The 54,161-nt window shown below is 61.9% G+C and carries 60 protein-coding genes, 2 tRNA genes and 1 pseudogene (1 of these 63 cut by a window edge); 30 read left to right on the top strand and 33 right to left on the bottom strand.

Annotation, left to right across the window (positions count from 1 at the left end):
* The 3 genes in view from IVB13_RS32370 to IVB13_RS32360 are tightly spaced (at most 16 nt apart) and all read right to left on the bottom strand, a layout consistent with a single transcriptional unit that may run on beyond the window.
* Positions 1-1,047, bottom strand: the 5' portion of a protein-coding gene (locus IVB13_RS32370; RefSeq protein ID WP_247335740.1) for an amidohydrolase family protein. Its footprint begins 207 nt before the window's first position; 1,047 of the gene's 1,254 nt are visible here — the first part of the coding sequence; its start codon is at positions 1,045-1,047; its stop codon lies off the left edge, out of view.
* 16 nt (positions 1,048-1,063) lie between these two features.
* Positions 1,064-1,561, bottom strand: coding sequence for a GAF domain-containing protein (locus tag IVB13_RS32365; protein WP_247443683.1), 498 nt, complete (start codon positions 1,559-1,561; stop codon positions 1,064-1,066).
* Positions 1,558-2,916, bottom strand: a complete 1,359-nt coding sequence (locus IVB13_RS32360; protein ID WP_018458110.1) for an MFS transporter — start codon at positions 2,914-2,916, stop codon at positions 1,558-1,560. Before IVB13_RS32360 ends, IVB13_RS32365 begins: the two co-directional genes overlap by 4 nt.
* 110 nt (positions 2,917-3,026) lie before the next feature.
* Here IVB13_RS32360 and IVB13_RS32355 point away from each other — a divergent pair, with 110 nt between their 5' ends.
* Complete coding sequence (locus IVB13_RS32355; protein ID WP_247371705.1) at positions 3,027-3,953, top strand: LysR family transcriptional regulator; 927 nt, start codon at positions 3,027-3,029, stop codon at positions 3,951-3,953.
* Positions 3,954-4,107: 154 nt separating this feature from the next.
* Positions 4,108-5,139 carry an LLM class flavin-dependent oxidoreductase gene (locus IVB13_RS32350; RefSeq protein WP_247403972.1) on the top strand — a complete coding sequence of 344 codons (1,032 nt, stop codon included), beginning with the start codon at positions 4,108-4,110 and terminating at the stop codon, positions 5,137-5,139.
* Between the two features lie 111 nt (positions 5,140-5,250).
* Here IVB13_RS32350 and IVB13_RS32345 read toward each other — a convergent pair.
* Positions 5,251-5,336: transfer RNA gene (locus IVB13_RS32345), tRNA-Tyr, on the bottom strand.
* Positions 5,337-5,542: 206 nt separating this feature from the next.
* Here IVB13_RS32345 and rlmB point away from each other — a divergent pair.
* The gene (rlmB, locus tag IVB13_RS32340) at positions 5,543-6,373 is read left to right on the top strand and encodes a 23S rRNA (guanosine(2251)-2'-O)-methyltransferase RlmB (RefSeq protein WP_247371702.1); all 831 of its coding nucleotides are present in this window, start codon (positions 5,543-5,545) and stop codon (positions 6,371-6,373) included.
* 61 nt (positions 6,374-6,434) lie between these two features.
* Here the strand turns inward: rlmB and IVB13_RS32335 are convergent, their stop codons facing one another.
* Positions 6,435-6,968 carry a hypothetical protein gene (locus IVB13_RS32335; protein WP_247335727.1) on the bottom strand — a complete coding sequence of 178 codons (534 nt, stop codon included), beginning with the start codon at positions 6,966-6,968 and terminating at the stop codon, positions 6,435-6,437.
* Positions 6,969-7,011: 43 nt separating this feature from the next.
* Complete coding sequence (locus IVB13_RS32330) at positions 7,012-7,497, bottom strand: hypothetical protein (RefSeq protein ID WP_018458105.1); 486 nt, start codon at positions 7,495-7,497, stop codon at positions 7,012-7,014.
* Positions 7,498-7,780: 283 nt separating this feature from the next.
* On the opposite strand from IVB13_RS32330, the gene IVB13_RS32325 reads away from it, so the two are divergent.
* The 3 genes from IVB13_RS32325 to IVB13_RS32315 all read left to right on the top strand — a co-directional run bounded on the left by IVB13_RS32325 (position 7,781) and on the right by IVB13_RS32315 (position 10,293).
* The gene (locus tag IVB13_RS32325; RefSeq protein ID WP_247335724.1) at positions 7,781-8,281 is read left to right on the top strand and encodes a hypothetical protein; all 501 of its coding nucleotides are present in this window, start codon (positions 7,781-7,783) and stop codon (positions 8,279-8,281) included.
* A 376-nt stretch (positions 8,282-8,657) separates the two neighbouring features.
* Positions 8,658-9,923: a site-specific integrase gene (locus IVB13_RS32320; RefSeq protein WP_247491314.1), complete on the top strand. Its 1,266-nt coding sequence runs from the start codon at positions 8,658-8,660 to the stop codon at positions 9,921-9,923.
* A gap of 112 nt (positions 9,924-10,035) precedes the next feature.
* Positions 10,036-10,293 (top strand): hypothetical protein, encoded by a 258-nt coding sequence (locus tag IVB13_RS32315; protein ID WP_247491312.1) that lies wholly within the window; start codon positions 10,036-10,038, stop codon positions 10,291-10,293.
* A gap of 11 nt (positions 10,294-10,304) precedes the next feature.
* Here the strand turns inward: IVB13_RS32315 and IVB13_RS32310 are convergent, their stop codons facing one another.
* A complete protein-coding gene (locus tag IVB13_RS32310; protein WP_247491310.1) occupies positions 10,305-10,445 on the bottom strand; it encodes a hypothetical protein in 141 nt (46 codons plus the stop codon).
* Positions 10,446-10,549: 104 nt separating this feature from the next.
* Between IVB13_RS32310 and IVB13_RS32305 the strand changes: the two genes are divergently transcribed.
* The 4 genes from IVB13_RS32305 to IVB13_RS32290 all read left to right on the top strand — a co-directional run bounded on the left by IVB13_RS32305 (position 10,550) and on the right by IVB13_RS32290 (position 15,535).
* Positions 10,550-11,305, top strand: a complete 756-nt coding sequence (locus IVB13_RS32305; protein ID WP_247491308.1) for a hypothetical protein — start codon at positions 10,550-10,552, stop codon at positions 11,303-11,305.
* Positions 11,280-12,392, top strand: coding sequence for a pentapeptide repeat-containing protein (locus IVB13_RS32300; protein WP_247491306.1), 1,113 nt, complete (start codon positions 11,280-11,282; stop codon positions 12,390-12,392). The genes IVB13_RS32305 and IVB13_RS32300 overlap by 26 nt, the downstream gene beginning before the upstream one ends.
* Before the next feature lie 245 nt (positions 12,393-12,637).
* Positions 12,638-12,949: a hypothetical protein gene (locus tag IVB13_RS32295; protein ID WP_247491305.1), complete on the top strand. Its 312-nt coding sequence runs from the start codon at positions 12,638-12,640 to the stop codon at positions 12,947-12,949.
* 69 nt (positions 12,950-13,018) lie between these two features.
* Positions 13,019-15,535: a DUF5906 domain-containing protein gene (locus tag IVB13_RS32290; RefSeq protein ID WP_247491303.1), complete on the top strand. Its 2,517-nt coding sequence runs from the start codon at positions 13,019-13,021 to the stop codon at positions 15,533-15,535.
* A gap of 517 nt (positions 15,536-16,052) precedes the next feature.
* Here the strand turns inward: IVB13_RS32290 and IVB13_RS40240 are convergent.
* Positions 16,053-16,187: a hypothetical protein gene (locus IVB13_RS40240; protein WP_256467703.1), complete on the bottom strand. Its 135-nt coding sequence runs from the start codon at positions 16,185-16,187 to the stop codon at positions 16,053-16,055.
* Between the two features lie 210 nt (positions 16,188-16,397).
* Here IVB13_RS40240 and IVB13_RS32285 point away from each other — a divergent pair, with 210 nt between their 5' ends.
* The 5 genes from IVB13_RS32285 to IVB13_RS32265 are packed head-to-tail and all read left to right on the top strand — an operon-like array spanning position 16,398 to position 18,838.
* Entirely contained in the window at positions 16,398-17,360 is a 963-nt protein-coding gene (locus IVB13_RS32285) for a hypothetical protein (RefSeq protein ID WP_247491301.1), read from the top strand.
* Between the two features lie 4 nt (positions 17,361-17,364).
* Positions 17,365-17,808 (top strand): hypothetical protein, encoded by a 444-nt coding sequence (locus tag IVB13_RS32280; protein ID WP_247491299.1) that lies wholly within the window; start codon positions 17,365-17,367, stop codon positions 17,806-17,808.
* Positions 17,808-18,152: a hypothetical protein gene (locus IVB13_RS32275; RefSeq protein ID WP_247491297.1), complete on the top strand. Its 345-nt coding sequence runs from the start codon at positions 17,808-17,810 to the stop codon at positions 18,150-18,152. The genes IVB13_RS32280 and IVB13_RS32275 overlap by 1 nt, the downstream gene beginning before the upstream one ends.
* The gene (locus tag IVB13_RS32270; RefSeq protein WP_247491295.1) at positions 18,149-18,616 is read left to right on the top strand and encodes a hypothetical protein; all 468 of its coding nucleotides are present in this window, start codon (positions 18,149-18,151) and stop codon (positions 18,614-18,616) included. The genes IVB13_RS32275 and IVB13_RS32270 overlap by 4 nt, the downstream gene beginning before the upstream one ends.
* Positions 18,617-18,673: 57 nt before the next feature.
* Positions 18,674-18,838, top strand: coding sequence for a hypothetical protein (locus IVB13_RS32265; protein WP_247491293.1), 165 nt, complete (start codon positions 18,674-18,676; stop codon positions 18,836-18,838).
* 110 nt (positions 18,839-18,948) lie between these two features.
* Here IVB13_RS32265 and IVB13_RS32260 read toward each other — a convergent pair whose 3' ends face one another.
* The 10 genes and pseudogenes from IVB13_RS32260 to IVB13_RS32215 all read right to left on the bottom strand — a co-directional run.
* Positions 18,949-19,650, bottom strand: a complete 702-nt coding sequence (locus IVB13_RS32260) for an adenylate/guanylate cyclase domain-containing protein (RefSeq protein ID WP_247491291.1) — start codon at positions 19,648-19,650, stop codon at positions 18,949-18,951.
* Between the two features lie 11 nt (positions 19,651-19,661).
* Positions 19,662-20,573 (bottom strand): TIR domain-containing protein, encoded by a 912-nt coding sequence (locus IVB13_RS32255; RefSeq protein WP_247491289.1) that lies wholly within the window; start codon positions 20,571-20,573, stop codon positions 19,662-19,664.
* Between the two features lie 323 nt (positions 20,574-20,896).
* A tRNA-Thr gene (locus tag IVB13_RS32250) sits at positions 20,897-20,972 on the bottom strand.
* Between the two features lie 260 nt (positions 20,973-21,232).
* On the bottom strand, positions 21,233-21,460 hold the full coding sequence (locus IVB13_RS32245; protein ID WP_018455400.1) for a hypothetical protein: 228 nt from the start codon (positions 21,458-21,460) through the stop codon (positions 21,233-21,235).
* A gap of 3 nt (positions 21,461-21,463) precedes the next feature.
* Entirely contained in the window at positions 21,464-22,195 is a 732-nt protein-coding gene (locus tag IVB13_RS32240; RefSeq protein WP_247335721.1) for a Crp/Fnr family transcriptional regulator, read from the bottom strand.
* A 176-nt stretch (positions 22,196-22,371) separates the two neighbouring features.
* Complete coding sequence (locus tag IVB13_RS32235; RefSeq protein ID WP_247491287.1) at positions 22,372-22,785, bottom strand: GFA family protein; 414 nt, start codon at positions 22,783-22,785, stop codon at positions 22,372-22,374.
* A 75-nt stretch (positions 22,786-22,860) separates the two neighbouring features.
* Positions 22,861-24,699, bottom strand: a complete 1,839-nt coding sequence (locus tag IVB13_RS32230) for a PQQ-binding-like beta-propeller repeat protein (protein WP_247491285.1) — start codon at positions 24,697-24,699, stop codon at positions 22,861-22,863.
* Between the two features lie 102 nt (positions 24,700-24,801).
* Positions 24,802-25,515, bottom strand: coding sequence for a class I SAM-dependent methyltransferase (locus IVB13_RS32225; protein ID WP_247299716.1), 714 nt, complete (start codon positions 25,513-25,515; stop codon positions 24,802-24,804).
* Positions 25,516-25,582: 67 nt separating this feature from the next.
* A complete protein-coding gene (locus IVB13_RS32220; RefSeq protein ID WP_247371690.1) occupies positions 25,583-26,302 on the bottom strand; it encodes a class I SAM-dependent methyltransferase in 720 nt (239 codons plus the stop codon).
* A 306-nt stretch (positions 26,303-26,608) separates the two neighbouring features.
* Positions 26,609-26,830, bottom strand: a pseudogene (locus IVB13_RS32215) (methyl-accepting chemotaxis protein); the annotation flags it as partial.
* Here IVB13_RS32215 and IVB13_RS40525 point away from each other — a divergent pair.
* Positions 26,732-27,124 carry a hypothetical protein gene (locus IVB13_RS40525; RefSeq protein ID WP_345946271.1) on the top strand — a complete coding sequence of 131 codons (393 nt, stop codon included), beginning with the start codon at positions 26,732-26,734 and terminating at the stop codon, positions 27,122-27,124. The pseudogene IVB13_RS32215 and the gene IVB13_RS40525 sit on opposite strands and share 99 nt — an antisense overlap.
* 3 nt (positions 27,125-27,127) lie before the next feature.
* On the opposite strand, the gene IVB13_RS32205 is transcribed toward IVB13_RS40525, so the two are convergent.
* Complete coding sequence (locus tag IVB13_RS32205; protein ID WP_247491282.1) at positions 27,128-27,292, bottom strand: hypothetical protein; 165 nt, start codon at positions 27,290-27,292, stop codon at positions 27,128-27,130.
* A gap of 102 nt (positions 27,293-27,394) precedes the next feature.
* On the opposite strand from IVB13_RS32205, the gene IVB13_RS32200 reads away from it, so the two are divergent.
* Both IVB13_RS32200 and IVB13_RS32195 read left to right on the top strand, forming a co-directional pair.
* On the top strand, positions 27,395-27,769 hold the full coding sequence (locus tag IVB13_RS32200) for a hypothetical protein (RefSeq protein ID WP_247371686.1): 375 nt from the start codon (positions 27,395-27,397) through the stop codon (positions 27,767-27,769).
* A gap of 304 nt (positions 27,770-28,073) precedes the next feature.
* Positions 28,074-28,328 (top strand): hypothetical protein, encoded by a 255-nt coding sequence (locus tag IVB13_RS32195; protein ID WP_018455390.1) that lies wholly within the window; start codon positions 28,074-28,076, stop codon positions 28,326-28,328.
* Positions 28,329-28,367: 39 nt separating this feature from the next.
* Here IVB13_RS32195 and IVB13_RS32190 read toward each other — a convergent pair whose 3' ends face one another.
* From IVB13_RS32190 to IVB13_RS32175, 4 genes are all read right to left on the bottom strand, one after another.
* Entirely contained in the window at positions 28,368-28,610 is a 243-nt protein-coding gene (locus IVB13_RS32190; RefSeq protein ID WP_018455389.1) for a hypothetical protein, read from the bottom strand.
* Positions 28,611-28,863: 253 nt separating this feature from the next.
* Positions 28,864-29,571, bottom strand: coding sequence for an outer membrane protein (locus tag IVB13_RS32185; RefSeq protein ID WP_085384994.1), 708 nt, complete (start codon positions 29,569-29,571; stop codon positions 28,864-28,866).
* A gap of 286 nt (positions 29,572-29,857) precedes the next feature.
* Positions 29,858-30,253 (bottom strand): hypothetical protein, encoded by a 396-nt coding sequence (locus tag IVB13_RS32180; protein WP_018455387.1) that lies wholly within the window; start codon positions 30,251-30,253, stop codon positions 29,858-29,860.
* A 382-nt stretch (positions 30,254-30,635) separates the two neighbouring features.
* Entirely contained in the window at positions 30,636-30,995 is a 360-nt protein-coding gene (locus IVB13_RS32175) for a hypothetical protein (protein ID WP_247371684.1), read from the bottom strand.
* Between the two features lie 242 nt (positions 30,996-31,237).
* Here IVB13_RS32175 and IVB13_RS32170 point away from each other — a divergent pair, with 242 nt between their 5' ends.
* Both IVB13_RS32170 and IVB13_RS32165 read left to right on the top strand, forming a co-directional pair.
* Positions 31,238-31,780, top strand: coding sequence for a tetratricopeptide repeat protein (locus IVB13_RS32170; RefSeq protein WP_085351154.1), 543 nt, complete (start codon positions 31,238-31,240; stop codon positions 31,778-31,780).
* Positions 31,781-31,895: 115 nt separating this feature from the next.
* Positions 31,896-33,284: a serine hydrolase domain-containing protein gene (locus IVB13_RS32165; protein ID WP_247410758.1), complete on the top strand. Its 1,389-nt coding sequence runs from the start codon at positions 31,896-31,898 to the stop codon at positions 33,282-33,284.
* On the opposite strand, the gene IVB13_RS32160 is transcribed toward IVB13_RS32165, so the two are convergent.
* Positions 33,271-34,836, bottom strand: a complete 1,566-nt coding sequence (locus IVB13_RS32160) for a peptidase S10 (RefSeq protein ID WP_247491280.1) — start codon at positions 34,834-34,836, stop codon at positions 33,271-33,273. The two genes, IVB13_RS32165 and IVB13_RS32160, sit on opposite strands and share 14 nt — an antisense overlap.
* Positions 34,837-35,091: 255 nt before the next feature.
* Here IVB13_RS32160 and IVB13_RS32155 point away from each other — a divergent pair, with 255 nt between their 5' ends.
* From IVB13_RS32155 to IVB13_RS32145, 3 genes are all read left to right on the top strand, one after another.
* Entirely contained in the window at positions 35,092-35,871 is a 780-nt protein-coding gene (locus IVB13_RS32155) for an NAD kinase (protein ID WP_018455381.1), read from the top strand.
* An 88-nt stretch (positions 35,872-35,959) separates the two neighbouring features.
* Positions 35,960-36,505 (top strand): response regulator, encoded by a 546-nt coding sequence (locus tag IVB13_RS32150; RefSeq protein ID WP_007611745.1) that lies wholly within the window; start codon positions 35,960-35,962, stop codon positions 36,503-36,505.
* Positions 36,506-36,536: 31 nt separating this feature from the next.
* A complete protein-coding gene (locus tag IVB13_RS32145) occupies positions 36,537-37,115 on the top strand; it encodes an Hpt domain-containing protein (RefSeq protein WP_018455380.1) in 579 nt (192 codons plus the stop codon).
* 123 nt (positions 37,116-37,238) lie between these two features.
* On the opposite strand, the gene IVB13_RS32140 is transcribed toward IVB13_RS32145, so the two are convergent.
* The 4 genes from IVB13_RS32140 to folE all read right to left on the bottom strand — a co-directional run bounded on the left by IVB13_RS32140 (position 37,239) and on the right by folE (position 40,930).
* Positions 37,239-38,414 carry a DUF2336 domain-containing protein gene (locus IVB13_RS32140; protein ID WP_247361988.1) on the bottom strand — a complete coding sequence of 392 codons (1,176 nt, stop codon included), beginning with the start codon at positions 38,412-38,414 and terminating at the stop codon, positions 37,239-37,241.
* 204 nt (positions 38,415-38,618) lie between these two features.
* The gene (locus tag IVB13_RS32135; protein ID WP_247491278.1) at positions 38,619-39,656 is read right to left on the bottom strand and encodes a lytic transglycosylase domain-containing protein; all 1,038 of its coding nucleotides are present in this window, start codon (positions 39,654-39,656) and stop codon (positions 38,619-38,621) included.
* A gap of 131 nt (positions 39,657-39,787) precedes the next feature.
* Entirely contained in the window at positions 39,788-40,210 is a 423-nt protein-coding gene (hisI, locus tag IVB13_RS32130) for a phosphoribosyl-AMP cyclohydrolase (protein ID WP_085351148.1), read from the bottom strand.
* Between the two features lie 27 nt (positions 40,211-40,237).
* On the bottom strand, positions 40,238-40,930 hold the full coding sequence (folE, locus tag IVB13_RS32125; protein ID WP_007602630.1) for a GTP cyclohydrolase I FolE: 693 nt from the start codon (positions 40,928-40,930) through the stop codon (positions 40,238-40,240).
* Positions 40,931-41,160: 230 nt separating this feature from the next.
* Between folE and IVB13_RS32120 the strand changes: the two genes are divergently transcribed.
* Entirely contained in the window at positions 41,161-41,616 is a 456-nt protein-coding gene (locus tag IVB13_RS32120; RefSeq protein ID WP_007602629.1) for an iron-sulfur cluster assembly scaffold protein, read from the top strand.
* Positions 41,617-41,673: 57 nt separating this feature from the next.
* Here IVB13_RS32120 and IVB13_RS32115 read toward each other — a convergent pair whose 3' ends face one another.
* Positions 41,674-42,573, bottom strand: a complete 900-nt coding sequence (locus IVB13_RS32115; RefSeq protein ID WP_247361986.1) for a hypothetical protein — start codon at positions 42,571-42,573, stop codon at positions 41,674-41,676.
* A 253-nt stretch (positions 42,574-42,826) separates the two neighbouring features.
* On the opposite strand from IVB13_RS32115, the gene yidD reads away from it, so the two are divergent.
* On the top strand, positions 42,827-43,165 hold the full coding sequence (gene yidD / locus IVB13_RS32110; RefSeq protein WP_247361984.1) for a membrane protein insertion efficiency factor YidD: 339 nt from the start codon (positions 42,827-42,829) through the stop codon (positions 43,163-43,165).
* A 91-nt stretch (positions 43,166-43,256) separates the two neighbouring features.
* Complete coding sequence (locus tag IVB13_RS32105; RefSeq protein ID WP_026232939.1) at positions 43,257-43,469, top strand: hypothetical protein; 213 nt, start codon at positions 43,257-43,259, stop codon at positions 43,467-43,469.
* On the opposite strand, the gene IVB13_RS32100 is transcribed toward IVB13_RS32105, so the two are convergent.
* Positions 43,470-44,684 (bottom strand): hypothetical protein, encoded by a 1,215-nt coding sequence (locus IVB13_RS32100; RefSeq protein ID WP_247371675.1) that lies wholly within the window; start codon positions 44,682-44,684, stop codon positions 43,470-43,472.
* Positions 44,685-44,686: 2 nt separating this feature from the next.
* Positions 44,687-46,054 (bottom strand): amino acid permease, encoded by a 1,368-nt coding sequence (locus IVB13_RS32095; RefSeq protein WP_247371671.1) that lies wholly within the window; start codon positions 46,052-46,054, stop codon positions 44,687-44,689.
* A 329-nt stretch (positions 46,055-46,383) separates the two neighbouring features.
* Between IVB13_RS32095 and IVB13_RS32090 the strand changes: the two genes are divergently transcribed.
* Positions 46,384-47,724 (top strand): alpha/beta hydrolase, encoded by a 1,341-nt coding sequence (locus IVB13_RS32090; RefSeq protein ID WP_247371668.1) that lies wholly within the window; start codon positions 46,384-46,386, stop codon positions 47,722-47,724.
* A 68-nt stretch (positions 47,725-47,792) separates the two neighbouring features.
* On the opposite strand, the gene IVB13_RS32085 is transcribed toward IVB13_RS32090, so the two are convergent.
* Complete coding sequence (locus tag IVB13_RS32085; RefSeq protein ID WP_085385007.1) at positions 47,793-48,182, bottom strand: hypothetical protein; 390 nt, start codon at positions 48,180-48,182, stop codon at positions 47,793-47,795.
* Positions 48,183-48,273: 91 nt separating this feature from the next.
* Positions 48,274-49,446: an MFS transporter gene (locus tag IVB13_RS32080; RefSeq protein WP_247491276.1), complete on the bottom strand. Its 1,173-nt coding sequence runs from the start codon at positions 49,444-49,446 to the stop codon at positions 48,274-48,276.
* 186 nt (positions 49,447-49,632) lie between these two features.
* Between IVB13_RS32080 and thrS the strand changes: the two genes are divergently transcribed.
* From thrS to IVB13_RS32065, 3 genes are all read left to right on the top strand, one after another.
* Positions 49,633-51,714, top strand: coding sequence for a threonine--tRNA ligase (gene thrS / locus IVB13_RS32075; RefSeq protein ID WP_247491275.1), 2,082 nt, complete (start codon positions 49,633-49,635; stop codon positions 51,712-51,714).
* Between the two features lie 93 nt (positions 51,715-51,807).
* On the top strand, positions 51,808-52,371 hold the full coding sequence (locus tag IVB13_RS32070) for a nitroreductase (protein ID WP_018455367.1): 564 nt from the start codon (positions 51,808-51,810) through the stop codon (positions 52,369-52,371).
* Between the two features lie 63 nt (positions 52,372-52,434).
* Entirely contained in the window at positions 52,435-53,703 is a 1,269-nt protein-coding gene (locus IVB13_RS32065; RefSeq protein ID WP_085351139.1) for a serine hydrolase domain-containing protein, read from the top strand.
* The last annotated feature ends 458 nt before the right edge of the window (positions 53,704-54,161 follow it).

Here is a 54,161-nt window from a genome sequence, read left to right as displayed (position 1 = left end):
GACGGCGCGGGGACCGAGAATCTCGGCACGGATGCGGAACTCGTCGCTCTGCAGACGCTGCGACGGTCCGAGCAGGTCGCTGCCGAACCCCATCTTCACGCCGGCGTCGCGGTAGATCGTGAGCGAACGCAGGCCCGCGTCGCGGACATCGGCGATCTTGGCAACGCTTTCGGGCGGCAGGCCATATTGGGCACCCTCGTTAGCCAGCGCCTCGTAGGTGACGAGCGTCGGCACCACATAGGCGCCCTTCTCGGCCATCAGCTGCGCGGTCGGAGCATCGACCAAATTGCCGTGCTCGATGGTGCGCACGCCGCAGCGCACCGCGCGTTCGATCGCGGCAGCGGTGTAAGCGTGGGCGAGCACATAGGTCTGACGCCCGCGCGCCTCTTCGACGATGGCGCGGATCTCGTCCTCGGAGTAGCCGAAGGCGCCGACCGGATCGGTCGGTGAAGCAACGCCGCCGGAGGCCATGATCTTGATCTGGTCGGCGCCCATCTGCAGTTCCTCGCGCGCCGCCCTGCGCACGCCGTCGACACCATCGGCAACGCGCGCCAGCGCGCCGACACGCACGCAGCAGGGGCACGGTGCGTCGCTGGCAAGATAATCCGAGCGGGCCCGCATGTCGCCGTGGCCGCCGGTCTGGCTGAGCGCACGTCCCGAGACGAACAGCCGCGGACCGTCGGTGAGACCGGTCTCGATCGCCTGCTTCAGCGCATGGCCGGCGCCGCCGGCGTCGCGCACGGTGGTGAAGCCCCGCCGCAGCATGCCGCGCAGCAGCAGCGTTGAGCGCAGCGTCACCAGCACGTTCGGCATGTGCACCTGCTGCGCCAGATTGAGTTCGACGGCGATCGCATGCACATGCAGGTCGATCAGGCCGGGCATCAGCGTCTTGCCCTTCAGATCGACGGTGCGGTCGGTTTCCACTTGGAGCGGCCGATCGGAGACCTCCTTGATCAGACCGTCCTCGACCAGCACGTGATGTCCCTCCAGGAGGTCCGGCTGAAGCGGATCGAGCAGAGCGGCGTTCTTGAAGAGCACACGGGACATGACGACTTCCTGTCTATCAGGACTGGATGAGCAGCGCGGGCAAGGCGAGCTGGGCGAATGGAAGACACGCGGCGCTATCGTCCTCGACGTACCAGCCTGCCTCATGGAGCAGATTGAGCGAGCCGAGTGTGCGCCCGCGCCAGCGCACGGGCATGTTGAGCACGCTTTCGCAGCCGAGCGAAGCGATCAGCTCGTGATCGGAGAACACCTCGCGCAGATCGTCCCGGGTGCGGCCGATATAGGCCTCGCCGCGGTCGAGCACGGCCTCGGTCCACGGCCCCGGCGCCAGGTGCTTGCGGCCGCCCGCGGGGTAAGGTCCGGGCAGATTGGAATACACCCGCGCGGCTTCCCTCGTGTCGTCGTCATAGGTCAGGATCGTGAACAGCTTGTGCCCGATCGCCGACTTCAGGGCGCCGTCCAGCGCCGAGTACAGGGCATCCGGCTGATTCGCCCTGCCCTGCGCGGCCGCCACCGCGCAGAGCAGCGGATCGGATCGGTGTTTCGTATCCCTCATGCGACTTCGCCTGCCGCGATCTCTTCCAGCGAACGGCCGCGTGTCGGCACGCCCATCAGCACCACGGTGAGCGCGCCTAACAGCAGCACGCTCGTGGTGAGGCCGAACACGCCGGCGAAGCCGAAATTGGGATAGAGATAGCCGACCAGGATCGGCGAGACGATCGCACCGATGCGGCCGATCGCGGAGGCGAGCCCGGCGCCGGTGGTTCTGACGGCCGTCGGAAATACCTCGGCGGTATAGGCATAGACCCCCGCATAGGTGCCGTTCATGAAGAAGGACAGCAAGATTCCGGCGACCATGATGTGCTGATCGCTCTGCGCGAATGCAAGTCCAAGCGCGCTGGCGCCGCCGAGCACCATGTAGGAGGCAATCGTCGCCTGCCGGCCGATGCGCTCGTTGAAGTACGCAGCGCTGAAATAGCCGGGAATTTGCGCGCAATAGATCGCGATCGAATAGGCGAAGCTCTTGGTGATGCTCATGCCGTTCTGGACCAGAAGGCCGGGGATCCAGACGAAGAAGGAATAGTAGCTGAACGTGATCGTAAGCCACATGATCCAGGTCATAATGGTGATGCGCGCCTGGCGGCCGGCGAGGAGCGCGGCGAAATTGGCAAGCAGCGTCCCACCAGTCACGGCAGGCGCCGTGATTTCGACGACCGGTTGCGGCAGGACATGGCCTTGGCTCGCAAATCCGGCCTCGATCCTGTCCAGCACGGCTGCGGCTTCCTTCTCCCGGCCCCGGCTTTCCAGCCAGCGCGGCGATTCCGGCAGCGCCCTGCGCCACCACAGCAGCATGACGACCGGCACCGCGGTGATCACCAGAACGATGCGCCAGCCGTTCTCAGAGGCGGGCACGATGAAATAGCCCAGCAAGGCCGCCGCGACGAAACCGAAGGAGAAGAATCCGGCCAGCGCGCCGGTAAAGCTGCCGCGGTAACGCCGTGCGACGAATTCCGCCAGATAGGGCGCAATGATCGCGCTCTCCGCGCCGGTGCCCATGCCCGCGACGACGCGGGCGGCGAAGAAGGACGACCAGTCGTTCACCGCAGCGCTGACGATGGATGCGACGCAATAGAGTGCCAGCGCCGACATCATCACCGCGCGACGGCCGATCAGGTCACCCAGCGTGCCCGCCAGCAGCGCGCCGAACAGGAAGCCGATATAGGTGCTGCTGCCGAGCACGCCGATCTGCACGCTCGACAGATTCCAGGTCGTGCGCAGCACCGGCAGGATAAACGCCAGCACGGCTGCGTCCATCGCGTCGAACATGTAGCCGAGCCCGCCCATCAGCAGTAGATGCTTGTGGAAGCGTGCGAATGGAAGGCGCTCGATCCGCGCCGAGATCATCGACATGAAAGTCCCCCTCTGTCTGGCGGCCCGGCACTCCGCTCGTTCCCGGGGGAACCATAGACAAGGAGATATTATCGTCATAATTTATAATCATGATCTAGTACATCACTGGGATGAATGTTCTGTCGTTTCGCTCGCTCGACCTCAACCTGCTGAAAGTGTTCGAGGCCCTGATGACCGAGGGCAGCGTCACGCGCGCCGCCAACGCGCTTCTGATGACGCAGCCGGCGGTCAGCAATGCGCTCGCACGCCTGCGGGACGCGCTCGGCGATCCCCTGTTCGTCAGGTCCGGCACCGGCATCCGTCCGACCCAGCGCGCCGTGGTGCTGTGGGAGCCGATCGGCGAAGCGCTCGAAACCGTCCGCGGCGCGCTCGACGAGCAGGTGTTCGATGCGCACCGTGCTCAGACCGAGTTCAGCCTGTCGATGTCGGATTACGTCGCCTCGCTGGTGATGCCGAACCTGCTGAACCATTTCGGCAAGGTCGCGCCCAAGGCGCGAATCCACACCGTTCCCAACACCATTTTGGAGATCGCCGACCAGCTCGAGGACAATCGCGTTGATTGCGTCCTCAGCGTCTATGTCAACGAGGCGCAGCAGCCGGCCGCCATCCGCTCGCGCTCGCTGTGGACCGTCGACTACGCCTGCTTCATGCGGCGCAGCCATCCGCTCGCGGCGATGAAGCGGCTGAGCACGCGCAGTTTCCTCAACGCGGGGCATGTCGATGTGAGCCTCGCCGGCAAGACCTTGCCGTCCTACGACCTCTTCCTCGCCTCGCGCGGGCTGTCGCGCAACGTGGTCGCGACCGTCAATCACTATAGCGCCGCCTACGAAATCGTGCGCCAGTCCGACCTGATCGCCGTGCTGCCGAGCGATCTGCGCTCGCAATCCCGGCACGCGCCGTTCCTGCACGCCATGCCGCTTCCGCTCAAGGCGCCGCCGCGCATCGTCAGGCTGTTCTGGCACCAGCGCAACGACACCGTACCGGCGCAGCGCTGGCTGCGCGACACGCTGGTCGAGATGTTCGCCAGGTCGGACTGAGGCGCGGGCGGCGGGCGCCCCGACACCACGGAAAAGGGAAACAATGGGTTTCTCGAAGCAGCATTGCGCGCCAGTCCCTGCTGCTTAGCTCCAACCAAAGCAATCCCCTCCCCCAGTGACAGGCGCGCAAGTCGCGCCCGCAGAGACCTCATCAATGACCGCACCGCTCGAATTCGGACTGGACACTTTTGGCGACGTCACCAGGGACGCCTCCGGCGCGATGCTTCCGCACGCACAGGTGATCCGCAACGTCGTCGACGAGGCGGTGCTCGCCGACGAGCTCGGCCTCGACTTCATCGGCCTCGGCGAGCATCACCGCGCCGACTTCGCGATCTCCTCCCCTGAGACCGTGCTGGCCGCCATCACGTCGCGGACCAGGCGGATCCATCTCGGCTCGGCCGTGACGGTGCTGAGCTCGGACGATCCAATCCGCGTCTTCCAGCGCTTTGCCACGCTGGACGCGCTCTCGAACGGACGTGCGGAGGTGATCCTCGGCCGCGGCTCGTTCACCGAGTCCTTTCCACTGTTCGGTTTCGACCTGCGGGCTTACGAGGCGCTGTTCGAGGAGAAGCTCGATCTGTTCGCGGCACTGCTGTCGCAGAAGCCGGTGACCTGGGAAGGTAAGCTGCGTCCGCCGCTGAACGGGCAGCTGGTCTATCCCCCGGTCGAGAACGGCACGCTCAAGACCTGGATCGGCGTCGGCGGCAGTCCGCAATCGGTGGTGCGCGCGGCGCATTACGACTTGCCCTTGATGCTCGCGATCATCGGCGGCGATCCCGCGCGCTTCGCGCCCTTCGTCGAGCTCTATCATCGCGCGTTCAGGGAGTTCGGCCGCCCGGCACAGCCGATCGGCGTGCACTCGCCAGGCTATGTCGCCGAGACCGACGAACAGGCGCGCGAGGAGCTGTGGCCCGACTACAAGGCGATGCGCGACCGCATCGGCAAGGAACGCGGCTGGCCACCGATGGGCCGCGACGAGTTCGTGAACGAGGCCGAGCACGGCTCGCTCTATGTCGGCTCGCCGGAGACGGTCGCGCGCAAGATCGCCAAGACGGCAAAGGCGCTCGGCATTTCGCGGTTTCAGCTGAAGTATTCGGCGGGCCCGCTGCCGCATGGCAAGCTGATGAAGAGCATCGAGCTCTATGGGCGGAAGGTAGTGCCGATGGTGCGGGAGATGATGGGGTGAGGCGATCGGATCCGCTTCAGTCCGTCTTCGCCCTACGGGCTTCGCCGGACACCACGCTCCGTTCTTCAGGCATCACTTGGCAGCGCCACGCGCAGCCCGAAGGGCGAAGCGTGGTGGGGGAGGCAGGACTCGAACCTGCGAAGCCATAAGGCGGCTGATTTACAGTCAGCTCCCTTTGCCACTCGGGACACTCCCCCGCTCGACGGCAGCACAATCGGGCCGGACCTTGCCGGCGACCGAAGACGGCCATGGAACGTGAAGGCCGCGACAGCCCGGATGGGGGCGCGACCGGGCGCGGTTATCGGCGAAGCGGTGGGGTAAAGTCAACCGAGGCGAACAGCTAAAATCGCCCCCGACACCACCCAAATTGCCATATTCCGGGACCCGTGACACAAGCGAGCCCATGAAGGATCGAAAATTCAACCCGAGGGGCCCCCGCGGCGGGTCTAAGCCCTTCAACAGGCCCGGAAAATCGGCCGGTCGTCCGGCCCGTCGCGATCGCGATTCGGACACCGACGGGCCTGTCATCCTCTATGGCTGGCACACCGTCTCCATGGCGCTCGCCAACCCCCAGCGGCAAATCCGCAAGCTGACGCTGACCGAGAACGCCGCAAGGCGTCTGGCGGACGAGAACATCGCGATCCCGGTCGCGCCCGAGATCGTCCGGCCCCAGGAGATCGACCGGCTGCTGTCGCCCGACGCCGTGCACCAGGGCCTGCTCGCCGAGGCCGATCCCCTGCCCTCGCCCGACATCGAGGATTTGGAGCAGGACGGCATGGTGCTGGTGCTCGACCAGATCACCGATCCGCACAATGTCGGCGCCATCCTGCGCTCGGCGGCCGCCTTTGCGGTGAAGGCGATCGTCACCACCGCGCGTCACAGTCCGGAAGCGACCGGCGTGCTGGCCAAGGCCGCCTCCGGCGCGCTGGAGCTGGTCCCGATGGTGACGGTGCAAAACCTCGCCCGCGCACTGACCACGATGAACGAGCTCGGCTTCCAGACTGTCGGGCTGGACAGTGAAGGCAGCGCGGATCTCTCCGAGGTCACCCTGCGCGAGCCGCTCGCGCTGGTTCTGGGCGCGGAAGGCAAGGGCCTGCGGCAATTGACACGCGAGACCTGCAGCGTCGTGGCGCGGCTCGACATGCCCGGAGAGATCAAGAGTCTCAACGTCTCGAATGCCGCCGTGCTCTCGCTCTATGTCGGCGCGAGCCGGCTCGGGCTGATGAAGCGGTAACAAAACAAAACGCCCGTCCGCATCGCGGACGGGCGTCTCGTTGGCTCAACCGATCAAGCGATCAGTAATAGCGGCGCAGCACACGGTGGCCGCCATAATACGGCGCATGGCGCGGGGCGTAGCCGTAGCGCGGACCGTAGCCGTAATGCGTGCGCGGCAGATAGCCGGCGCGCGGGCCGTAGCCGTAGCGATACGGACGGTAATACGGGCGGCGGTAGGGATAGGCGGCCGGCGCTTCGACCGCGGCAGCGCGATAGCCATAGCCGTGCCCATAGCCGTAGCCACGGCCGTAGCCGTAATTGGCGGGCGCAACCACCGCGTCCTCACGGTAGGTCGGATACGGCGCGAAGGCGCCCGGGCCGGTGTAGGTCGGGCCCTGGTTGACGTGATAATATTGCGTGGTGGGCTCGGCGAGACGCTCATAGGCGCCGTAGCCGTAGCTGTAGCCGGCCCCATAACCGCCGCAGCCGGTGTTACAGCCGGAATAGACCGGCGCGACCGGCTGGCACGGATCGAAGCCGCAGGCCGCAGCGGGCGCGGTGGCGGCGAACATCACGGCAGCCGCCGCGACCAGTCCCGAAATCATCTGACGCATTACTCTCTCCTGTTGATTTCCGTTTTTTGGATTTTGTCGTTTCTTAACCCGGCGGCTTGCCGGGCATCTCTGCACGCGGCCGCGGCCGAGGACGCCGCGGCTGGTCGTTGAACTCAGGCGCGAGAATCACCGGCGGCGGATTGACGGGCACGTCCATCTGCGGCGGCAGCGGCGCCGATTGGGCGCCCCAGCTCTGGTGATAGCTATCGGGCGGCTTGGGCAATTTGCGGTTCGCGGGCGGTTCGACCTCGAGCCGGCCATAGCCGGGCCGCAGGCCCAGCGTCGGATAGTAATGGCCGACGTCGGTGGGCTGGCGCTCGGCGACATAGCGGCCGCCATAAATCGTGGGCTGCACCTGGACGTTCTTCCCCAGGCCCCAGGTCCCCTCGATCACGGCATAGGACGCGTCGATGTTGTTGATGATGATGGGCACGCCGGGGCGACCGGGAACGACGATATCGAAGCCGCCGCCGGCAAACGCCGTCGCGGGCAGTCCGATCAGAAAGGCAGCGAGCGCCACAGCGCGCATGAGGGGACCCCATTTATTCGGCGACAACCTACCCGATAGCGACGCAGAGAGGGTTAAGGCCCTCTCACCAATTGCCGGTAAGCCTAATGTGTAAGGATTGCGCGCCGCTCAAATGCGCCAAAGCGAACTAGCGAAGCATTAACGCCGCCGGATCCTGCAGTCCGGAACCATGGCCCGTGCTCACTTCCGTTTGACTGTCGCCGACGAAAATCCGGCGGTTTCAGCGGAACGTCCGGCGTCTTCGGCGTTTAGCCCCCGTCAACAAAACGGGAGCCAAACAATCATGAACGTCAAACTTCTCGGAGCCACGGCGATTGCGGCGACCCTGGTGGCAGGCTCTGCCATGGCGCAGGCCGTGATCACCAATCCTGGCCGCTGCGCGGCGCAATTCCCCAACGCCAACTGCCAGAACGTCGGACCGGGAAATCCGTACACCGATAGCGGCTATCGGCATCGTCGCGTGTCCTATCGCCAGACCACCAACGGTGACTGGAATAACGACTGGAACAGGAGCCGCACCGGCTTCTGGCCGACCGACGTCGCCGCCGGCGCGGTCGGAGCAGCCGCTGGCGTGGCCGGCGCAGCCATCGGGACTGCGGGTGCAATCGCAACTGCCCCGTTCCGTGCCACGAACGACGCCTACGCCTACGACAACAGTTGGGATAACCGCGGCTGGGACAATCGGGGGTGGGACACCCGCACCTACGCCCAGCGCAACGGCTTCGTCTGCACGCCCGGCACCTGGTTCAAGGGCGAAGACGGCCGCCGGCACATCTGCCAATAAGGCGGTTTGAACCGAACGCGACAGATCGGGCGGCCCTCGGGCCGCCTGATTCATGTCTGCATCGGGGATCCCGGGTTCTGGCACTTTCCGGTCAAGTCTGGTATTGCGGCGCGCACGGGCGGACAGCCCCGGCATAGGCCGGGCCTGCCCCGCTTCTCCAGGCGTCGCCGGCTTAGCTCAGCGGTAGAGCAGCGGTTTTGTAATCAAAATCAGCCCTATTTCAGTCGATTACCCCGGCTCTGTGGCGGGAGATAATAGCGATGAAATTGCTGCTGATTCAGTCGTTTACCGTTCCATTGAGCATCGGTTTATGTAACTCTCGATTGCGCTCGATTACGCGGCGATGGTTACCCCACGGCTTACCCCGGACAAACCGATGCTCCCCGCACAGCACAAACGCGCCGCCGCATTCATCAAGAGTTTGAAGGCTACCGATGCCCGACAGGAAGTCCCTGACGACGCCGTGAGCGGCCTCTACCTCATTGTGCAGCCTTCTGGTGCGTTGTCCTGGGCCGTCCGGACGAAGCTGGACGGCAAGGCCGTAAAGGTCACCCTAGGGCGCTATGACGAGGAAGGTTCCGGCCTAGAGCGGATCGACCGGCCGTCTAGCAAGCAAGTTCTAAACGTCGCGGAGGCGCGCGCGTTGGCTGAACGCGTGAAAGCCGATGCAAAGCGCGGACATGATCCACGCCAATCCAAAACGGAACGCTTTAGCCTCGAATATTGGCTTGATGAATTTATCAAAGCCGCCCGCTTAACCGGGTTCAAAGGGCGTCCCGTCAAAGCATCCACAGCCGACGAATATGATCGCATCATAAAGACGGACATCAAACCGCACTGGAAGCACGTCACGGACATTCGGGCACTTGACTATCGCGACGTTGAAAAGCTGATCAATAGACTTGATCCCGGTGCGCGACGGAACGCGTTTGCGCTCTTGTCTACATTCTTCCGTTGGAAAGCCGTCATTCGTATCATCGGCCGCAACGTGATCGAACTTGCCCACTCGCCTCCTAAACCGCAAAGCCGCGACCGTGTACTTTCACACGATGAAATCAAAGCTGTGTGGAACGCCGCAACAGCCTGTGATTACCCGTTCGGAGCATTGGTCAAACTGCTCTTGTTGACCGGTCAGCGACGCGACGAAATCGCGAACCTGAAATGGTCCGAACTGTCTGAAACCTTCGATACGATCACGTTTGAGGGATCGCGCACTAAGAACGGTCGCGCCCACATAGTGCCGCTCCCGCAACTGGCAACCGCGATCATCAAGACGCTACCGCGAGTGGCAATCTCAATCGACAAAATGTCCGACTACGTATTCACAACGATCGGCACCACACCGTTCAGCGGCTTTTCAAACGGAAAGATCGCCCTTGAAAAGCATTGTCCGGGTTTACCGGATTGGCACCTGCATGATTTGCGTCGCACGGTTTCAACCGAACTCGCAAAACTACGCGTTACACAGGAAGTGACGGAAGCGATTTTGAACCACAAGTCAGGCAAAGTCAGCGGCGTTGCGGCGATCTACAATCGCTATGAATACGCCGATGAAAAGCGTGAAGCCTTGAAGCTGTGGGCGGATCGGTTGCAAGAAATCGTCATTGATCGGCCACGTCCAAAGCTTGTGGCATCTCAATGATGAAGGACTGCGCTGCTTCCCTCACCGGCAAACGCACGCTATCCGACGTGATTGACCTTGACCACCGCAACCAAGAAACGAGCGAGGCGCTAGGGGCAGCAAGATGAGAGAAATGGATACTACCGCTTACGTGACGGTCGTCGCTCTGACTATCGGGCTAATCTGGCTGGCAATCGAAATGATCGCGCCGAGTGTCAACGGGTGGATACTGAAACGGCTTTTCAATTGGCTGCTTTGGACGGTCATCCTCGTTGTGTGCGGCGTTTCGTTGGTCGCGATTTATGGTGCTCTATCGGGTGCACCGCCCATCATAATCGCCGCACTCATTGTCGCATGGGCAATCACCGCAAACAGTCGATCAGCAAATTGACATCAGGATAGTCACAGCAGCACTTTATTCTTGTCGGGCCGGTACGCTTCGCGCGCTACCGGCCATTTTTTGCCATTGCGTCTGTTTCTTCTCAGTAATGCAGGAATGTCGATGTGATTACCGATCGTGAGGCATTCCAAAGTGGCAGCCATCGCAGCACTCTACGAAAGAAGCGCGCATCACCGCGCTTTTTTGTTGCAACCCGGCTCGCGCAACGGTTGAATGACGCGATTCTTGTCCTAGGATACCTCGCAGAATGGCCAACAACAGAAATGCTGTGCCCGAATTGATTGAAGTCCTGATGCGTGTTGGCAGCGTCGAAGACGGCAATAGAGAAGTAAGGGCCGAACTACGCGTCCACAACATCAGTTTAACCACGGACGAGGCGGTTGAATTTTCAGTCGAACTTGATCGGGCAGTGCTTGCACTTGATCTAGATGGGCTAGAGATAGTTCCGAAGTCTCGACACGGAGAACCAACAAAGCAGAACGACGTTCAATTTGAACACAAGATGACCGACGAGCGTAGCCGTCAAGGCGAGATATCAGCCTCTGCTGAAGGAACGCTCGGCGTGCAGCCCTCTGCTTCATTCGCGGCGAAGGCTTCGGGAAGCGCTGGCGTCAAAGTGACCGAATCTATCACCGCGCAACAAACACAGTCCCTCTTACGAGTGAAAGCACGTGGTAACCTGACTTGGGAAGTGACCGAACCGATGATCGGCGGCGGAAGCAAGCCACTAGACGACACATACCTGAATGACGACGTGCTCTGCAAGGTACGAGCTTTGCCCGGCGCGAATCTACTCGCTGTAAAACTTGAGGCCTTCGCGCGAAAGCGCGACTTACGTATCACGCCACTTTCGAAACTCAGTCGCTTCAAGTTCGCAAGTAAGAATCACGAAAAGATGGTGGGAGCACTTATTGCAAAGAGCCTACCAAACCAATCAGGCAATGGCGTAGTAATATTTTCTGTTTCGGAGGTAGTTATTGAAGACGATCAATCCAACCGATGAAGTATTATCAGTCGATACTAAGAACCTCGTTGACAGATTTCTGCGGTATGACAGCACAAACTTTGTAAAGCAGGCTGAGTTTCTCGGCCTCGATCCCAAAGAAGATTTTCGCTTCATAGATCTTGCAGATGTCGACTTCTCCGATAGCAATCTAACCGGCTTTGATTTCACGGGCTCTGATCTCCGGCGAACATACGGCTCAAATGTTACGGGCGCGCCTATCCTCGACAAGGCCGATACGTCCGACTCATTGTTCGCTCACACACAGGCTCAGGAACAATACTTTTCGAAGCATCCCGATGATTTGCGGATCGTCGAACGACTGTCGTCGGACTACTGGGCAAACACCGTCAACGGCGTCGAACAGCTACTGCGAACTGATGGAGGCCGAGGATCCAGCTTCAATATTGCAATGGCGGTCTTCGATAGAACCAAAGACCCGACAATCAGAACGAACATTCTGCTGTTCATGCGGGTTGGTACGCCTAGCCCCGCTGAGCACAAGGCGTTTATCTACAATACGCTCGCACGCTACTCGAACCACGATAAAGTTGTCCTATCCGGAATTCGTGCACTTACGTCGTTCTATCCACACCACGCCGACGCCTTCAACTGGCTCCTCAAATTTCTTGAGCATCCAAATTTTGACGTGCAAAAAGCCGCCTTTATCGGCGTTGCGCGGTCAAACAAGTTCCCGACCGGGGTAGAAAAGGTCACCGCGTATATTTTACGGTGCCAGGACAAACATCAGCGCATCGCCTATGTCGGACGGGTCGCCGCAATGGCAGGCATGCAGTCCGTGGCGTATGACCACGTCGAACAGCACTACTACGATTTTGCCAAGCCGCTCACCCTCGATACGGCTAGGGCGTGGCATCACAATGATTTTGAGGCTTTCAAGATTGGGAACGAAAAATTGAAGCCAAATCAGCTTTCAAAGCTGTTTCTGGCTCGCCGACTAACTAGGCTTGCGCGCATTGGGAATCGATTTGGCTTCAAGTTCATGTTCGAGCAAAACACGAAAGAAGGAAAACAGATCGTACCGATTGAGCCAAATTTACTGAAAGAAATGATCAGCAGCCTATAAATCGCTTCCTCCGAATTGAGCAGCAAATTTAGAATTTGGCGGCGCGCGGAATCATCCCATTGAAATCATTGTTGTTCGGCGCAGCGACCGATTGCCGGGGAAGCTGAGGGGTATAAGGCGGGCCGCTACGCTGTTGATTACCGTGCAGCACGCTTGACGAACGTAATCGATTGAATCACCTTGGAACGGTCGTGACGTGATGCGTCGCGGTGCAAGGATCGGATGATCTAGGTCACGGTGAAGACGTGGCGCGCGGCTGGCGGATGCCGGTGAACCCCCTCAACATCATCGGATCATCCGCCATGACACCTGCGACTACGCGCGTGCTCGCGCCCAGTGACATCCTCTACAACGCAAAGACCGTCCGCGAAATTTTCGGCATTTCGCACGTCACCCTACATCGGTGGCAGCACGGTCTACACGAGCACTGCCGGGACAAAATCGTTCAGCCGCGCGCGGGCTTCCCTGCCCCCATCATGATCAGAGGTCGGCGCTACTGGCGCAAGTCAGACATCGTGACTTTCATCGCCGTGCGCGAGCAAGCTAGCGCCGCTTAGCACCAAAGGAAAGGCCCCGCCAGTCGGAACCCGGCAGGGCCTCTATTAATCGTCATTTAGGAAAGCATCATGACTATACACGATCGCGCCGCGCATCTCAACTGCGCGCCTCTAACCCTGCGCGCATTCGATAGCGCAAAGCCGACTGCAAACCTCGCCGATCCTCTCTCGGGACTGAAAGCGCTTCCGCAATGGGTGCTGTGGCGACTTGAGCAATACGACGGTGAACCGAAACCGCGTAAAATTCCATACGATCCGAAGACGCTTCAACGCGCCGATACGACGAATGCGGCCACGTGGGCGAGCTTCGAAACCGCCACGGTGATCGCAACGATCAATCCGGAATTCCGCATCGGCTTCGTCTTCACCCTGAACGATCCCTATATCTTCGTTGACCTAGATGGATGCCGCGATCCGGACACCGGCGAATACAACGATGAAGCGACGCACATTTGCACACGCCTGTTTCCGGGCGCAGCAGCGGAGGTTAGCCAATCGGGAACCGGCTTGCACCTGATCATGAGAGGCGACAAAACCCAATTCGGCAATCGTCGCAACAAATGGGGCGGCCGATTTGAGTTTTATCAAAACAACCGCTTCATTGCGATTGCGGGCAACCAATGGATTGGTAACGCCGACCTAGAGCAGACCGGAGCGCTGCAAACATTCCTGCAAGTTCGCGAACATGATCGCGACAGTCAAGAAATCGAGACCATGCGCGATCCCCGATGGTCGGGGCCGGAGGATGATCAGGAACTATTCACCCGCATGCTCGCATCTGATGACAAGATTTCATCGGAGCGAATTGCCGAGTTAAACGACAGGATTATGCGTGATCCGCGCAACTTTGTCGCGAAAGTCGAATTCGACAAATTGAGCAAGCGCGTTCCGTTCGCCGCACTATGGAATGCTGATGCCACAGTGCTAGGTCATCTCTACCCATCATCGACAGGACAGCAGTTCGACCACAGCGCAGCCGATTTAGCGCTGATGAACAAGTTGGCGTTCTGGACTGGCAAAGATCATGTGCGAATGACCCGGCTTTTCAGCATGTCAGCATTGGGCAGGCGCAACAAATGGCGCAATCGGGCATACTATCGCAACAGAACAGCTAGCAGCAGCAATGTGGCATGTCGCGACGTATATCGCGGCACCAATCAAGAGCGGCGCGACAAACAGCGCAAAGAGAATGAGCGCATCGGCGAACAGCTTGAATTCGATATCACGACGAAGCTGATCACGTTGGATGAAATGATCAGTGATTTCTATTTCGTCAGCGGTGTCGGAGCGTCGGGCGGCGTAGCGAATGCAAAAACGCTAAACGTCCTATCCGTTGCGGTTGCACGCAATGAATATGCACCGTCAAAACATCCCGTTGAGTATACCGATAAGCGAACAGGCGAAACAAAGACAAAACTCGTTCCGGCGTTTGAGCAATGGTTGCCGCACGAAAAGCGAAAGCGCGTCGATAGCGTTACGTGGAAGCCGGAAGGCGGATCGATTTGCGACGTCCCGGAAAAGGTCGGCCTAAGTGGGTTCAATACGTGGCGTGGATTGATCAAGCCGACATGGCACGATCATTTCATCAACGACGATCAACTGCGCGAACGATGGCTGACTAGATGGCGCGAACACCTCGCCTATCTAGTACCGATCGACACCGAACGCGATCTGTTTGAACGTTGGCTTGCGCACATTTTGCAGCACCCCGGCGAGAAAGTCGAAACCGCATGGTGCTTCGTCGCCAACATGACCGGCATCGGTCGCAACTGGCTCGGTAGCGTTCTCTCGCGTGTGGTGCGCGGCTACGTGCTGAACAACGCGATTTTGGACGTTGTTCTAGACGGCACATTCAACGGTCGAATGTCGCGCAAGCTGTTGATGATCGTTGATGAAGCTAAGGCAGGAATGCGCGGCCCGAACACATGGGCGCTGTCCGAAAAACTAAAGACGATGGTCAATCCGGACTTCCGCGAGATTAACGAAAAACACGGCTTGGAATGGGTAGAGCACAACGCAATGCGCTGGCTTGTGTTCTCGAATAACTGGGATGCCCTCCCCATCGAACGTGACGACCGGCGATGGAACATCGCCGAAAATCCGACGAAACCGCAAACAACGGCGTACTACAAAGAAATCTATGACCTTGTCCGACGGGACGAATTCATCGCGGCGGTATGGGCGCATTTATCCACCCGGTCGCTTGACGGCTTTAACGTTGGCGATCGATCGATAAACAATGCCGCGCGGGAAAGGATGCTCAACAGCGTTTCGACCGACCTAGAACAGGCGCTAAAGGAATTCAAAGACCAATGCAGCACCCAAGTTGTCGATTACGTCACCATCGAAAACTTTCTCAGGCAGCGCGCGCCGGGCGAACAACTCAATAGAGCCGCGATCCGACGCAACCTGATGAAACTTGATATGGTCTATCTCGATAAACGCATTGGCACCGGCAATAACAAAAAACGCATGGTCATTGTTCGCGACCTGAAACCGGTCGATGTTTACGACAACCCGGCTCGTTGGCTGGCGATCGCAACTCACAACGACGCGACAACGTTTTTCAACCGACCATCTGAATAATCATCAAGCCCGGTTCAACCGGGCTTTTTGCTGCCATCCCCGGTCACAGTGGCAGCTTCCATAACTTTCATTTTCACCTTTCTGGACCGCTTGGACCGCTTTTCTGCTCCTCTAGAAGAAAATACATCAGGCATGTTTTATGGCGTAGGGGAATGGGACACTTGCCCAAGCGGTCCAAGCGGAACCACAGTGTCCGAATTGGTTTGTGCGAGTATCCTAGTTTAATTGGGCACGATGTGAATCAGGGTAACTTAGTTAGCTTATTGCAGCTAACAGGTGCCGCCATGTTCCGGATAACGGACGAGTCTCCCGACAGGCCAGACGGGCAGGCGCAATTCGAGACCTGCTTACATTGCAGCGGTCGGTTGACCCAAGTGGAAAGCTTTCTCAACGCACGGGTCGACAAGCCAGTACGGATTTTCAAGTGTGCCGACTGTCAGAAGCTCGCTTGGGACGATTAAGGTGGGCTCTCCATAATTTCCACGGGTACACCGTGGACGGATCGCGAACTTACCCCTCAGATCACCCCTACAAAAACGCGGTTGGTTATCGCGCTGATGTTGCGGGCGTTTAGATCGTCGCAATTCTGTTTGCTGAACCGATGCTCAAGGTGCGTTGCGACGGTGATTGCGTTCATCTTCGCGATGGTCAAGCAATGATCATACGAATTACTGCATGTCTTTGTTTCAATACTTATGACGACATCGGTAAAGCGATGATCATCCTGTGAAAACAAGTAAATACAGTAATACAGCGATGATTATCGTGTTGAACGGTCCCCGCGAATATGACTTCATCGGCAAACAGCACGCGCGACGCGCTTGGGACGTTTGACGCGAACGCCACGAGAGGATTTTGAGAAATGGCTAAACTTCAGGTGGGATCGCTCCCATCGTCGCATGTCGAAAACCGGGGATCAGGGGTTTCGGTCACGAACCTAGAAACCGGACAGACCCAGATTTTCTTCATGCCAGACGCGTTGCCGCCCGGTGTTGATCAAGCTGGCGCTAGACTGATTTCCGCCGTTGGGCTGTTCAATGGCGTGGCCCAGGACGCTACGAACACTCTGCTGCCCGAACTGATCGGACCCCACGTGATGAAAGCCGTCCCGGGCTTATTGCCGAGCCCATACGCCGCTTTTGTGGATACGGTCGGCTCGTCAGCCCGGGACAACAGGAAAACGATTGCTGATCTCACAGCCGTTCCTGCCGCGACCGTTGCCACAGCGGCAATCCGGCAGCGCGCCGTTCAGACGTTCGATGCCGCACCAACGGATGCTGAGAGAATGCGCCTTGGTATCGAAACGTACACCCTGCCCCAGCTTCAAGGCCTTGTTGAAATCGATGCGCTATCGATCCTGCCGGATGAAATGCAATCTAGGATCGCGGATCGCTACCTAGCGCTCTGCTTCGCGGCCAAATATGGAATTGCGAGCAAGTATCCGGCAGTCGCCACACCGGACAATCCAATTCCAAACGGCATCGATCAGAAAGCCGTTGATGCGGAAGCGAACAAATTCGTTAAGGGGGTGCGCGATTATGAAAAGCAGATCGCAAACTGCTCGCAAATTGCGCGTGACTGCATCGCCTACATTTCGATCGCGTGCCCTGTAAAACTTCCATCAACGATTTGCCTACGGGCGATCGATGCGATGAATGCCGCACAGGTCCGCGCCGCGTTGAACGCCAGCCGCTCTAACGTCTTTTTTTGGCGAAAACACTACGGGCTGCCGCGCGGCATGCGGATCGGAAATGACGTGATGACGAAGACCGCCTCTCTTGCGGGCTGGGCCGCGTCTTGCGGAATGAAAATAGAGTGGCTCTAGACCAATGACCGCACCACCCAACGTAACGCCAACGCCAAATCCCGCTATTTCTAGCGAGGTCGTCCGTGGTGAAGGCGGACGATTTGTAACGACCTCTGGGCGCAAGCCGGGCTCAAAGAACCGCCTGTCATCTGAGATGCTCACAAACATCAAGGCGATGGGGCCGGACGCTGTCAACAAGTTGCGCGACGCTCTCAACGATAAAGACAGCACTTCGCACTGGAAGGCGTTGGAATTGATCCTGCGCTACTGCCTGCCGCCAGCCCGTACGGTTGAGTTGGATGACGCAGAGCCCGCGACGGTCATGCAAGCCTTTATCGAAGGCTTGCTGACCGCTGAAGAGACGAAGGCAATCGCGACAGCGATGGAGAAACTGAAGAACGTTACGGACATCAATGAAATGCGGGAACGTCTAACAGAACTCGAAAAGATGCTAGCGCGCCACTGATGCCCATTACGGAGCGAGACAGAAACAGATTTGGGGCGATCATTGCGCGGATTAAACCGCCCCGCAGTCTCGCCGCTCGACTCGACATAATCGAAGACGAACAACGCAACTATTATGCCAGATGGAAAGCACGTTTCGATCAATGGTTAGACCGGTGCAAAGCGAAACACGATGACGAAATCGAAATCGAAGCGCGCCCATACGCCAACATGGTTGCTGGGCAAGGGCCGCCAGCGATGCGCCGTAGTGTGGAAATCGCTCTGTTCGGCGCTTCTCCAACGGTACCGTTGAATGCCAGCGACGAACAAGCCGCGCAGATGTGGCTCGATGAGGTAATGCGATGAGCAAAGTGTATGTTGAAAAAGCCAAGCTCACATTCACGATTGAAGATGGAAAGATTGAGGATATCGAAAGAGGTCGTCGCGGCGTTCCAGATACAGACGTCGATATGTTGGACGCGACATTTGCCGCAATCCACGTTGACGGCGGCAGACTCTATCTCGACTGGCTTGCGCTAATCGATCTCGCGACTTTTTTCCATAGCGAAAATCGAAAAACGAGTTGGAGGCGTCAGGCCCGCAAATTGCTCGAATGCTTTCCCGGCAGCATCAACATCAAGGATGTAATGCGCGCGACAATGCTTTGTGTTGCTGATCGCGAGCATTTTGCACAAGGCGACGGGCTTCATTTTATCGGTCGCATTAAACAGATGCACAACGATGAGTTGCGGATGCTTCGGACAATGTTCGGACAACAGTTCGGGCATCTGATCGTAAAGAACGCCGACGACGTGCGCGGAACTCACTGAGATTGGCCAATCGGACGGGCCGCCTTTCATCGTCCGAACAACAGAGGCAACTTACCCATGGCAACGAAACTGCTTAGCCACAACGATCACCGCGAAGCCGGTAAGCACATGATCTCTTATATGAGCGAGTTGCTCGAAAAGCACGGCGATGATGCGAAGCTAGAACTTCACAGCGACCATATTCGAAGCTTGCTCGCGTTCACATCTGCTGACAAACGTTGATTGAATGCCCCGGCAAAGGTTAGTCGCTTCTCCATTGCCGGTTCATGCAACCCCGGACGCGGTGTCGAACACACACCGCGTCCGGACGCCAAATTGCCCCGCGCCTTGAGCTATACGGACCATCGCCATGTTGAGCCGTGGATGGGGTAATCGTTGTTCTGCCCCCAGTTGTACTTCTTCCACATCAGGTCCTTGTTCGCACCGCCAAATTTCGCCCTGTCAGCAACCTTTTTGAACACATCATCCGTGATCCACGTACGCTCATCCAGCTTTAGTTCAGTCAACTTTGCTGCGTAATTTGCCGCGCGTCCCACCCAGACAATATCGTTTCCACCCCTAACACCGGTTCTCGCTGCTCGAATCGCACTAGTGTCGATGCCGACGACTTGGCTTACCGTGTACGAGCTGCTCGCATACTGGGCCTTCAAGGCGGGGTTTATAATCTCGCGCACGGCGTAATTGAGCTTCAGCCCGCATGTAACCGCGCGGGTGGATTGCATGTCGCCTATAAAAATTCCCATTATCCGGTCGCCATCGTAGGAGGTTATTGATCCCCCTTCCGATAGGACTAGCTTGGCTGCGCAATGCAGGTAGGTTTTATAAATCTCGGCAGCAAACATCCAACCATGAGTATCGACCAAGGACGTCGAACCGGATAGGTCGGCATACAAAACGGTAGCTCGATCGAATTCGACCGCATCGTTTCCTAGTTGGAGATCTTCGGGAGACGGAACCACTCTACCGTCCCGCTTATCCCAGCTTGTCTTGAAAATTGTGGCGACTTGGCTTTTTAGATCTTCGGCGAGCGACATCTAGAATCCCGTCAATTGTTAGGCCCCATTGCCTTGATGTAATCTCGGAGTTGATTGCACGCGGGAGCGATCAGCGCCGGAGCATCGGGGCCTTGAACAAAGCGGTAAGAAATCGTCGTCACTCCACTCAAATCGCTGGGCAACTTCACCTTCTCTTCGCGGGGCTCCATCAGAATCGCCCGCGCTCTTCCAAGCCTTCCCATGAACAGACCGAGTTCGAAAATGACGTTATCGCGCGGAGCTGGCCACTCCTGCCCCCGTGTGACAGTTAGATCGTCCGTATGGGCGATGGCGATGGCGAAGTCGGAATTGTCAACCTGATCTTCGAGACTCTGCAAAGTGTAATTAGCAATGCGAAAGACGCCGTCGGTCCAAATCACGACCGTGAATGGGTCGTACTGCAAAGCATCTTGAATGGCGCGCGCAACAGGAAGTGCTTCGGCCGACGAGATGATGAAAACCCTGATCTTATCACGATACTTCCCGACCAGTTGGTTCCTTTGCTGCAAGCGTCTCGCGAGTTCTCTGCCAACGTATCGGTAGACATTAGGATATTTGTTCGCGATCTCGTGGAATTGCGGCTCTGTCAGCTTTCCAACGACTGATCGTTCTGCTGCGACAAGCGTCGCCGCACGTCGCTGTGTCGGCTCGATGGCGGCCATCTCACCCACGTGGTCGCTTGGCCCCCGCCTCCCCACCTTGCGGCCATTGACAGTAACGTCGAACGCACCGGTAAGGATAAGGAAGACCTCGTTCCCCTCCGTGTCCTGTTCGATCAAAACCTCGCCCGGCTCGACTTGTAGGAGTGCAACGGATGCGGCAAGCTCTTCCGCGAGCGCGGCACTCCCGGCAACGATCTTCTGAGACGAAAGCGCGTCGAGCAATAGTCTACGGCCAGTATCCCCTTCAAAGCGCTCAATCATTGCAATCAATCTCTTCCAGCTTTTCCCGACGGGATGAGATGCGCCACCCGCGACAGTTGAAATATCATGCGCTGAACTCGCTACAAATACTCATCAAGTCTGACATTAGGACTATCCCCCACAGATGATTTTCGTCGCCCCGGACGCGCAGCGGTTCTATCGTCGTGATTCGCCCGCATCTGCTCGTCGTTGCTTGCTGTCGGAAGCAGTGGCTTTTTAGTCGCTGTTGGGGCTTCGTGCGGACATCGGGTAGCGATCGTCGGATTTGTTCTTGGCCCGATCACGTAGGCAGCAAGTTAGTATCGCGACTTATCAACGGGTGATGGTGCTGGCAGCAGGGATCGAACCCGCGACCCCGTGATTACAAATCACGTGCTCTACCAACTGAGCTATGCCAGCGACGGTCCCGGTCATATCAGAACAGCGACGATCGCGGCAACCACACAGGCCACCCGTTTTACCCCATTTGTTACCCTCGAAATTCTTTCGACCATTATTACTTTGAAATTTAAAGCAAAATTTGGACGAAGCCACGGTTTTGTAAACCGAAGGTCGGGGTTCAATCCCCTCAGCCGGCACCACCGATTTAGCCGACACTGCGGCCTTTATAGATCGGGGCACTCCTCCGTCTGACGACCGCGAGAACCGATTTCAGGCAATCACGTCAGAGCTTTCCGGGCGACCGTTACACTCAACTCGAGCAGCGGGTGCTTCTCGTTCCTGACTATAATGAGGACCTGCGCCCCCTTTGCCGACGCAACGTCTCTGGCAATCGAGGTCGCCATTGCGATCGCCTCTTTTTCGGCGGCTTCCGGGCCGGGCAAATCCACCCCATCCTCGTCGACCGCAGCGAAAAAGTCGTCCTTGATATCGAAGTAGAACTTCATGGCTCAGAGCGACGGATTGAGATGAAGGTAAAGCACGTCGAAGTCTGCTATTTCGCGCAACCTGGCTTCATCAAGGATCGATATTCTTCCCCGCTCCAGGTCCAACACGCGCTGAGCACGTAGCTGCTGAACGACCCGATTCATGTGGACCACACTCGTGCCGACGGCGTCGGCGAGGAGTGCCTGAGAGGCCGGAAAGTCGAAGGACAGGCCGTCCGCTCGACCGATCGCCTTCAATCTGGTGTAAAGCTCAAGCACGAGATGCGCCACGCGGCTTGTGGCTTCGCGTTGACCAACGTTGCAAATCCACTCCCGGAAGATCGCGGCGTCGGTCAGTGTATCGCGCCAAAGCGCTTCGGCCACGTTAGGCCGCTTTCTTATCAGTGAGCGCACCGCTGCATGCGGAATGAAGCCGAGAACGCTATCGCCAAGCGCGCTGACGTCATGGTCCATCACATGTAGAAAGAGACCCTGCAGATCGGGAATGTCGCCGGGTTGGTGAAAGGCCATGATTTGGCGGTGGCCATTGCCGACGATCTTTGATCTCAGGATAAAGCCATCAACGACAAGGCAGCACGCCGAAGGTCGATCTCCGAGAGAAACGACCGGCTGACCGCCAGCCATCCGTTTCACCGTGATTGGCAAATGACGGATAGCGGCCTCGTCCTCTTCATCAATTTCGGTGCTGACCCGCAACCGCCTTAAGAAAGGTTCGAAAATTTCCGCGTTATTCATCGTTAGCTCCGGTCGGCAAACGAATTTTTGTGACGTTCGTTCCAATCCGGACGGCTAGCTATTGTCTCACGCGAAGCAGAGGGACCGCCGCAAATTCCAACCCTCGGCGGAACCCACGGGAACGGCGTCAATTCATCTTGCCGCGAAGCCTTGGAGCGAAATTTGACGCGCAACGCTCACTTCGAATGCTTCGGTGCGCTGCTTTGCTCGAAGTGCTCAGCGCCTGATATCTCCACCCAGGCATGTTTCGACTGTTCGAAAACCGAGCGGTTGGGCGCCGGGTAGTTCGGAACCGCGATCGCGCCCACGGCAACGCCGATCATCGCAGGCAGATTGTCCGCCTTCCAATAGACCGTCGAACCGCACTCGGGGCAAAAATAGCTGCGGACCGTGCCGCCGCTTGCGGCTGTCCGGACGTACTCCTTCGACGTCCCTGAGATCGTGACGCCCTCCGCCGGATAGAACGCACCGACCCCGAACGGCGCGCCGGTTCGACGCTGGCAGTCAATGCAGTGGCAGGCGACGACGAGGCTGGAAGGTCCTGGAAGCGACAGCGCGAGAGCGCCGCACCTGCATTGGGCATCGATCATCGAAGCTCCTTCCTCCTCAATTGGCTGACAGGTTCTGTCGCTCGGCTGGAGCGCAGAGCAATCCAGGACGGACCCTCACTCCTTCGCAACCTCGAACGCCAGCAGTGCGTTGCCGGCGACGCCGCCCCACTGGCCGTAGCCGGAATTGGTGTAGAGCATTCCGCCGGCGATGATCGGCCCGGGGCCGTCGATCGCGCCGCCATGACCAGGGGCGCCGTTCACCGCCGTATAGTCTCGCGCCGTGTCGTAGTCCCACAACAGCTTTCCGTCGGCTGTCGCGTAGGCGCGCAGAAAGCCGCTGACGCCGCCGGAAAACACGACGCCGGGGATCAGGCTCACGGCAGCCGACAGCGCAGGGCTGCATTGGAGGCGATCGCCACAGGCGACAGGAGATACTTCCATCGCAATTTTCCCACTGGCGAGGTCGAGGCCGAACAGGCCGCCGCCTTGGGTGGCATCGAGCCGCCGCGTACCATCGCGCAGGAACCGCACGTCTGAGTTCGCGACATAGATGCGATCCTGGTCGGCGGCCGAGCCCCACTCGCTGCCGCCGAGCGCACCGCCCTTCCCGATCCGCGTCTGCCACAGGATCTTGCCGCCATCATCAGGATCGAGCGCGTGCACGACGCCGGACTTCTGCGCGATGGCAAGAACGCGCCTGCCGTCACGCAAGGTCACGAGGATCGGCGACTGGCCAAAATCGTGGTCGGGCCCGTGATCTTCAGGACAATTGGTCTTGTCCGCGCCGAAGCACGCGACGATGAAGGCGTCGCTCGGGGTCGCCTGCTGCTTCCAGAGCAGCTTACCTGTCGCAAGCTCGAAGGCGAGGACCGCATCGGCGGTTGCGGCGGGTGGATTCGAATAGGAATTGCTGGTCGCGACGTAGACGGCGTTGCGTTTCGGATCAATCGTCGGTGCCGACCACACCGCCGCGCCGGACGGGCCGAACAGCTGCGTGCCTCTCGCATTCTTGCCGGTCGGATGCGGCACCTCGGGGATCGTGTAGGCCTGCCACACCGGCTTGCCGGTCACTGCCTCGAGCGCGACCACGCTGCCGCGGAAGGTACAGCATTCGTAACTGGCCTGCGAACCGGCGGCCTCCTCCAGCGAGGAGACCGGGATATAGAGCACGCCGGAATGCAGCGTCGGCGCGCCAGTGATGCGCGCTGCCGGATGCTCCTCGACCTTCGTCTTCCAGATCAGCGCGCCAGTCAGTGCGTTCACCGCATAGGCATTGGCGCGCAGGTCACCGAAGAAGATCGCGAACTGATCGGTGCCGGGAAGCGGCCCGAAGCTGATCGCCGCGCGCACCGCGGCATCGGTCGGCAGCGTCCACCTCGTGCAGCCGCTTCGCGCGTCGAGCGCGTGCACCTTGCGGTCAGTGCCGCCGATAAACAGCAGACCGCCCACGATGGTCGGCGGCGCAAACGACACCGAGGCGCCGGGAAAGGCATAAGCCCATTTCAACCGCAGGCGCGGCACCTCTTCCGCGGTGAGGCCGGCCATTTCGGCCGACTGGAAGCGGCTGTTGGCAACGTCGACGCCCCAGCCATTCCAGCGCGGACCATCGAGCGCTTGCGGAAAGAAATTGACCTGCTGCGTGCAGCGTCCCTCCGCATCGACTGCATTGTCGCCCACCGCGGCCTTGCCGGTGACAAAGGCGGCAATCGCGCGCCGTTCCGAGTCGCTGCGGTCCTTCGCCATTGCCGCCATGCTTCCAGAAGTCAGCGTTCCCAGCACATGATCGAACGACATCGCCTGCATGGCGCCGCGGCCTGGCACACGGCTCTGGCCATCACCGCCATCGTGACATTGCGCGCAGTGGCTTGCGTAGAGCGCAGCGCCGTCCTGCTGCGCCAACGCGGGCGCGCAGCACCAGACCAGCATGGCGACGGCGACAACACTCGGTCTCATGGCGTGCTCCAACATCGTCACCGCAATGCGAGACGGCATCATGCAACCCAAAGTATAGCGCGAGGGGAATCACTCACGCAACGGACGTTCCACCCGCGTCCGTCATATCCCCCGGGCAGTGAGGACACGATCGGGCAGTTCATCGAGCCGCCACAGCCCGAGGCTCTTGTCGCGCCAGCCGCCATCGCCCTCTTCGCAACGCTCGTTGATCAGCTCGCGCGGTGCCGGCCAGTCGAACGGCGCCTTCTCCATGTTCAGCGCCCGCCAGTCGCCGTCCTCGCAATCGCAATTGTCGTCCCATTCGGGAAACGTCGTGACCAGCAGGAAACGCGCACCGCTGGCGCGAAAGTTCGCGACGGCGCGGACGATGTGGTCGAAACTCAAATGGACCAGGCAGTCCCGGCACAGAACCACGTCGGCACGCGGCAGTGCATCGCGTGTGATGTCGGCAACGAGAAACCGGCCTGACAACTCACCGCCAGCCACGCGCTTGCGATTGGCCGCGATCAGCGACGGCACGATGTCGATTCCGGTGTAGTCGAGATGCAGCTTCAGGCGGCCGATCCAGCCCGCGTCGCCGCAGGGCGCATCGAGCAGCGAGTGCGCGCCGAGCCGTTGCAGGAGTGCAGGAAGCTCCTCGCGGATTGCTGCGGTCGCGGGATTCTCCGAGCCGAGGCCCGACACCGAACTGGCCGCCCCCCACAGGTTGGTCTTCTCGATGCGCTCGAACCGCGCGGCCAGATCGAGGCCGACAAAATTCTCGCGGTCGGCGGTGAACCGCTCATGGGCGAGCACGGGTGGGCGCTTGGAGATCATCGTCCGGACCTTAAGACTACGTTGTGAACACTGTGGTCATGCGTTCCATCCGAATCTCATCCCATCCTCAAACCGGTTTCTGCCACTCCATGATGTGGAAGTAAGGCACCCGGCGATGAAAGGCATTCCTGTCGGGGTCGCCGCCGCTGGGCTGCGGCTCGACGAAAAGGCGCAACAGGAGCCCCTGATCGAGTAGCAGCGTCATGTAGGTGCTGAGCGGACGATGCCAGTTCAGAATTCGGATGCCGCGCCAAGTCACCCAAGTCGGCCGCTCCTCCATGTAATGATCGATGTTGAAGCGCAAGGCGCCGTCGCCGTCACGCGTCCAGCCGTCGGGCGGACCCGCGGTGTTGAAGCTGGTCAGATTGGCAATCAGCAGCGTACCGCCCGGCCGCAGCGCTGCCACGATCTTCCCGATCGCCGCACCGAGATGGGGCATGTCGACTAGGCTGAGATAGCTGACGACCAGATCAAATGGCGCTTCGATCTTCATTGTTTCAGCTCGGCCAAGCCGGTAGTCGCCCTGCGGGTCCAATTTCATGGCACGCGCGAGCAGCGCTTCGGTCGGGTCGATGCCGGTGGTGCGGATGCCGGCGCGCTGCATGATGCGACAGAAGCGCCCCTCGCCGCAGCCAACGTCGAGCGCATTGCGGAAGCCGCGCCCTTCGATCCGCGCTCGCATCGGCGCGTCCAGCACGAAGCGGCGACCATAGTCGCCGTCTTCACCCTGCTCGACGATCCAAGCAGCCGCGGACGCGGTCCAGCCGTCGCTGATATCCTCGTTCATGGATCGACCTTCGGGAATGGACGTTGGCCGCACGCATTTCGGGCGCGGCTACTGACCACAGATTGGATCAGAGTTCAACATGAGGTAGCATGCGCATCCCATGCCTCCCTATACCAGCCGAGAGATCGCCAAGATCACCGCGGGTGCTGTCGCGGCGATCGTCGCAACGGGCTTCCTGTTCGCGATCGCGATGTCCCTCTTGCTGCCGCAATAAATCAGCTGCTTGCCGGGGCGCCGTGCCGCCGGAGTTTGTGCCACCCAGCCGGTTGCTGTCGCTCGCCAGCATCTTGGCCGTGGAAAACACTTGGCCAGCGTCGAGGACGACGCTTCAAGCTCGGTGGGCGCCGCGCCCACCGTCTTGATCTCGCCGGCTGCGCGCTCAAAGCCGTCGGCAAGGTTGACCATGTCGCGCTTGCGCTGATGGGCGGCTTGCTTCCCAACCTCGATCTGCGCTGCCGTGAGGCGACCTCGATCCGTGGTTCTGAAGATTTGTCTTTGAAGATTTGCCCTGGCCATGTCCTGATCGCGTCCCGCCGGCAGTTTGGGGAGCGATCCGGGCATGGTCAGACGGAACCGGTCAAGGGCGTCGGCCGTTGTCGACCCATGCGGATCAGGGAAGAAAATCGAAACATGTTTCTGCTGGCCACGGTGACGCTGTGCTGTAGCGCGTTGGCCGGGGCTGTTGCGCTGTTCGAACAGGCTGCCTGGCCGGCTCCGGCAAAGCAGCGGGCTGAAACGGTAGCAATAGACGGGGCCACGCCGACGCCGGTTCGGGTGGTCGGGGCGCCGTTCGAGCCCAACCTCAATCCGCGGGAGCGCTAGCGCTCACGCCGGCGAGACGTCGGCGCCCTCCTCCGGACGGCGTTTGGCGCGGGCCAACTCCTCAGCGAACGCGATCACCTCCGCCCGTTTGTCGGGCGGCAGCGATAGGAACGCGCGGACGAGCCTCAAGCCCTCGGCTTCGGCTGAACGGTCTGCTTTGGCATCCATTCCCCACTGTCGGGCGGCCGGGAAAAATATGCAATCCCCCACCCAACACCTTCTTGATTCGGCCGGCCAGCTTTGCTGGAATGGCGCCAACAGGGGTGCACCATGAAGTGGATCGCGGAACGCGACGCGCTGATCGCGCAGACAATGGCTTTCGTCCAATCGGTAACCGGCAAAAAGGATGACTTGCATCCACCGGAGATCCCGATGGCGACAGTGGCCGCGTCGGTGCAGATCGCCCCCGTCAACACCATCATCGGGACCGAGTCACTTAAGGCCGCTCCGCCGCTGCCGTTACCTCTCCCGCCGTCCCGGGTGGCGAGCCACGACGTCCGCACCGAAATACAGGCCCGCATCGCCAATTTCCGCAAGCATCAGGAGCGGTTCGAGCGCGAGCGCGAGGAATATTGCGCGGCCACCCTGACCAGACTGCGGGCCGCCATCCGCGAGCCCTCCTCCCGTCCACCGGCTGACAAGTAAAGCCGGATCTCCCGTCGCTGGCCTAAAGCCAAGACCACACCAGCCAGAGATTGGCCGCGCAGGCGCCGAACAGGGCCAGCGTGAGGGGCAGCAGCATGTGCCCGCAAGAGGTTTTCAGGTCCGTCGTCATGACCGAAAACATCCGCTGATTCCGCCAAATGAGTCCCGTGGATTCTTTTTTTCGGGATTCAGGACTCGTTAAGGACTCAGGACCCGGCGGCCCTGATCACGGCCGCGTGATCGACCGGCGAGCGGAACCCCTACCCCGTCAAATTCGTTAATGCGCTTTCCAGGAGCGGGAACAATGCCCTACGCCCTGTTCTGCAACGATGCCCAGATCAGCAAGGCCTATCCTGACGAGTCCGACGTCTGGAGGCTCGCGCAGCGAAGTGGCCTCGTCGTGGACGTAACCGCGGATGACAACCGTCCCGGGCCACGCCGGGTGCTCGACAACGATTACGAGATCAAGCCTTGCCGGGCCGCACAGGGCGAGGACCCGGCCCGGAACAAGGCCGAGGCTGATCGCCAAGCGAGGATGGAGCTTGAGCTGAATTCCTAAAGAGGAATCGAAGCTGGGAAGCCAGAGCTCAGGAAAAGCTTAGGGGGTCGCGGTGGCCAGTGACGCCTGCTCGCCCGCCAGAGCCACGCAGGCCTTCCGGCGATGCAGCCCACGGATCGCGCCGGTGACCTTCAGCACCTTACCGGAGGAGCACGAGGCGTCCTTGACGAAGGCCACCTCGTAGGGTGCCAGCATCAGAGGCTCGGATTTGAGGATTGTTTGGGCAGCGCACGGCAAACTGACGAAGCACGAGAGCACCACAGCCGACACCAAGATACGCATGTCCGTCGTCCCACCAGCCCGGTAATTGTCATATAACGCGTTCCGGCGCGCGAGTTCCGTAAGCTGCAAAAATTATTTTTGCTTTACCCGAGCTCCATGACGCGCGTGAGAAAGCGCCCGCCAGAACGTTTGCCTGCAAATGACGCGCCAGATGGTTGACGCGATGCAAACAAAGGACTTGCGAACGAGGGCTGGGCAAACGAAAGGCCGGCGAGAGCCGGCCTTTGTCAGGTCGTGGGTCGCTGGTGGCGCGTCAGTAGCGCGAGGCTGCCGGACCGCCCCAGCCGAAGCGGTAATTCACGCCGACCTTGACGGTATGCTCGTCCTCCCGGCCGCGGACGCCGACGACGTCAGCCGGACCCGAGGTGATCGTCGTGTTGCCGAAGTTGTAATATTGGTACTCGGCCTTGGCCGACCAGTTCGGCGCGAACATGTATTCGAGGCCAGCGCCAACGGTATAGCCGTCCTTGCTGTTGCCGGTGGCGGTGAAGGGCTGCGGGACGCCGGCGACATTGACGCCAAGACCGCCATTGCGCCAGGCATAACCGCCCTTGGCGTAAAGCAGCGCCGGTCCCCAGGTGTAGCCGATGCGACCGGTCACCGAGCCGAGCTGGTCGGTATTGGAGGTCACCTGCGTGCCCAGCGGGAACGTAGCGCCGCCGTTGTTGGTCGGCAGCCAGGAATACTGGGCCTCGACACCCATGACCCAATTGGGCGCGAACTGGTAGTCGAAGCCGCCCTGAACACCGCCGAGGAAGCGCGCGTCGCTCGACTGGAAGCTGCTGTCGCCGGCAAAGGCGCCGCCGACATGGCCACCGATGTAGAAGCCGGTCCAGTTGTAGATCACCTGCGGCGGCGTGTAGGCCGGAGCCTTGGTGTAGGTGCGCGCCTGCATGTCGGCTGCGGCAGCCGGCGCAGCCAGCGCAAGCAGGGCAACGGCGCCCAGCAAAATCCTCTTCATGATTATCCCCGTTCTTTCAATTCGACACTCAGGAAACAACGTGGCGTGAATTGGGTTGCTTCGAGGCGATGCCGGAACGTTGATCGTTCGTTACTGTGACGGAGCGGCAACAGCGCGATTTTGTTCCGTCCGACAGGCGCGTGCCGACGGTTTTTTCCGTCGGAAACAAAACATTCCGTAACGATTAGTCGCAACGCGAAACCACCCCGTTCAAAGCTCCCCGAAATGTGATCCGGCAGCTCCGGCGGGCTTTGTCTATCACCAAGCGATGAAGGTGGGCTTTGCGCTACCGCGTCATCTTTTCAAGTTCCGGAAAGGGTACGTAAACTGCGCCCGCGCACAGCTCGCTGGCGCGATCGACGACGCGGTCCGCCCGGCCGTTGACGAAGATCACGGCGCGCTCCCTCATGGCCTTGTAGGTGCCGTCGGTCTCGCGTGGGGTGAAGTGCAGGCAACTGACGTAGAACTGGCGGCCTCCGACCTCGCGCTGCGCCGGCTCGGCCATGCTGGCGTCACGCACGCCGACAGGATTGTTCAGATAGCTGCGCATCAAGGCCAGCGTGTCGCCACGGAAATTATCCGGGAACGGTTGTGGACCTCCGGCCTGGGTCCCCTCCATCAGGGTTGGACGGTCACCATCGCTGCCGAAACATCCCGTGAGCGCCAGCGGCAGTGCCAGCATCAACGCCAAGCTCACTGCGCGTTCCGCTAGTCGCCGCACCGCTTACGCTCTCCGCTCGATCAGTCTCGGAGACGTTCCAGCCCCAAGGTTGCAATGATGCATGTCTACAGGTGTTTTGCCCGACGAGTCAAACGGATTCGTAAAATCCGCAAATACGCCGAACCATTGATTTATCTACGACCCGCTACTGTGCATGGGGTTGTTTTCGAGGTTTTGTTTGCGGCCGCCAAATCTGGGACGTTGCTCGCGGGCTTCAGCATGGTCATACCGGCCCGCCGCCAGCACCTCGAGCTTTCGCGCAAGGCGTGACGAACGGGCCGGGCCTGAATTCCTCACGCGGCGGCCGGGGCAATGCTAGGACGCCGCCGCGCAGGCTCAGTCGTTAGCTGCGCTTCTCCATCGTCGCCGGCTTGGTCACGTCCGGCTGCGTCTTCAGCGACTTCTTCGCTGACAGATGCTTGTGGTGGTGGCGATGCTTGCGCACGGTCTTGTGCTCGTCCGGTGTGACGGCGGCGTTGGCGTTCATCGCCTTCGACTTGGTGTCCACCTTGGCATCGGCCTTGACGTCCGAAGCCTTGGCGTTGGCCTTGAGGCCGGCATCGGGTTTCGCGGCGGTGGTCGACACCTTGGTCTGGCTCTGGTCTGCCTTGATCACCGGCGTGGTCGTGGTGGTCTCGGCTGCGAAGGCCGGGGCTGCGATCACGGAGGCTGCGAGCAAGGCTGCGGAAATGGTTTTCAACATGGTTGGTCTCCTCTTGGAAGGATCTTGAGGCGGGCGCCCTCTCGCCAACCCTTTGATCGTAGGTTGGAGCCTAGGAGGCTCGCACTGAACCCAATCTGAAGCCCACAGCAGGCTCCCGTTCATCTGGATGACAAGTTTGTCATCCGCGCTAGGCCAGGATGCCGGGAATGTTTTTGCCTGATGGGTGTTCCGGTCTTTGGGCAATCGTGTAGGATCGCCACGTTCCATACCGGAGAACTTATATGCGCAAACTCTCAATGCTTCTTGTGCCGGGACTTGTCGCCGTGTCGTTGGCAGCGGCGCCGGTGCTGACCAGCGCCTATGCCGCCGGCAGCGATGAGCCCTCCTCGCCACCGAAATCCGACACCTCAACCAAGAAGGGCAAGAAGAAGAGCTCCTCGGTCAGCGATCCGAAATTCCTTGCTGCCTATCGCACCGCCTACACCACGATCTATGACAATCACGACTACACCGGCGCGATCGGCCAGCTGAAGTCGCTCAAGCGCGACGACGTCGCCGACGTCGCCAATCTGATCGGCTACTCCTATCGCAAGCTCGGCGACTACCAGTCGTCGAAGGTCTATTACGAGCTCGCGCTGAAGGACGATCCGAACCACGTCCGCACCTGGCAGTATTATGGCCTCTGGCAGCTCGAGCAGGGCAACCGCGAGCAGGCGCAGTATCACCTGAACAAGCTCGCCTCGCTCGCCGGCACCGACAGCTCCGAATATCGCTCGCTCGCCGCCGCGCTCGACAAGCCGACCGGAGCGACGCTGGTCTATTAAGAACAGAACATCGCATCTCCGAATGGGACGAACGGGCACAACCTCAGGGTTGTGCCCGTTCTGCGTTCTCGGTTAGCCTCTCGCATCAAACACTCTCCTGGTAAATCGGTGCGCAATGGACAAGTGGCTGCGATCCGCGATCGACTACATCGGCTCCTGGATCGAATTCCAGCACACCACAATCCACCAGCCGGGCGTCATGGTCGCCTTCGTCCATCGCGGCGAGGTGGTTGCCGAGCATGCGTTCGGCCTCGCCAATCTCGACACCGGCGAGAAGCTCACCCCGCGCCACCGCTTCCGCATCGCCTCGCACTCGAAGAGCTTTACCTCGGCCGGCATCATGAAGCTGCGCGAGCAGCGCAAGCTCCGGCTCGACGATTCCATCGGCCAACATGTCGCCGGCCTGCATCCGCGCGTCGCCGAAACGACGATTGCGCAAGTGCTCTCGCACAGCGCGGGACTGACGCGCGACGGCGCCGATTCCGGCCAGTTCATCGACAGCCGTCCCTATCTCGACGCGAGCGAGCTGCTCGCGGAATTGAAGCGGCCGACCGCAATCGAGCCGGGCACACGCTTCAAATATTCCAATCACGGCTTTGGGCTGATCGGTCTCGTCATCGAGGCCGTGACGAAGGAGCCCTACCCGGTCTGGATCAAGCGCGAGATCATCGAACCTGCGGGCCTGCGCGAGACCGAGCCGGACGCGCCGCTTCCCAAGGGCGCGTCGTTCGCGCGCGGCCACACTCGCAAGCTGCCGTACGGAGAGCGATGCGTGATCCCCGGCGACAATCCCGCGCACGCGATGGCCTCCGCCGCCGGCTTCATCGCGACCGCCGCCGATACCGCCCGCTTCTACGCGCAGCTCGCGCCTAATGCGAAAAAGAGCGTGCTATCGGTCGCAAGCCGCCGCGAGATGACGCGAAACCATTGGCGCGTGCCGCAAAGCTTCGAGGCCTATTACGGCCTCGGCGTCAACGCCGGCAAAACCGACGGCTGGGATTGGTTGGGCCATGGCGGCGGCTTTCAAGGTTACATCTCCAGGACCTGCTCCATCCCCGCTTGCGAGCTCGCGATCAGCATCCTCAGCAACTCCATCGACGGCGCGGCCCCGTTCTGGATGGACGGCGCGATGCAGATCCTGCGCGTCTTCCAGTCCCGTGGTGCACCCGACCGCCGCGTGCGCGACTGGACCGGCCGTTGGTGGACGATCTGGGGCGCGAACGACCTCGTGCCGGTCGGCAACCGCGTGCTGGTCGCCAATCCCCAGTTCAACAACCCGTTCATGGACGCCGCCGAGATCGAGGTCACCGGCCGCGACACCGGCAAGCTCGCCTGGGCCGCCGGCTACTCCAGCCACGGCGAGCCGGTCCGCCGCGTCCGCGACAAGCGCGGCAAGGTCAGTGACGTCTGGATCGCGGGCGCCAACATCAAGCCTGCGGCCGTCGTGGCGCGTGAGATCGGACGAAGATACAAGCCGCGCACGCGACGGCCTACTCCCGAATGAGAGTCTCGACTTCGCTCCGAAGAGCCTGCCGCGAGCCGTCGCGCGAATAGAACATGTGGCCGCCGGGATAGACCACGAACTTGACCCGCTGCGTTGCGAAGGCCGGCAACTGGTCGAGCACCCGCTTCGATCCGAAATAGGGGGTGGCGAGATCGAACAGGCCGTGCGCGACCAGCACGTTCAGCTTCGCATCGGTGGCGAGGATCTGGCGCAGCTCGGAGACCGACTGCGGCGGGTTGATGCCGCGGCCGAAATCCCAGCGGCCTTCGACGGCGCCGTTCAACACCTCGTAGGAGCCGTCGGGCCGCCAGTTGAGCTTGTGTGTCAACAGGTCAACCGCCGCACTCGTCAGCGGCGCCTGCAGCGCATCGCCGGAGGGATCACCGAACCGCGAGCTGCTCGAATCCGGATAGGGATCGAAGCCGCGCACCGAGCCATCGTAGCGCCCCGTCACCTTGCCGTTCTTGCGGTCGAATTCGCGGCGGAATTCGCCGACGTCGAAGCGGCCGGCAAGCCGACGGCTCACCGCCTGGTCGACGCCGGTGAGCTCGGCGACCTTGTCGGCAAGACGATTGGTCGCCTCCTTGTCCGCCTCGCCCTTGACGAGGTCGGCCAGGAATTCGCCGCGCGCGTAGGCCTCGACGTCGGCGAGATCGGCGCGCTTGACCGGGCCTTTCGCCTCGCGCGCCACCGCCACATAGCTCGGCAGCGTCGCGACATATTGCAGGAGGCTGGTGCCGGTGAATTCGCGGAAGTCCAGGAGCGGCGACACCAGGATCAATCCCCTGACGCCGACGCCGTGCTGGAGCTGCAACTGGCGCACCACCTTCGGCCCGCGAATGCCGCCATAGCTTTCGCCGGCGACGTATTTCGGCGAGGTCAGCCGGTCGTGCTTCTCGAGCCAGCGGCGGATCACCAACGCGATCGAATTGACATCGCCGTCGACGGAGTAGAACGATTTGCGCGCGTCATCGCTGCTCGCGACGAAGCGGCTGTAGCCGGTGCTGACGGGGTCGATGAAGACGAGATCGGTGAAATCGAGCCAGGTCTCCGCGTTCGGCTTCACCTCGGGCGAGGCGGACGGCGACAGCGCTTCGCCATCGAGCGGCAGCCGCCACGGCCCGGCCGCGCCGAACTGGAGCCATGCCGACGACGCACCGGGCCCGCCATTGAACAGGAACGTCACCGGGCGCGTCGCACGGTCTGCGCCGTCGAGCTCATAGGATGTATAGGCGATGTCGGCCACCGGCTCACCCTTGCCGTCGAACACGCGGATCGAACCAGCGGTCGCTGCGAAATTGAGGCTGCGGCCGGGAAGATCGAGTTTCTGCTTCGTGGTCGAATCCGACGGAAGACGGTGCGGCTCGGCGGATGGCGATGCATTCTGCGACGCGCTTTGTGCGCCGCCGCGCCCGCCCTTCTGTCCGGCTGGCGCTGCCGCCTCGGCGCGCGGCTGCGGCGGATCGTCGGCGCGCGCCAATCCTGCGAGCGCGAATGCCGATACCGCCAGCACCAGGGTCGCACGGCGGAGCACCGGCATATTCATATTCATGGTCGTTCTCCCTGCCCGGCGACGACCACCGGTGCGGACCGCAAGGCTAGCGCGGAATTGCGACGGTTTGGGGGATCATGGCTCCGGCGGCGCCTGAAGAGCCCGGTGGGCCACAAATCGACCCGGTTTCATCCTCAAATCGGAATGGGCAGTTGCCGGACTGCTGTGAAGGGTGGTCATCCTCGACAATCGGGGTCGAGATCGTTAGACGAGCCCGGCGGAACTTTCTCGAGCCAGCGGCCCTGCCCGGAAACCATGACCAAGCCAGCGCGATACGACCAGATCGCCTTCGTCGCCAGCCCGAGCAGCGAGGCGCAAGCCGCCTTCGGCCAGCTCACCAGGGACTTCGGCAATTGCGATCCGAAGGACGCCGACATCGTGGTCGCACTCGGCGGCGACGGGCTCATGCTCCAGACGCTGCATCAGCACATGCATACGGGCAAGCCGATCTACGGCATGCACCGCGGCACCGTCGGCTTCCTGATGAACGAGTACTCGACCGTCGATCTTCGAGCCCGCCTCGAGGCCGCGCAGGAATCAGAAATCCACCCCCTCCTGATGCGCGCGACCGATGCCAACGACCGCGTCCACCTGCATCACGCCATCAACGAGGTCGCCCTGTTCCGGCAGACCTACCAGGCCGCGCGCCTGCGGATCCTGATCGACGAGCGCGAGCGCATGTCCGAGCTGATCGCCGACGGCATCATGGTGGCAACGCCGGCTGGCTCGACCGCCTACAATCTGTCCGCCCAGGGACCGATCCTGCCGATCAATGCCGCGCTGCTGGCGCTGACGCCGATCAGCGCCTTCCGCCCACGACGCTGGCGCGGCGCGCTGCTGCCGAACACGGCTTATGTCGTGATTGAGGTGCTGGAGGGCGACAAGCGCCCCGTGGCGGCGGTCGCCGACCACGACGAGGTGCGCGATGTTCGCCGCGTCGAGGTGCTGTCCGACAAGACCATCTCGATGCGCATGCTGTTCGACCCCGGTCATAGCCTGGAAGAGCGCATTCTGCGCGAACAGTTCGGCTCCTGAGCCGCCTCGTCGGACTGCCGATCGCAACCCTTCATTAACCCCCGGCGAGATATGGTTAACGAAAGTTGACCACTTCGGCCCGGGCTCCATGTTCCGCATCGATTTCAACAAGCTGCGTTTCCTCGTCTGCGACGACAATCCGCACATGCGCCGCATCCTGCGGACGCTGCTGCATTCCTTTGGCGCGCGTGAAGTCTACGAGGCCGAGGACGGCGCCACGGCGCTGGAAATGTACAGCCATTACGTGCCCGACATCGTCATCACCGACTGGGCGATGCCGATCTTCGATGGGCTCGAGCTGGCGCAGATGATCCGGCAGCCGGAATCCAAGGGCAATCCCTACGCGCCGATCATCATGCTGACCGGCCATTCCGAGAAGCGCCGCGTCACGGTGGCGCGCGATGCCGGCGTCACCGAATTTCTGGCCAAGCCGATCTCGGCCAAGGGGCTCTACCAGCGCATCCTCAACGTGGTCGCCAGTCCCCGCCCCTTCATCAAGACCAAGACCTATTTCGGCCCGGACCGCCGCCGCAACATCAACTCAGCCTATATGGGCCCCGAGCGCCGCGTCGGCGAAAAGCACGAGGTGCTGCAGCAGCCCTCGCTGCTCGACAAGGCCCGCTCCTCCATCTAGCGCAACGTCTCTCACGATCGAGGCCGATATCATGGCGAAGAACAGCGCAAGAGACATCGAGATCACGGCCTTCGCCACGCATCAAATCATCACGCAGCCCAACCCGCTGCGGTCGGTCCTGCGCCGCGTCGAAGACAAAGACATGGACGATCCGATCGGCCGCGCCGAACAGGCGCTCGCGGGCCTTGCTGGCGAGTTCAAGGACTGGATGGCGACCGAGATCAACCGGCTGTCGGCCGCCTACGTCGCCATCCGGCACGACGGCTTCAGCAAGGACAGGCGCGACGAGTTGTTTCGCGCCGCGCACGACATCAAGGGCGATGCCGCGACTTTCGGCTATCCGGCGGCGGCGGGCGTAGCCGAGAGCCTGTGCCGCGTCATCGAGCACGCGCCCGATCTCGAAAAGGTACCGGCCGAGCTGTTCACGCACCACATCAACGCCATCCTTGCCATCGTGCACGAGAACACCAAGCTCGACAGCATCAGCGTCTCCGCCGAACTCAGCCGGCGCCTGCGCAAGGTCGCCGATGACTATCTCGCCGACGCCAACCGCGATCGCCCCGAGCATCTCGAGGTGATCCTGGCACCGAGTATCGCGCCGGCGGGGTAGCTTCGCCGTTCGCGAGGTGTTGTAGGGTGGGCAAAGCGAAGCGTGCCCACAAATCGACATGAATTGTGCGGAGAGACGGTGGGCACGGCGCAATGCGCCTTTGCCCCGCCCTACAGCGTCTCGTTACGCAGCAATCAGATCGTCATACACCGGATCAACCGTCTCCTCCGCGACCAGCTCGTCGCAGAACAGCCTTGCCTCTTCGCGCGCGGATTCGGTGGCGAAGCGGCGGAGCAGGACCATCAGCGGCTCGGTCGCGCCGCGGTCGGTCTCGCAATGAGTGAGTACGCGCTCGACCATGCGGCGGCGCAGCCTCGCTGCATTGTCGTCGCTGTCGACGAAGCCCTGCTCGTGGCAGGCATCGAGCGCGACCTGGAAGGCTGCAAACGTCGCCTCGGGAAGCCCGGCGCGGCGGAGCAGCGCGTGCAGGCTGTTGCCGCCGCGATCGTGCAGCAGCGCGGACACGCGCGCCAGCGGCAGCTCGGCGAGCTCAGCCAGCGCCGCATCGAACAGGTCGAGATTGTTCGACAGCAGCGCGCGCAGAATGAGACCCGCGGTGAGCTGGCCGGTGATGCGCAGGTGCCGAACAAGCCCTTCCATGTCTTCGCCGCGGGAGCGCGCCGCAATGTTCATGGTGGAGCGGTCGCGCGCCTCGGTCGCGATGCGCTCGGCGCGGTCGGCACTCAGCCAGTTCCGGGCCACGACGAATTGAGCCAGCGTCTCTGAGAGTTTGGCCACCAGCGCGGCGCGCGTGGCAGACGGCAGATCCTCCAGCACCAGCATCGCCTCGCGGATCGCGGCAAGATGGCCGTGACGCTCGACGATGCGATCCCAGGAGAACGGCGCAAGCTCTGCATGAGGATTTTCGATCAGCTCAAGCGCTGCCGCCGCGCAGCCGACTTCGGCAATGGCGGCGCAGACCGATACCGGCAGCGCGATGCGGCGCGCGACCGCGCACTGCACCTCGTCGTTGCCGGTCGCGACGATGTCGACGAGATCGGCGTCGATCAGCAGCGGAGAATGTTCGAGCACGGGCAGCGCGACGGTCGGCTGGTCCGCCGACAGCGCCCGCACGATCGACGCCGGCGCTTCGGTACTGCGCGCGAACGCCTCGGCCATCGCCTGCCGCACCAGCGGCGAGGGATCGTCGAGCAGCATCAGAAGCGCGCCTTCAGCGGCAATACGGTCGTCATGGGAAAGGTCTGAGATCAACCAGGCCCGGGCCAGTGCCCGCGTCGCCTCGGCCCGCTCGCCGGCGGGCGCCGTCCTGATCCAATTGATGAACTGCCGAACGATCATGGTGCTTCCGGCTTACGCAACGAAGACGAAGCGGTGACGGCTTGTCACCTGCAACACAAAATAAACCACGACGCTTAACAAAGCGTTCACCATAACTGGCTGGTTTTATTGACGTTTTGTTAAGGGAACAAAGGCGGCCGGTTCACGTCTGGCGCTGCGCAGCAGCGTTCACGCTGCGACGTGTCCGAGATACGGGAGTGCGTATTAGCTTGAGAACGTGCCGCTGCGATCGCTGAACAGATCAAGCGGCTGGGGCGGCCGGACGTCGGGCGTTGCCGATGGGACCGAGGTCGCGGGTGCGACCGAGGTGAGCGAGGCATTGTTGCCCCACAATTTCTGCACGGTCGTCGAGACCGGCTGGGTGGTGTCGCCGGGCTGATAGATCGAGCGAAACACCGGCGTGATTGGCGCATTGTCCGCGATCGTCGTTGGCGCTGTCGCGCTGACCGGCATCACCGCGCGTGTGTTCGGAAAGGTCTGGAGATACGCGGCATTGTCGATCAGCGGCGCGGCAGGCTGTACGCCGTTGGCGCTCGCGACCTGCGTGGTCGACGGCGTGCCGCCATACATCGCCATCGCGCTGCGGGTGGTTTTCGAATTTGCCGCGCCGGCGTAGCGTGCATCCAGCACGGAATAGACCTCGGAGATGCTGCGCGCGCGGCCGTCCTTGGCGTAGAAGATCGAGCGATTGGCGGACGCCGCGTTAGGAAACAACCGCGCGCCAACCGCTTGCGGATTGTCCTCGGCATTGGCGATCAGTTTCGCGGCGCCGCCGACGCCCATGAAATGCGCCATGTAGAGTTCGCTGTCGGACGGCCTGCGGCCGAGCAGGCCGGTGAGCTTGAAGCTGTTCGACTGCGTCAGCGCAGCCGCCATGCTGGAGGCGGCCTTCGGATCGTCGCGCAGCTTCATGATCGACCGCTTCATCGCGGGATCATCGACGGTGTAGGTGCCCGACGACGTCCTGGTGATGGCGTCCGAATAGTTGCCATAGCCGAGCTGGGTGCCCGCTTCCTTCACCGTGCCAAGCCAGGTCTGGTCGATGAACTGGTAGAGCCCGTGCGCGGATGACGTAGTCGCCCCCGCCGTGGGATCGAAATCCGATTCCATCTTGGCGGTGGTCAGCATGTACTGGAAGCTGACGCCACCTACGTTCGAGGCCTGCTTGATCGCACTGGCGACGCGTGCCCGCGACGGATCAAGGACCGCCGCCTGTGAGACACTGGAATTGTCGACCGACATGATGAAGTGCCCGCCCGCATGGCGTTGAGGCGCGCCGGCAATTCGACGCCCTGTCGTCTCACCGTGGGACAGATATGGTTAATGCGGGGTAAATTCGGGCCGCCAGCGCCGCCCTCCGCATGACGGCAGGACTACTTCTTGTACACCGCGTCCGGATCGAACAGCCTGTCCGCATCGACAAAGACGAGCCTGGCGCCGCCGTCTTCGGCCTCGACCTTGCGGTAGAAGCAGGACCGGCGGCCGGTGTGACACGCAGCGCCGATCTGCTCGACGCGCAGCCAGACCGCATCCTGATCGCAATCGGTGCGGATCTCGAGCACGCGCTGGGTCTGACCTGAGGTCTCACCTTTTCGCCACAAGGCATTGCGCGAGCGGCTGAAGTACCAGGCTTCGCCGGTCGCGATGGTCTTGCGCAGCGCCTCGTCATTCATGTGCGCGACCATCAGCACGTCGCCGGTGGCAAATTCGGTCGCGACGACCGTGACGAGCCCGGCCGCATCGAATCTCGGAAGGAAGGCGAGACCTTCCTCGGTTTCATGGGAGTGAGCGGACACAACGCCCTCGCCGGTCTATTCGCGAGGTCAGCGCTGCAGGCCTCGCACCAGGGACAGAAAACGAGCCTGTTCCGCCGGATTGTCGCGGAACATGCCGGTGAAGCGGCTGGTGAAGGTGGAGGCACCATGCTTGGCGACGCCGCGCACCGACATGCAGGTATGCTCGGCCTCGATCAGCACGGCAACGCCGCGCGGCTTGAGGATCTCGTCGATCGCCGCCGCGATCTGCGCGGTCATGTGCTCCTGGGTCTGGAGCCGGCGGGCGAAGATGTCGGTGAGGCGCGCAAGCTTCGACAGGCCGACCACGCGTTCCACCGGCGTATAGGCGATGTGCGCCTTGCCGTAGAACGGCATCATGTGATGCTCGCATTGCGAGGTGAACTCGATGTCACGCACAAGGACGAAGTCGTCATAGCCGGCGGTCTCGCCGAAGGTGCGATCGAGCACCTCGGCCGGACACTGGTGGTAGCCCTGATAGAGTTCGTCGAAAGCCTCGACCACGCGGCGCGGCGTGTCGAGCAGTCCCTCGCGGTTGGTATTCTCGCCGATATAGGCGAGCAGTGTCTTCACCGCCTGCTCGGCCTCGGCGCGCGCCGGGCGCGGCTGGTCGGCGCGGACGGCGGCGGCGAGGAATTCGGAAGGATCAAGCTCCGCCGGACGGCTCTCGGGCTGCCGATCGGAGGGCTTGTTGGGGCGGATGGATTTGATGGTAGCGTCCATGTCGACTCCGTTCGACGGCCTTGCGGCCGGAGTGTCACCGGCAGACGGGGCGGCGAACCGCCGGACGCCTGAGCGAACAGTTTCTGCGAAAAGTCTGCAAGCCGTAACGCCGGCAGCAGGGTTCTGGATCACACCACTGCCGCAGCGCTGGACTGTTTTTCCGCCAGTTCCGATCCTATATAAGGCCGTGGACGGCGCACGCCAAGGCCGGTCCTGCTGGACTCCATCACATGCTGAACGACATTTATAACAAGCGGATCATCGAACTGGCCGGGAATATTCCGCGGCTCGGGCGGTTGCCGGATCCCGATGCCACCGCCACCGCCCATTCCAAGCTGTGCGGCTCGACCGTCAAGGTCGACCTCAAGATGGAGGGCGAGAAGGTCACTGACTTCGCCCATGACGTGAAGGCCTGCGCGCTGGGACAAGCTTCTTCCTCCATCATGGCAAGTCAGATCGTCGGATCGACTGCGAGCGAACTCCGTGAGTTACGCGAAACTGTTCGCAAGATGCTGAAGGAGAACGGCGCGCCTCCTGAAGGCAAATGGGAAGAGATCAAGTTCCTCGAGCCGGTCCGCGACTACAAGGCGCGCCACGCCTCGACACTCCTGACCTTCGATGCCGTGGTCGATGCCATCGGCCAGATCGAAGCGAAGGCGAAGCAGCCGGCTGCGGCGCAAGGCTGATTCGGAGGCTGATCCCGGGCTCGTCGCAGGGCCCGGAAATAGATCAGAGATTCGAGGCTACTTCTGCGACGCCGCAACCGGCGTGGCCACGCCGCCCGTCGGCACCAGGGCTTCCGCCGTCTTGGTCGACTTCGCAGCCTGCTCCGGTTCCGCACCGAACCTCGCCTGGGTCTTTGGTGCAAGCTCCGCCATTGCCGGCGCGGAGATGTCGACATGCGGCAGCACATCGGCCACGAGATCCGTCGTCACGAGATTGGTGAGCTTGAGCTCGCCTGCATCGAGCTGGTGCAAATCTTCCCAGGGCGGGACGCTAAGCGCGAGCGACAGCAGATCGCCGGCACCGCCCATGTCGAACGTGTATTTGGCAAGCCGGCCGATGTCGCGCTCCACGATCATTAGGTCCTGCGCGCTGTAGCTCGCCGCCTTGGCATCGTCGGCGCGATCGCCCATCCAGATCTGATGAACCCGGACATGGGCCGCGTCCGGCACGTAGCGCTTCTTGCCGGCCAACAGCAGGAACACGCACATGGATTCGCAATAGGCCTCCGGCGCGACTGCAGGACGGGCCGACTGCCCGCCGCGGTTCTGAACGCTAATGCCGACCGTGGTCAGAAGTCCGAGATTGCGGAAGCGCCGGCCGAGCGTGATCGCGTCGTTGACGGAACCCCCGCTGGAATCCAGCACCACGGTGGCGCCGCCGAGCTGGCGCCCGCGGGAAAACTCTTCGAAGTCCCGGGGCGTATCGGCGGTGATGATGCCGACTGCACTGACCCAACCGCGGCAATTCGGCTCGCAGGCGACCCAATTGAACTTCATCGGCAGCTTGCGCTCTTCGAGGGCAGCACCGGCCCGGGCAGACGACCCGAGCATCGCGACGGCACCAGCCAGCACGACTCCACAAGCGGCGATTCCTACCAGCAACCAGCCGCGAAGATTGAGCGCCTTCAGAAGTTTCAAACTGGTCCCTTCCCCAAGTCCCAAGCCTTAGCCCAAGCCTTACGGCGAGCCGACTCAGCCAAGCCCCATTCTGACATTCCAATGAGTCTCACATGGACGTCACAAAAATGGTATCCGGGGGAATACAGCTCGTCCATAGGCATTTGCTGCACTGCTCCCAAAAAGCACGCAAAATATGACGTACAAACAACAGCTTACAGTTCCCTGCACTGGAACCGCGCAACACCTCGCCCACGATCTCAGCAAAGCGCCCATGAAGCAATCAGCCTGCGAGCACTGTTCCAATCCCGTCGCGGGCGCGCTCCGGCTTCCACGCAGATTCGGCCGCGCGCTGATCTGGCTCTACCGCCACACGCTCTCGCCGCTGGTTGGCTACAATTGCCGGCACCTGCCGACCTGCTCCACCTATGGCGACGAGGCAATCGAACGGTTCGGGCTGTGGGCCGGCGGCTGGATGACGCTCGCGCGCCTGCTCCGTTGCAACCCTTTCGGCACCTCGGGCATCGACAACGTGCCCCTCACCGCACCACAGGGCGCGCGCTGGTACTTGCCCTGGCGCTACGGCCGCTGGCGCGGCGTCAACGCATCCTGAGCATGATGCGGCGCCTCAGGTGTCGCTACCTTGAGTGGAACCGAAACTCTCTCCTCGCGTTGCTGTGATGCTCCCGCGGGAGGAAACAACAATGCGCTGGAAAATCAGCCCTCATTTTCACGTCAGACTTGGACCGGATTCCCGGGGTGGTTCGCGAGGCCACGATCCCAGAACCCTCGACATGCTCGCCATCATCGCCCTGCTGCTGCTCGTGGTCGGTTCCGGCTGGTATCTGGAGACGAGTCTTGCCACGCCGCCTAGCACAACGGCGTTCATCGTGCCGAGCCAGAGCGTGCACTGGTAATTAGCGGGACCAGAAAAAGCGTCCGGGTGGCGGCGGGACCGGCTCAGGCGGACGTGGCCGCTTCGGACGCAGCGGTTTCGGCGACGGCTCGGCGGACGAGGTGGTCTCCGCCCCCGGCGCCGTCTCGCTTCCCGGCACCTTCACCGCCAGCAGCAAGTTCGACTCGTGCATCCGCCAGCGGTAGCCGACGCCGAAATCGATCGGCTGGGCGCGCGTGAACAGCGCGGCGTAGCGTTCCTGGTAGCGGCCGGGAAATTCGCCGATCGGTCCGAGATAGCGGCCGAACGGGAAGAACCGCCATTGCCGCGAATTGTAGCTCGAAAGCGGAATGCCGGAATCGTCCTGGACGATGGTCGCGCTGTTGGCGAGCAACCAGTCGCGCGCCACGGTGAAATTGCCGGAGTGCAGCAGATAGGACGCACTCTTGATCAGGCTGTTGCCGGGTCCGAGCGTCTCGCAGAACTTCAGGAATCCTGCCGCGCGTGCACCTGAATTGGAGAGATCGGTCGAGAAATAATACAGCGTGCGCGCCTCGCCGTCGGGGCCCGCAAAGGTGATGCGGGCGCCGCGCGTCGCGTTCGGTCCTGGATTGTCGTTGCCGACATGCACGCCGCCCTTGTCGTCGAGTGCGACCATCTCGACATTGCGGATGATCTTGCCGGAGCGGACGAGGAAGACGTAGAGGATCGGCAAGGTGCCGTTGACCTGGTTGGTGTGCAGGTCGACCTTCATTTGCTTGGTGATGAAGAAGGAAAAACTCAGGATCGAGCCGAGCGAGCGCTCGACATTATAGAGCGCGGCGCCGACCGAACTGCGCGGCAATCGCGTCAGGTCAGCCACTGCACCGACCGGCTCCAGCGCGCCAAGCACGTAAGTGCTGGCCTTGGGATAGAAGGCGTTGGCGTAGAGGAAGTCGGGGCCGCTGAACCAATAAAACATGGTCGGCCTGGGCGCCGCCAAATTGACGTCGGCCCAGTTGCGGATCTTCGCGAGCTGGCGCTCCTCGAGCTGGGCGAAGGCACTGTCGAAGAATCTCGCGTGGCGTTGCCAACCCGAGTCCTTTGTGAGCGGCACCAGCGGCGAATCCGCCGAAGGCTGCATGCCCGCGAGGAAGCGCGCGGTGTCGTCGAAGGTTGCCTCGGCAGCACGTGCGGACGAGACGGCCGCAGCCAGCAAGGCGAGAGCCACGGCCGCAATTCTCATGGGTCGAAACATGTCTATTCGCGATTGTGTGACGTGCCAGCGGCGACCGGCCGCCTGCGGAAAACAGCATAAATCAACAGGCCCGAGACCATGACGAGCATCCCCGATAGCGATTGCACCGGCCGCTCAGTCAATAAATAGTACATCATCAACGCGGTCACGAGCAGGAACACGAGCGGCGTGAACGGGTATCCCCAGGCACGATAGGGCCGCGGCAAATCGGGATCCGTGATGCGCAGCTTGATGACGCCGGCGACCGTGAAGAACGAGCAGAACAGCAGCGCGAACTGGATGAAGTCGAGCACGGCCTCGAAGCTGCGCGTGAACAGCAGCAAATTGGCGACGGCGAGCTGAAACAGGATGGCATAGGCCGGCGCGCCGCGCACCGATCTCCGCGAGAACACGCGCAGCGCCGGAATATCCTCCCCCATCGTCATCATCACGCGCGGGCCGATCCACATCATCGCGCTGATCGAGGAGATCAGGCCGAAACAGATCATCGCGCCGACGATCCGGCCGCCGAGATTGCCGAAGATCGCGCTGCCGGCAACGCTGGCAACGTCGAGCTGTCCCGCGAGCGCGCCCACCGGCGTGGAATGCAGAAACACCGCATTCAGCGCCACGTACAGCACGAGCACGATCAGCGTGCCCGCGAGCAGCGCGCGCGGCAGGTCCCGCTGCGGCATGTTCATCTCGCCGATGATGTAGGTCGCGGCATTCCAGCCCGAGAACGAATACATCACGAATACGAGCCCGATCGCGAAAGGCGCGCTGACGATATGCGCGAGATCGCCCGCCTGCGGCGTGAAGGCGATCGCCTGCGGCTCGCCGACGATGAAGCCGGCAACCAGGAAGGCAACGATCAGCACGACCTTCAGGATGGTCGAGATCAACTGGAAGGTCGAGGAGTGCCTGACTCCGGTCAGTTGCACGAGCGAGACCAGCCACACCACGCCGATGGCAAGCGGGATCGGCGGCACACCGGGCACGACCGATTTGGCGTATTCGCCGAAGGCCATCGCAGCGAGCGCGACGGGCGCTGCAAAGCCAACCGTCGCCGACACCCAGCCGGCGAGAAAGCCGAAGGCGGGATGATAGGCACGGCCGAGGAAATTGTATTCGCCGCTCGAGCGCGGAAACATGGCACCGAGCTCGCTGTAGGAGAACACCCCGCACAGCGCGACGATGCCGCCGACCGTCCAAAGCAAGAGGATCGAGAAGCCCGAGGGAATGTCCTTGACCTGGAAGCCGAGGCTGGTGAAGACGCCGACCCCGATCATGTCGGCCACGACGATGGCCGTTGCGACCAGAACGGAGACCCCCGACCCGCTTCCGGTCAGCCGGCCGGTCCAGGGTGCAGTACCCGCATCTGATGCCGTCATCGCCGTCCTCAACCTCAGGCGTCACGCCTCGTGGGAAGCATCGTGCAGCTCGGTCCAGTCAATTCAAGCAGGGTTAACAAGGGTTAAATGAGGCGGGGCCAGATCGGTACTTCAGCACCGTCAAAGCAACTATCCGGGCGATAAAGCATCGTAAGCACCGGGACATCCCGTCTCCCTCCCCCACAATCACGACACGATTGCGTGGTCCCTTTGAGCGTTCCGGATGTGGGGAAGTTTCTCCGGACACTTAACGTCGCCTAACGCCCATCGGCTCAATTGCCTTAACGATTGCCGATGGACTTGTGGTCATGACTTGGGGTCACGGGTGAATGGTCGGGGCCGTTCCGAAACCGAGAGCTGACATCCGCGCCGACCGGACCACGTCCGGCGCACGCGGTCGTGCGCTTCGGACCGCTCTGATCTCAGCCTTGGTGCCGTTGTCGCTGACGCTGGTTCAATGCGGCAAGGCACCCAATCCGGCAGCACTCGCGGCGAACTCGCAGGCCAACGCCCAAGGCAACGTCCCAGCCAACGTCCAGGTCGTCGCGAAGACAAACCAGCTCGCAAGCAGCGACACGTTCGAGGATCGCTTCCCGGCCCCCCAGTTCAGGGAGCGCTTCCCATCCGCGAGCGAGGGTTTTCTGCAACGACAGATGTCGGACTTCTCACCCAAGCGCGCCGTGCAGCCGCAGCCGGAGCAGGCGCCTTACAAGGTTGCTTCGCTCGCGCCGCAGGCCCCCTACCAGCGTCCGCCACGCGAGGACCTGACGACGCTCGTCAGCATGAAATCGTCAGCCTTCCCCTATTTCGGCAACAACCCTGCCTCCGACGCGCCATTCCTCAACATCTCCAAGGGCGACCGCCGCGGCCACCGCAGCTATTCCGGGCGCGTGTTCTGGCAGGACGAGACTTACAACGATAACCGCGTCCTGATGCACGTGCCCGAACATTTCGACGTGCGGAAGCCAGGCGTGATCGTGGTGTTCTTCCACGGCAATGGCGCGACGCTGGAGCGCGACGTGCGCGACCGCCAGCTGGTGCCGCAACAGATCACTGATTCCGGCGCCAACGCCATCCTGCTCGCACCGCAGATGGCGGTCGATGCCGCCGATTCCAGCGCAGGAAAATTCTGGCAGACTGGCGGCCTCAAGCGCTTCATCGACGAGTCGGCGAACCATCTCGCCCGCCTCACCGGCGATCCCAACAGCGCCCGCGCCTTCGCCAACATGCCGATCGTGATCGTCGGCTACAGCGGCGGCTTCCTGCCGACGGCCTGGAGCCTCGAGGTTGGTGGCATCAGTGACCGTGTCCGCGGCGTCGTGTTGCTCGACGCCGTCTATGGCGAGATGGACAAGTTCGCCTCATGGATCGAGAGCCACCGCTCCGGCTTCTTCGTCAGCTCCTACACCCGCTACACCGCACGGCGCGACCGCGAACTGATGAGCACGCTGCGGCAGAAAGGCATAACCGTCTCCGAAGACATGGACGGCCCCTTGCGTCCGGGCAGCGTGGTGTTCGTCGAAACCGGGGACGGCATCACGCATCGTGACTATGTGACGCGAGCGTGGACGCGGGACCCGCTCAAGGACGTCCTCGTGAAGATGTCGGCGACGCCATCACTCGCGCTCACGCGCGTGGCCTCCACCAATCCATCCCCGTCGAGCCGGTAAGCCCGCGATATTGCGCCGTCGGTATTTTGGCTAGGTGGGCCTGCAACTGTCGCAGGCCCTGATCTGCCTCAGGTCTTTGGCAGCTTCGGAATGCTTTCGGCAAAGCCGTTGAAGCAGGCCAGCCGCTCGTCCTCTTCCTTGAAGAAACGGCAATCGGCGTAGCCCTTGGCCTTGGCCGGCTTCGGCTTTGGCGTCGGCGGGATCACGGCGTCGTAGCAATTGAGCCGGTCCTTGGTGCCGTCATCGAGCTCCAGGCAAGCCTGGAGCCGCGCCGCGATGGATTGTGGCTTGCCCTTCGGCGCGGCAGCCGGCTTGGCCGCAGCCTCCTTGGTGCCCGCCTTGGTCCCTTTGGGCTTGACCTGCACCAACGGCTTGTCTCCGATCATTGGTGGCTTGTCGGCTTGCGCGAAAGCGGAAGCTGAATAGAGCACCGCGGCAACCGCCAGAATCATCCTCATCTCAGTCAACCCTCTTTGGTCCCCATACCGGCCTTCTAGCCTCCCGGCGCGCGGTTTGCCAAGCACCTTGCGCACACAGGCACGCTTCCGTTCAGGCCGGGGCGGCTGTTGCCGGCCGGGGCCGGGTCAGGACGACCAGGATCAGCGCCACCACCACGAAACCGACTGCGACGAAGCCGAGCGCATGCAGGAGCTCGCGGGCGAACAGCAGTCCGCCGACGGCAGAGCCGACCGCCTGGCCGATATAAAGGACGGAGGTGTTGAGTGCGACGGTCGCCGATGCCAGCGACGGTGCGGCCGAGACCAGCCACACCTGCTGCATCGAATTGGTCGAGGCAAAACCGAGGCCCCAGATCGCGACCGCACCCGCCATCAACGCGAGCGTGCCGGCGCCGAGTGCCCAGCCCGTGATTCCTGCAAGCAGCAGGCAGGTGAACAGCAGCGAGGTGCGATAGGGTCCCGAGGTGTCGACGATGCGGGTCGCGATGACAACGCCGAGGAAGCCGCAGACGCCATAGAGAGCGAACACCAGGCCGATCGCATCGGGCCCTGCGCCGGTCAGCTTGTTGAGCAGCGGCCCCATGAAGGTGAACACCACGAACTGCCCCGACATCTGCAACATCGTGATCGCAAGCAGAAGCCGGATCGTTCTGTTGCGACGGACCGCGCTCCAGGTCTTCAGATCCACCGGCGTCCCCTTCAAGCCCCCCGGCAGCCGCATCAGCAACAGCAGGAAGCTGACGCAACCGAGCGCGCCGATTCCGCCATAGGCCGCGCGCCAGCCATAGCGGCTGGCGATGAAGGTGATCAGCGGCAGGCCGACGGCGGCAGCGAGCGACCAGCCGAGAAAGATGTAGGCAATCGTGCTGCCGCGACGCTCCACCGGCACGATCAACGCCGCTGTACCGGCGGCCTGCGGCGTGTAAAGCGCGCCGACCGCGAGCATCACCAGGCGGATGACGAGGAGGCTCGCATAGTCGGGCGCAAAGGCCGAGGCCAGATTGCCAAAAGCGAGCACCGCCAGCGTCGTGGTGAGTAACGCCCGGCGCTCGATCCGGCTGGTGAGCCAGGCCGTCAGCGGCGAGCCGATGCAGAGGATGACAGCCCCGAAGGTGATCAGGAGCGCAGCCGCATGGATGCTGACGTCGAGCCCCGTCGCCAATTCCGGCAGCATGCCCGCCGGCGCCAGTACTGAGCAGCCGGTGACGAGATTGCCGAGCATCAGGGCGGTTGGCGCGAAACGGCCGGCGCGTGCATTTTCCATGCAAACGCATGTAGAGCCGCCTTGCGACCAGTTAAAGGGCGTTGCCCGGAATAGTTCGTGCAGCGCCTCCGCTTTTGCGCGCCGGTTTCTTGGAAATGCCGGATTGCGCAGGCCGACTCGCCTGATATATCGCTCGTTCCCGCTTACCTGCGCTCGTTCGCAGGAGTGAGCCTCAGGAGACATGCCATGACCGACCAGCCCAAGGACCCATCCAAGGACCAATCCAAGTCCGAGCAGCCCAAATCCGAATCCGGCTTCCAGTACAGCCTCAGCAATTTGAGACCCGTGACCCCACCGGAAAAAATCACCCTCACCTTCCCCGACGGCGCCCGGCGCGAATACGCCAAGAGCATCACCGGCCTCGAACTCGCCAAGGGCATTTCGCCGTCGCTGGCCAAGCGTACGGTCGCGATGGCGCTCGACGGCGTGGTCTCCGACCTCGACGATCCCATCGAAGCCGATGCCAGGATCGAGCTGATCAACCGGGACGATCCACGCGCGCTCGAGCTGATCCGCCATGACTGCGCCCACGTGCTTGCCGAAGCCGTGCAGACGCTGTGGCCGGGCACGCAGGTTACCATCGGCCCCGTCATCGAGAACGGCTTCTATTACGATTTCTTCCGCAACGAGCCGTTCACGCCGGAAGACTTTGCCGCGATCGAGAAGAAGATGCGCGAGCTCATCGCGCGCGACAAGCCTTTTACTAAGGAGGTTTGGGATCGCGAAAAGACAAAACAGGTATTCCGCGACAAGGGCGAGGCGTTCAAGGTCGAGCTGGTCGATGCCATTCCCGGCAACGAGCCGATCAAGATCTATTACCAGGGCGACTGGTTCGATCTCTGCCGCGGCCCGCACATGACATCGACCGGTAAGGTCGGCAACGCCTTCAAGCTGATGAAGGTGGCCGGCGCCTATTGGCGCGGCGACAGCAACAACCCGATGCTGACCCGCATCTACGGCACGGCATTCGCCAAGCAGGAGGACCTCGACGCTTATCTGAAGCAGATCGAGGAAGCGGAAAAGCGCGACCATCGCAAGCTCGGGCGCGAACTCGACCTCTTCCACTTCCAGGAGGAAGGTCCGGGCGTCGTGTTCTGGCACGCCAAGGGCTGGACCATCTTCCAGCAGCTGATCGCCTATATGCGACGCCGCCTGGCCGGTGACTATAGCGAGGTCAACGCCCCCCAGATCCTCGACAAGTCGCTGTGGGAGACCTCCGGCCATTGGGGCTGGTACCGCGAGAACATGTTCGCGGCGCAGTCGGCCGGCGAGGAGGCCGAAGACAAGCGCTGGTTCGCGCTGAAGCCGATGAACTGCCCAGGCCACGTGCAGATCTTCAAGCATGGCCTGAAGAGCTACCGCGACCTGCCGCTGCGGCTCGCCGAGTTCGGCGTGGTGCACCGCTACGAGCCGTCCGGCGCGATGCACGGATTGATGCGCGTGCGCGGCTTCACCCAGGATGACGCGCACATCTTCTGCATGGAGGATCAGCTCGCCGACGAGTGCCTGAAGATCAACGAGCTGATCCTGTCGACCTATGCCGATTTCGGCTTCACCGGCGATCTCACTGTGAAGCTGTCGACCCGGCCGGAGAAACGCGTCGGCACCGACGCGATGTGGGATCACGCCGAGCGCGTGATGGCGACGGTGCTGCGCGAGATCCAGTCGCAGAACAATCACATCAAGACCGAGATCAATCCGGGCGAAGGCGCCTTCTACGGACCGAAGTTCGAATATGTGCTGCGCGACGCCATCGGCCGCGACTGGCAGTGCGGCACCACGCAGGTCGACTTCAACCTGCCGGAACGGTTCGGTGCGTTCTACATCGACCACGACAGCGGCAAGAAGCCGCCGGTCATGGTGCACCGCGCGATCTGCGGTTCGATGGAGCGCTTCATCGGCATCCTGATCGAGCACTATGCCGGCAACTTCCCGCTCTGGCTGTCGCCGGTGCAGGTGGTGGTCACCACCATCACGTCGGAAGCCGACGAGTATGCCAAGCAGGTGCTGGAGCAGGTCCGGCGTGCGGGACTTCGAGCCGAGATCGACCTGCACAACGAAAAGATCAACTACAAGGTCCGCGAGCATTCGCTCGCCAAAATTCCGGCACTGCTCGTGGTCGGCAAGAAAGAGGCCGAGACGCAGTCGGTCTCGATCCGCCGGCTCGGCAGCGACGGGCAGCAAGTGACGACGACGGTGGAAGCCATCGCCGCCCTCGTCGACGAAGCGACCCCGCCGGATGTGAAGCGGGCGCGTGGCGCGACCTGACATCTGAAATCGGTCTAAACTCGCTTTCGGTTGCGGGCGTGCATTCCTATGTGGGGACTGCACGCCCCACGACCAGCCGAAGAGGAAACCGCAGTGCCCGACGCCATCGAACTCCTGAAGACCCGCCGCTCGGTCAAGCCGCGCGAGATGTCCGGACCTGGCCCCTCCCCGGCCGAGCTCGAGACGATCCTCACCATCGGCGCGCGCGTGCCTGATCATGGCAAGCTCGCGCCCTGGCGCTTCATCATCTTCGAGGGCGATGCGCGCCAGCGCGCCGGCGAGGTGATCGCGAAGGTGTTTGCCCGGAAGAATCCCGGCGCGCCGGCGGCCGACGTCGAGACCGAGCGCAAACGCCTCACGGATGCGCCGCTGGTGATCGGCATCGTCAGCTTCACCAAACCGCATCCGAAGGTGCCGGCCTTCGAGCAGGAATTGTCGGCCGGGGCCAGCGTTATGAACATCGTCACGGCCGCGGCGGCGCTCGGCTACGGCGCCTGCTGGCTGACCGGCTGGTTCGCGTTCGATCGCGACGTGCTGGATGGCCTCGGCCTCAAGCCGGACGAGAAGCTCGCGGGCTTCGTCCATATCGGCAAGCCGACCAGGCCGAGCGAAGACCGTCCGCGACCGGTCCTTTCTGAAATCGTGACGCGATTTTAATCGAAGGCGTGTTGACGCCTTCGACGTCTTGCGGCTTTGATCCCGGCGAGGGAGGAAGCCCGGATGAAGCGTCGTGAATTTCTGGTCGGAGCCGCGCTGCTGGCCGGCACGATGGCGCGAAGCCGCGCCGCCGACGTCCCCGCGCCGTCGTCCGACGGGCTCGACCGTATCACAGCGTATTTCGACAACGAGGTGACGAATGGCCGGCTGCCCGGCGCCGTGGTGCTGGTCCAGCAGCACGGCAAGCCGGTCTATCTGAAGACTATTGGCGTGCGCGACACCAGGACCGGTCTCGCGATGACGCCCGATACGATCTTCGCCATCCACTCGATGACCAAGCCGATCACCTGCCTTGGCGCGATGATGCTGATCGACGAGGGCAAGCTCGCGCTCACCGACCCCGTGTCGAAATACGTTCCCCTCTTCGCCGACACCAAGGTGGGCCTCGAGGTCACCAATCCCGACGGCACGTTGCACCTGGATCTCGTGGCCCCGGTCCGTCCCGTCAACATCGAGGATCTCCTGCGGCACACCTCGGGCATCAGCTACGACTACATCGGCGGCAAATGGGTCGAGCAGGCCTACAAGGCCGCCAATATCTTCGAAGGTCAATTCAACAACAGGGAATTCGCCGAACGCATCGCAAGGCTGCCGCTGGCACGGCAACCGGGAACGCTGTGGCGCTACGGTCATTCCACTGACGTCCTCGGCAGCGTCATCGAGATCATCTCGGGCCAGACGCTGTACGAATTCCTCAAGCAGCGCATCTTCGATCCGCTCGGCATGAGCAGCACCAAGTTCGCGCTGGCGACCGAGGACGAGCTTGCGCGGATGGCGCGGCCGCTGCCGAACGACAACATCCTGCTCGCCGCCGAGCGCGAGCGCCTCGATCACCCCGAATGGCAGTCCGGCGGCGGCGGGCTGCTCTCGACCATCACCGACTACCAGCGATTCGCGCAGATGCTGCTCAATGGCGGCGAGTTCGACGGCAAGCGCTATCTGAGCCCCGCTGCCTTCAAGGCCATGACGACCGATCACGTCGGGCCGGGCTCGGGCGTCGGACGCGATTACTTCTATTTTCCGGGCGACGGCTTCGGCTATGGCTATGGCCTCGCGGTGCGGACCGATCCCGGCAACGCCAAACCGCCGCCGCCGGGCTCGCTCGGCGAGTTGAAATGGGACAGTGGCAGCGGCACCTATTTCGGCGTCGATCCCAAGCTCGACATGGTCTACCTGCTGATGCAGCAGACCCAGAACGAGCGCAGCCGCATCACGCCGGCCTTCAAGGCGCTGGTCTACGACTGCTATCCGTCCGAGTTACGCCGTCCGTGAATCTCGCTCGCCGAAATCGGCGAGCAGCTTTGCGATCTCGGCGGCGTATACTCCCATCATCCTCGTCATTGCGAGCGCAGCGAAGCAATCCGGACTGCCCACGCGGAAAGACTCTGGATTGGTTCGCTGCGCTCGCAACGACGGAGTCTGTGGGTGGAAGCGTCGCACTTTCATCGCATTCCGGATCGCAGACGCACCTTCGCATCCTCGCGGCTTGTTCGCCCGAGCTTTGCCTCGATGCCTTACCCTCAAATGAAAGAGGGCGCAGGGAGACCGGGTGCCGGCTGGCACCCGCGGTCCACTGTGCGAGATTGTCGTGAACAAAATTGCACAGCAGCATACAGGTGAAGCCAAAACATCCGGCCTTCCCTGCGCAGTGGCTTTACGGCTTATGTCGCGCTCTCCCCGGGGAGCGATGCACTATTGCCCCCGTCGCCTTGCGGATGGCTGACGCGTGC

Source organism: Bradyrhizobium sp. 17 (genome assembly GCF_023073515.1).
Taxonomy (GTDB): Bacteria; Pseudomonadota; Alphaproteobacteria; order Rhizobiales; family Xanthobacteraceae; genus Bradyrhizobium; species Bradyrhizobium canariense_D.
This window is presented reverse-complemented; position numbering and strand designations above follow the sequence as displayed.

Bases quoted from the DNA above. Each gene is read 5' to 3' on its own strand.
- IVB13_RS32365 (WP_247443683.1), bottom strand. From the start codon at position 1,561: ATGAGGGATACGAAACACCGATCCGATCCGCTGCTCTGCGCGGTGGCG.
- IVB13_RS32360 (WP_018458110.1), bottom strand. From the start codon at position 2,916: ATGTCGATGATCTCGGCGCGGATCGAGCGCCTTCCATTCGCACGCTTC.
- IVB13_RS32355 (WP_247371705.1), top strand. From the start codon at position 3,027: ATGAATGTTCTGTCGTTTCGCTCGCTCGACCTCAACCTGCTGAAAGTG.
- IVB13_RS32350 (WP_247403972.1), top strand. From the start codon at position 4,108: ATGACCGCACCGCTCGAATTCGGACTGGACACTTTTGGCGACGTCACC.
- rlmB (WP_247371702.1), top strand. From the start codon at position 5,543: ATGAAGGATCGAAAATTCAACCCGAGGGGCCCCCGCGGCGGGTCTAAG.
- IVB13_RS32335 (WP_247335727.1), bottom strand. From the start codon at position 6,968: ATGCGTCAGATGATTTCGGGACTGGTCGCGGCGGCTGCCGTGATGTTC.
- IVB13_RS32330 (WP_018458105.1), bottom strand. From the start codon at position 7,497: ATGCGCGCTGTGGCGCTCGCTGCCTTTCTGATCGGACTGCCCGCGACG.
- IVB13_RS32325 (WP_247335724.1), top strand. From the start codon at position 7,781: ATGAACGTCAAACTTCTCGGAGCCACGGCGATTGCGGCGACCCTGGTG.
- IVB13_RS32320 (WP_247491314.1), top strand. From the start codon at position 8,658: ATGCTCCCCGCACAGCACAAACGCGCCGCCGCATTCATCAAGAGTTTG.
- IVB13_RS32315 (WP_247491312.1), top strand. From the start codon at position 10,036: ATGGATACTACCGCTTACGTGACGGTCGTCGCTCTGACTATCGGGCTA.
- IVB13_RS32310 (WP_247491310.1), bottom strand. From the start codon at position 10,445: ATGGCTGCCACTTTGGAATGCCTCACGATCGGTAATCACATCGACATT.
- IVB13_RS32305 (WP_247491308.1), top strand. From the start codon at position 10,550: ATGGCCAACAACAGAAATGCTGTGCCCGAATTGATTGAAGTCCTGATG.
- IVB13_RS32290 (WP_247491303.1), top strand. From the start codon at position 13,019: ATGACTATACACGATCGCGCCGCGCATCTCAACTGCGCGCCTCTAACC.
- IVB13_RS32285 (WP_247491301.1), top strand. From the start codon at position 16,398: ATGGCTAAACTTCAGGTGGGATCGCTCCCATCGTCGCATGTCGAAAAC.
- IVB13_RS32280 (WP_247491299.1), top strand. From the start codon at position 17,365: ATGACCGCACCACCCAACGTAACGCCAACGCCAAATCCCGCTATTTCT.
- IVB13_RS32275 (WP_247491297.1), top strand. From the start codon at position 17,808: ATGCCCATTACGGAGCGAGACAGAAACAGATTTGGGGCGATCATTGCG.
- IVB13_RS32270 (WP_247491295.1), top strand. From the start codon at position 18,149: ATGAGCAAAGTGTATGTTGAAAAAGCCAAGCTCACATTCACGATTGAA.
- IVB13_RS32265 (WP_247491293.1), top strand. From the start codon at position 18,674: ATGGCAACGAAACTGCTTAGCCACAACGATCACCGCGAAGCCGGTAAG.
- IVB13_RS32260 (WP_247491291.1), bottom strand. From the start codon at position 19,650: ATGTCGCTCGCCGAAGATCTAAAAAGCCAAGTCGCCACAATTTTCAAG.
- IVB13_RS32255 (WP_247491289.1), bottom strand. From the start codon at position 20,573: ATGATTGAGCGCTTTGAAGGGGATACTGGCCGTAGACTATTGCTCGAC.
- IVB13_RS32245 (WP_018455400.1), bottom strand. From the start codon at position 21,460: ATGAAGTTCTACTTCGATATCAAGGACGACTTTTTCGCTGCGGTCGAC.
- IVB13_RS32240 (WP_247335721.1), bottom strand. From the start codon at position 22,195: ATGAATAACGCGGAAATTTTCGAACCTTTCTTAAGGCGGTTGCGGGTC.
- IVB13_RS32235 (WP_247491287.1), bottom strand. From the start codon at position 22,785: ATGATCGATGCCCAATGCAGGTGCGGCGCTCTCGCGCTGTCGCTTCCA.
- IVB13_RS32230 (WP_247491285.1), bottom strand. From the start codon at position 24,699: ATGAGACCGAGTGTTGTCGCCGTCGCCATGCTGGTCTGGTGCTGCGCG.
- IVB13_RS32225 (WP_247299716.1), bottom strand. From the start codon at position 25,515: ATGATCTCCAAGCGCCCACCCGTGCTCGCCCATGAGCGGTTCACCGCC.
- IVB13_RS32220 (WP_247371690.1), bottom strand. From the start codon at position 26,302: ATGAACGAGGATATCAGCGACGGCTGGACCGCGTCCGCGGCTGCTTGG.
- IVB13_RS32205 (WP_247491282.1), bottom strand. From the start codon at position 27,292: ATGGATGCCAAAGCAGACCGTTCAGCCGAAGCCGAGGGCTTGAGGCTC.
- IVB13_RS32200 (WP_247371686.1), top strand. From the start codon at position 27,395: ATGAAGTGGATCGCGGAACGCGACGCGCTGATCGCGCAGACAATGGCT.
- IVB13_RS32195 (WP_018455390.1), top strand. From the start codon at position 28,074: ATGCCCTACGCCCTGTTCTGCAACGATGCCCAGATCAGCAAGGCCTAT.
- IVB13_RS32190 (WP_018455389.1), bottom strand. From the start codon at position 28,610: ATGCGTATCTTGGTGTCGGCTGTGGTGCTCTCGTGCTTCGTCAGTTTG.
- IVB13_RS32185 (WP_085384994.1), bottom strand. From the start codon at position 29,571: ATGAAGAGGATTTTGCTGGGCGCCGTTGCCCTGCTTGCGCTGGCTGCG.
- IVB13_RS32180 (WP_018455387.1), bottom strand. From the start codon at position 30,253: ATGCTGGCACTGCCGCTGGCGCTCACGGGATGTTTCGGCAGCGATGGT.
- IVB13_RS32175 (WP_247371684.1), bottom strand. From the start codon at position 30,995: ATGTTGAAAACCATTTCCGCAGCCTTGCTCGCAGCCTCCGTGATCGCA.
- IVB13_RS32170 (WP_085351154.1), top strand. From the start codon at position 31,238: ATGCGCAAACTCTCAATGCTTCTTGTGCCGGGACTTGTCGCCGTGTCG.
- IVB13_RS32165 (WP_247410758.1), top strand. From the start codon at position 31,896: ATGGACAAGTGGCTGCGATCCGCGATCGACTACATCGGCTCCTGGATC.
- IVB13_RS32160 (WP_247491280.1), bottom strand. From the start codon at position 34,836: ATGAATATGAATATGCCGGTGCTCCGCCGTGCGACCCTGGTGCTGGCG.
- IVB13_RS32155 (WP_018455381.1), top strand. From the start codon at position 35,092: ATGACCAAGCCAGCGCGATACGACCAGATCGCCTTCGTCGCCAGCCCG.
- IVB13_RS32150 (WP_007611745.1), top strand. From the start codon at position 35,960: ATGTTCCGCATCGATTTCAACAAGCTGCGTTTCCTCGTCTGCGACGAC.
- IVB13_RS32145 (WP_018455380.1), top strand. From the start codon at position 36,537: ATGGCGAAGAACAGCGCAAGAGACATCGAGATCACGGCCTTCGCCACG.
- IVB13_RS32140 (WP_247361988.1), bottom strand. From the start codon at position 38,414: ATGATCGTTCGGCAGTTCATCAATTGGATCAGGACGGCGCCCGCCGGC.
- IVB13_RS32135 (WP_247491278.1), bottom strand. From the start codon at position 39,656: ATGTCGGTCGACAATTCCAGTGTCTCACAGGCGGCGGTCCTTGATCCG.
- folE (WP_007602630.1), bottom strand. From the start codon at position 40,930: ATGGACGCTACCATCAAATCCATCCGCCCCAACAAGCCCTCCGATCGG.
- IVB13_RS32120 (WP_007602629.1), top strand. From the start codon at position 41,161: ATGCTGAACGACATTTATAACAAGCGGATCATCGAACTGGCCGGGAAT.
- yidD (WP_247361984.1), top strand. From the start codon at position 42,827: ATGAAGCAATCAGCCTGCGAGCACTGTTCCAATCCCGTCGCGGGCGCG.
- IVB13_RS32105 (WP_026232939.1), top strand. From the start codon at position 43,257: ATGCGCTGGAAAATCAGCCCTCATTTTCACGTCAGACTTGGACCGGAT.
- IVB13_RS32100 (WP_247371675.1), bottom strand. From the start codon at position 44,684: ATGTTTCGACCCATGAGAATTGCGGCCGTGGCTCTCGCCTTGCTGGCT.
- IVB13_RS32095 (WP_247371671.1), bottom strand. From the start codon at position 46,054: ATGACGGCATCAGATGCGGGTACTGCACCCTGGACCGGCCGGCTGACC.
- IVB13_RS32090 (WP_247371668.1), top strand. From the start codon at position 46,384: ATGGTCGGGGCCGTTCCGAAACCGAGAGCTGACATCCGCGCCGACCGG.
- IVB13_RS32085 (WP_085385007.1), bottom strand. From the start codon at position 48,182: ATGAGGATGATTCTGGCGGTTGCCGCGGTGCTCTATTCAGCTTCCGCT.
- IVB13_RS32080 (WP_247491276.1), bottom strand. From the start codon at position 49,446: ATGGAAAATGCACGCGCCGGCCGTTTCGCGCCAACCGCCCTGATGCTC.
- thrS (WP_247491275.1), top strand. From the start codon at position 49,633: ATGACCGACCAGCCCAAGGACCCATCCAAGGACCAATCCAAGTCCGAG.
- IVB13_RS32065 (WP_085351139.1), top strand. From the start codon at position 52,435: ATGAAGCGTCGTGAATTTCTGGTCGGAGCCGCGCTGCTGGCCGGCACG.